Source organism: Pseudomonas sp. LS44, from assembly GCF_024730785.1.
Classification (GTDB): domain Bacteria; phylum Pseudomonadota; class Gammaproteobacteria; order Pseudomonadales; family Pseudomonadaceae; genus Aquipseudomonas.
The window spans coordinates 3852739-3908476 of record NZ_CP102830.1 but is presented as its reverse complement, the minus strand read 5'-3'; the positions used below and the strand labels follow the sequence as shown (position 1 = coordinate 3908476).

The following is a 55738-nucleotide window of genomic DNA, read 5'->3' as shown; positions in this document are numbered from 1 at the left end:
GATGTCGGCAGCTTTGGCGCCAAGAATCATCTGTTTGTAGGCGTCGTCGGCATTGCTTTGCTGCGTGGCGATAAAGCGGGTGCCCAGGTAGGCTAGGTCGGCGCCAAGCATTTGCGCCGCGAGAATTTCATGGCCACGGTTGAGGCAGCCGGAGAGCAGCAGGGTTTTGTCGAAGAACTGGCGGATCTCGGCGATCAGGGCGAACGGACTCCAGGTGCCGGCATGCCCGCCGGCGCCGGCCGCCACCGCAATCAGCCCATCGACGCCGGCTTCGGCGGCTTTTTCCGCATGGCGGCGGGTGGTCACGTCGTGGAAGACCAGCCCGCCGTAACTGTGCACCGCATCCACCACTTCTTTCACCGCGCCAAGGCTGGTGATGACGATAGGCACCTTGTGCTCGGCGCAGATCGCCAGATCAGCCTGCAGGCGCGGATTGCTGTGATGGACGATGAGGTTGACGGCATAGGGTGCCGCATGGTCGTCCAGGCCAGCTTCGATCTCTTCCAGCCAGGCCTTGAAGCCGCTGCTATCGCGCTGATTGAGCGCCGGGAAGCTGCCGACGATGCCGTTGCGACAACAGGCGAGCACCAATTGCGGGTTGGACACCAGGAACATCGGCGCGGCGACGATTGGCAAGCGCAGGCGTTGGTCGAGCAGGGCGGGCAAGGACATGAGTTTTTCCTTTATAGGAGTCAGAACGGTTTGACGACAACCAAGATGACAATGGCGAGTAGGAATAGCACCGGCACTTCGTTCAGCCAGCGGTAGAACACATGGCTGCGGGCGTTCTCGCCGCGGGCGAAACGTTTGAGTTGCGCCCCGCAGATATGGTGGTAGCCAATCAACAGCACCACCAAGAGCAATTTGGCATGCAACCAGCCCATCTTCAGCCAGACCGGGTTGAGGTAGAGCAGCCAGAAACCGAAGATCAAGGTGGCGAGCATCGAGGGCAGCATGATGCCGCGATACAACTTGCGCTCCATCACGCAGAAACGCTCGTGACTGGCGCTGTCGTCGCTCATCGCGTGGTAGACGAACAGGCGCGGGAGGTAGAACAGGCCGGCGAACCAGCAGACCATCGCGATGATATGAAGGGCTTTGAGCCACAGGTAGAGCATGGGATTGCCTCGAGATCGGATAGCCGATAGTAGAGGCAGGGCCGGCGGGCGTCACCAACTTCGCTGGCGGCCGCTGTGGGTGCGGGGCAGTTACTGCTGCTGGCCGCGATCCATACCGATCGCCATACGCGTTTATCGCAGGAAACCGCCTGCCGACTGTCGCGGCCCGCCCTGGCGCGGACGCGATCGGCCTGTTCATGTCCGGCCTTGGCTCTTATCATGGCGGCTTTCAGCAGTTGGCCCGAGTAGGCGGAGTGACGGACAGATGATCAAGGTCGGCATCGTTGGCGGTACAGGTTATACCGGTGTGGAATTGCTGCGGCTGCTGGCCCAGCATCCGCAGGCGCAGGTGGCCGTGATCACTTCGCGTTCGGAAGCCGGGATCAAGGTCGCCGACATGTATCCGAATCTGCGCGGGCACTACGACGACCTGGCCTTCAGCGTGCCTGACGTCGCCACTCTGGGTGCGTGCGATGTGGTGTTTTTCGCCACGCCGCACGGCGTCGCCCACGCGTTGGCTGGCGAGCTGCTCGCCGCCGGCACTAAGGTGATCGATCTGTCTGCCGACTTCCGTCTGCAGGATGCTGCTGAGTGGGCCAAATGGTACGACCAGCCGCATGGCGCCCCGGAGCTGCTCGGTGAGGCGGTGTACGGCTTGCCGGAGGTCAACCGCGAGCGGATCAAGCAGGCGCGTCTGATCGCTGTGCCGGGCTGCTATCCGACCGCCGCGCAATTGGGTTTTTTGCCGCTGTTGGAGGCGGGGCTGGCCGATCCGTCGCGCCTGATCGCCGACTGCAAATCAGGCGTCAGCGGGGCCGGTCGCGGCGCCAAAGTGGGTTCGCTGTTCTGCGAGGCCGGCGAAAGCATGGCGGCCTACTCGGTTAAGGGCCACCGCCATCTGCCAGAAATCAGCCAGGGCCTGCGTCTCGCCGCCAAAGGTGAGGTCGGACTGACGTTTGTACCGCACCTGACCCCGATGATTCGCGGCATCCATGCCACGCTCTACGCTAACGTCGTAGATCGCTCCGTGGACCTGCAGGCGCTATTCGAGCGGCGTTATGCCAATGAGCCTTTCGTCGATGTGATGCCAGCCGGCAGCCATCCGGAAACCCGCAGCGTGCGCGGTGCGAACGTTTGCCGCATCGCCGTGCATCGTCCGCAGGATGGCGATCTGGTGGTAGTGTTGTCGGTCATCGACAATCTGGTCAAAGGGGCTTCCGGCCAGGCCGTGCAGAATATGAACATCCTGTTTGGCGTGGATGAACGCGCGGGGCTGTCTCACGCCGCGCTGCTTCCATAATTGCGTTGAGGCTGGTCAATAGTTGACCAACTTTCTCGGGTAAGCGGATAATGCCTACCCAGTTTCATCTGACGGCTAACTCGCCGGGAGATTGCAGTATGAGCGTCGAAACCTTCACTCCCACCCCCTTGCTGTTTACGCAGGGCGCGGCGGACAAGGTAAAAACCCTTGTCGAGGAAGAAGGAAACGCGCGCCTGAAATTGCGCGTGTTTGTCACCGGCGGCGGCTGTTCGGGCTTCCAGTACGGCTTCACCTTCGATGACGAAGTGGCAGAAGACGACACCATTGTCGAGCGCGAAGGCGTCAGTCTGGTGGTCGATCCCATGAGCTTCCAATATCTGGCCGGTGCCGAGGTGGATTATCAGGAAGGCCTCGAAGGATCGCGTTTCGTGATCAAGAATCCGAATGCCACCACGACCTGCGGCTGTGGCTCGTCCTTCTCGATCTAGCCTGCTCAGCGTCAATCGCAACGCCGTGCCCAGTGCACGGCGTTGTTGTTTCTAGGTGCTGGAAATATGGTCAGGCGGGATAGATGGCGCCGAGAATACGTAGGCCGCGAGCGCCTGTGACGCTGGGCCGGTTGGCGGCAATGCCTTCCAGGCAGCAATGCGCTAACCAGGCGAACGCCATGGCCTCAACCCAGTCGGGTGGTACGCCATAGTCGGCGGTGCTGCTGACTTGGGTCTTCGGTAGGAAGGCCGCGAGCCGTGCCATTAGTGCGCCGTTATGCGCACCACCGCCACAAACCAGCAGGCGGGTGACGTCCGGCTGGGCGACGAGCAGTGACTCGACGATGCTCTGGGCAGTCATTTCCAGCAGCGTGGCCTGCACGTCTTCTGCGGCAAAGCTCGGCAGTTGGCGCAGGTGCTGTTCCAGCCAGGGCAGATTGAACAGCTCCCGACCGGTGCTTTTCGGGCCACGCCCTTGAAAGAAGGGATCGCTGAGCAGCGCCCCCAAGAGCGTCGGTTGCACCTGGCCGCTGGCGGCCCAGGCGCCATTACGGTCAAAGCTGGCGCCTTGCTGATGTTGGATCCAAGCGTCCATGAGGACATTCCCAGGTCCGCAATCAAAGCCGCGTACGGACTGCTGCGGCTCCAGCAGGCTGAGGTTGCTGAAGCCGCCGATATTCAGCACGGCTTGCGGGGTCTTACCGTCATCGAACAACGCTTCATGGAATGCCGGTACCAACGGCGCACCTTGGCCGCCGGCTGCCACATCGCGGCGACGGAAATCGGCCACCACGCTGATCCCGCTTAGCTCGGCGAGCAGCGCGGGGTTGCCGATCTGCACAGTGAAGCCGCGGCTCGGTTCATGGCGCACGGTCTGGCCGTGACTGCCGATCGCACGGATGTCTGCTGCGTGCAGGTTCTGAGCGGTGAGAAGGGCGTGAATACCTTGAGCGGCGAGGCTTGCCCACTGTTGTTCGGCAAGCGCCGCGCGGGCCAGCTCATCCGGGCCGGACGCGCAGAGGGCGAGCAACTCGCTGCGCAACGCGGTTGGCATCGGCAGATAGTGAGTGGCCAGGAGATGAGGTTGTTCGCTGTGCTCGAGCAGCGCGATGTCCAGTCCGTCCAGGCTGGTCCCAGACATAACCCCAATATAGAGAGGCATGGTTAGCGCTTGTTCAGCGCCAGCATGGTGGCCTTTTCCTGATCCATGCGCGCCAGTAGCGGTTTGCTTTGCTGCATGAAACGCTGTTTTTCTGTGCGGGCGATCGGGTCAGCCATGGGCAGCTTGCGGCTCAGCGGGTCGACATGGGCGCCATTGACCTGGAATTCATAGTGCAAGTGCGGGCCGGTCGAAAGGCCGGTGGTACCGATGTAGCCGATGATCTGCCCCTGCCTGACTTGGCTGCCGGTGCGCACGCCTTTGGCAAAACCGTTCATATGTCCGTACAGGGTGCGGTAGCTGTTGCCGTGCTGGATGATGATGGTGTTGCCATATCCACCGCGGCGCCCCGCCAGAAGCACCTTCCCGTCGCCGGCAGCTTTGATTGGCGTGCCGCGTGGGGCGGCGTAATCGACACCTTTATGGGCGCGGATCTTGTTCAGGATCGGATGCTTGCGGCCCATGGAGAAGCGCGAGCTGATGCGGGCGAAATCCACTGGCGTGCGAATGAAGGCCTTGCGCATGCTATTGCCGTCGGCGGTGTAGTAGCTGCTGATCCCCTGTTTGTTGGTGTAGCGCACTGCGGTGTAGAGCTTGCCACGGTTGATGAATCGGGCGGCGAGAATGCTGCCGGTGCCGACGCGCTTGGCGTTGACCACCTTCTCTTCGTAGATCACCTCGAATTCGTCACCTTCACGGATGTCTTGGGCGAAGTCGATGTCGTAGCCAAATGCGTTGGCTAGCTCCATCGTCAAGTCATGCGACATCCCCGCGCGTTTAGCCGAAAGGAATAAGGAGCTGTCGATAATGCCGCGGGAGTAGGCGTTGCGCACCTCCGGCTTGGTCAGTTCGCGTTTGAACGCGAAGCCTTTATCGCTTTTGGTCAGGCTGATGCTTTCCAGATCGCTGAGTTTGCTGTGCAGGCTGTTGAGTTGGCCGCTCGGGTCTAGCTGGAACTCCAGCATTTGACCGACCTTCAGCTGGCCAAAGCGTTTCGCATCCTTGCTGCTGTTGACCACGCTATGCACATCATTGGACGTTAAGCCCACTTTGGCAAAAAGCGTGGACAAGGTGTCTCCGTTGGCCACGGTGATGGCGCGGTGGCCAGGGTCGGATGGCGGCGGTTGTGTGGCGGTAAGGGGGGCGGGGGTGTTCGGTGTTTGATCCGCGTCTTGTTCGGCGCTGTTTTTATCGTTTACAGAACTCTCGATCTGGGCGAATGGCGAGGTGTCCTGAGGTGCGGGAAGGGTCTCGGATCGAAGGTCGTCCTTCTCCTGCAAAACCCGCTCCGTGCCGTTATCGAGCTCGAGATTCAGATGGGTTTTCTTGGCCTCGACTTCGCGCGAAGGGAAGACCAGCAGGGCAAGGCTCAGGAGGGCTGCAACGCCACTCGCGGCCAGGATATGGCTTTTGGGGTAGAGCGGCGGCGCTTTGGATTTGGTATTGGTCATAAGCAATTTTGACTTTGAAGAGATGAAAAGGATGACTATGAAAATGAAGAAGATGAAATAACTGTATAAAATATAACCAAAATCGCTCTAGGGCAACCCTTTGGCGCGGTCTTTCATCGGCTGTCGCGGTGCCGGGCAAAACTTGTAATTAGTTGGTGATCTTGTATGGTTGATCCCCTTTTTCTGGGTGGTTACAGGTCTGTCATGAAGTCGGTCGAAGAGCAGCTGGCGCTGATCAAGCGCGGAGCGGAAGAGGTTCTAGTTGAGGCGGAGCTGATTGAAAAGCTGCAGCGCGGTCAGCCGCTGCGTATTAAGGCAGGCTTCGATCCAACCGCGCCGGATCTGCATTTAGGCCACACCGTCCTTATTAATAAGTTGCGCCAGTTCCAAGAGCTCGGGCATCAGGTGATTTTCCTGATCGGCGATTTCACCGGCATGATCGGTGATCCAAGTGGCAAAAGCGCCACGCGTCCGCCTTTGACTCGTGAGCAGGTCTTGGAGAATGCGGAAACGTATAAGACTCAGGTCTTCAAGATTCTCGATCCGGCAAAGACCGAGGTGGCATTCAACTCGACTTGGATGGATCTGCTGACTCCGGCGGATTTCATTCGCCTAGCATCGCAGTACACCGTGGCGCGGATGCTTGAGCGGGATGATTTCGATAAGCGCTACTCGAGCAATCAGCCTATCGCCATCCATGAGTTCCTCTATCCGCTTGTGCAGGGTTATGACTCGGTTGCGTTGCGAGCGGACGTGGAGCTCGGTGGCACCGATCAGAAATTCAATCTCCTGATGGGGCGCGAATTGCAGCGCGCCTACGGCCAGTCGTCCCAATGCATTGTCACCATGCCTTTGTTGGAAGGCTTGGATGGCGTGAAGAAGATGTCGAAGTCTCTTGGGAACTATGTCGGCATCCAGGAAGCGCCGGGCGCGATGTACAGCAAGTTGGTTTCCATCCCGGACACATTAATGTGGCGTTATTTCGAGCTTCTGAGCTTTCGCTCAATGGAAGAAATCGAAAGTCTTAAGAATGATGTTCGCCAAGGCGCCAATCCGCGCGATATCAAGATCCAGTTGGCGGAAGAGATCGTCGCGCGCTTTCACGGTCAGGAGGCTGCGGCGATTGCCCATCGCGCGGCGGGCAATCGTATGAAGGAGGGTGAGCTTCCGGAGGATTTGCCCGAGCAGGAGCTGATGTCGGTGGAGGATATGCCGATTGCTTCCGTCCTTAATAAGGCAGGCTTGGTAAAGAATGCTGCAGTTGCTCGGGATCTGCTGGCATCCGGCGGTGTGCGTGTTGATGGTCAGGTCGTGGATCGGGGTTTCGTATTCCGGCTCGGCCAGACTCATGTTTGTCAGGCGGGGAAGAGGGCGTTTGCTCGAATTTCGTTGAAAGCAGAGTAATCGTTAAATTAGCTGTTGACGTGTCGTTCTGTGGCCCTATAATGCGCACCACTTCTGGCGCAGTCCTGATGTAAAATTTCTTGTTAATCAAAAGGTTAGCGTGAATTATCGGGGGTGTTGGAGGGTTCGATCAGGATGGTCGAGGTAGTGAAAAGAGGTGGTTGACAGTGTCGAATGATGCTGTAAGATTCGCCTCCCGCTACCGAGATGCGAAATGCTGATTGGAAGCGCAAGCGGTTGAAGTAGAAAAGAAATTTTCGAAACTGCTTGACGGAATGAGGAGCTGCTGTAGAATGCGCGCCTCGGTTGAGACGAAAGACTTAACCAACTGCTCTTTAACAACTTGAATCAAGCAATTCGTGTGGGTGCTTGTGGAGTAAGACTGGTGGTCGAGATGATTATCAGCAACACAAGTAACACTCGTGAATTCGAGAGTTTATTTGCGATTGCTGAGCCAAGTTTAGGGTTTTCTCAAAACCCAAGCAGTATTGAACTGAAGAGTTTGATCATGGCTCAGATTGAACGCTGGCGGCAGGCCTAACACATGCAAGTCGAGCGGTAGAGGGGTGCTTGCACTCCTTGAGAGCGGCGGACGGGTGAGTAATGCCTAGGAATCTGCCTGTTAGTGGGGGGATAACGTTCGGAAACGGACGCTAATACCGCATACGTCCTACGGGAGAAAGTGGGGGGATCTTCGGACCTCACGCTAACAGATGAGCCTAGGTCGGATTAGCTAGTTGGTGAGGTAAAGGCTCACCAAGGCGACGATCCGTAACTGGTCTGAGAGGATGATCAGTCACACTGGAACTGAGACACGGTCCAGACTCCTACGGGAGGCAGCAGTGGGGAATATTGGACAATGGGCGAAAGCCTGATCCAGCCATGCCGCGTGTGTGAAGAAGGTCTTCGGATTGTAAAGCACTTTAAGTTGGGAGGAAGGGCATTAACCTAATACGTTAGTGTTTTGACGTTACCGACAGAATAAGCACCGGCTAACTTCGTGCCAGCAGCCGCGGTAATACGAAGGGTGCAAGCGTTAATCGGAATTACTGGGCGTAAAGCGCGCGTAGGTGGTTTGATAAGTTGGATGTGAAAGCCCTGGGCTCAACCTGGGAACTGCATCCAAAACTGTCTGACTAGAGTACGGTAGAGGGTGGTGGAATTTCCTGTGTAGCGGTGAAATGCGTAGATATAGGAAGGAACACCAGTGGCGAAGGCGACCACCTGGACTGATACTGACACTGAGGTGCGAAAGCGTGGGGAGCAAACAGGATTAGATACCCTGGTAGTCCACGCCGTAAACGATGTCGACTAGCCGTTGGGTTCCTTGAGAACTTAGTGGCGCAGCTAACGCATTAAGTCGACCGCCTGGGGAGTACGGCCGCAAGGTTAAAACTCAAATGAATTGACGGGGGGCCCGCACAAGCGGTGGAGCATGTGGTTTAATTCGAAGCAACGCGAAGAACCTTACCTGGCCTTGACATCTACAGAACTTTCCAGAGATGGATTGGTGCCTTCGGGAACTGTAAGACAGGTGCTGCATGGCTGTCGTCAGCTCGTGTCGTGAGATGTTGGGTTAAGTCCCGTAACGAGCGCAACCCTTGTCCTTAGTTACCAGCACGTTATGGTGGGCACTCTAAGGAGACTGCCGGTGACAAACCGGAGGAAGGTGGGGATGACGTCAAGTCATCATGGCCCTTACGGCCAGGGCTACACACGTGCTACAATGGTCGGTACAGAGGGTTGCCAAGCCGCGAGGTGGAGCTAATCCCACAAAACCGATCGTAGTCCGGATCGCAGTCTGCAACTCGACTGCGTGAAGTCGGAATCGCTAGTAATCGTGAATCAGAATGTCACGGTGAATACGTTCCCGGGCCTTGTACACACCGCCCGTCACACCATGGGAGTGGGTTGCACCAGAAGTAGCTAGTCTAACCGCAAGGGGGGACGGTTACCACGGTGTGATTCATGACTGGGGTGAAGTCGTAACAAGGTAGCCGTAGGGGAACCTGCGGCTGGATCACCTCCTTAATCGAAGACTTCAGCTTCTTCATAAGTTCCCACACGAATTGCTTGATTCACTTGCGAAAAGCGATTGGGTTTAGACCCGAGAGTGAGACGATTGGGTCTGTAGCTCAGTTGGTTAGAGCGCACCCCTGATAAGGGTGAGGTCGGCAGTTCGAATCTGCCCAGACCCACCAATTGTCAAGGGATGTGGCCGGTCATTAGATGGGGCCATAGCTCAGCTGGGAGAGCGCCTGCTTTGCACGCAGGAGGTCAGGAGTTCGATCCTCCTTGGCTCCACCATCCTCATGAAAATCGCTGAAAGCACAGAATTGAAGACTTATGAGTGAGTCTTGAATTCTGGTCTTTGCGCCAGAACTGTTCTTTAAAAAATTTGGGTATGTGATAGAAGTAGACCAATTAGTCACTTTCACTGGTGGTTAATTGCGTCAAGGTAAAATTTGTGAGTTCAAGCGCAAATTTTCGGCGAATGTCGTCTTCACGTTTGAGACAGTAACCAGATTGCTTGGGGTTATATGGTCAAGTGAAGAAGCGCATACGGTGGATGCCTTGGCAGTCAGAGGCGATGAAAGACGTGGTAGCCTGCGATAAGCTTCGGGGAGTCGGCAAACAGACTTTGATCCGGAGATCTCTGAATGGGGGGAACCCAGCCATCATAAGATGGTTATCTTGTACTGAATACATAGGTGCAAGAGGCGAACCAGGGGGAACTGAAACATCTAAGTACCCTGAGGAAAAGAAATCAACCGAGATTCCCTTAGTAGTGGCGAGCGAACGGGGATTAGCCCTTAAGCTTCTTTGATTTTAGCGGAACGCTCTGGAAAGTGCGGCCATAGTGGGTGATAGCCCCGTACGCGAAAAGATCTTAGAAGTGAAATCGAGTAGGACGGAGCACGAGAAACTTTGTCTGAATATGGGGGGGACCATCCTCCAAGGCTAAATACTACTGACTGACCGATAGTGAACTAGTACCGTGAGGGAAAGGCGAAAAGAACCCCCGGAGAGGGGAGTGAAATAGATCCTGAAACCGTATGCGTACAAGCAGTGGGAGCCCACTTTGTTGGGTGACTGCGTACCTTTTGTATAATGGGTCAGCGACTTATATTCAGTGGCGAGCTTAACCGAATAGGGGAGGCGTAGCGAAAGCGAGTCTTAATAGGGCGTTTAGTCGCTGGGTATAGACCCGAAACCGGGCGATCTATCCATGGGCAGGTTGAAGGTTAGGTAACACTGACTGGAGGACCGAACCGACTACCGTTGAAAAGTTAGCGGATGACCTGTGGATCGGAGTGAAAGGCTAATCAAGCTCGGAGATAGCTGGTTCTCCTCGAAAGCTATTTAGGTAGCGCCTCGTGTATCACTGCTGGGGGGTAGAGCACTGTTTCGGCTAGGGGGTCATCCCGACTTACCAAACCGATGCAAACTCCGAATACCAGCAAGTGTCAGCACGGGAGACACACGGCGGGTGCTAACGTCCGTCGTGAAAAGGGAAACAACCCAGACCGTCAGCTAAGGTCCCAAAGTTATGGTTAAGTGGGAAACGATGTGGGAAGGCTTAGACAGCTAGGAGGTTGGCTTAGAAGCAGCCACCCTTTAAAGAAAGCGTAATAGCTCACTAGTCGAGTCGGCCTGCGCGGAAGATGTAACGGGGCTCAAACCATACACCGAAGCTACGGGTTCATCTTAGGATGAGCGGTAGAGGAGCGTTCTGTAAGCCTGTGAAGGTGAGTTGAGAAGCTTGCTGGAGGTATCAGAAGTGCGAATGCTGACATGAGTAACGACAATGGGTGTGAAAAACACCCACGCCGAAAGACCAAGGGTTCCTGCGCAACGTTAATCGACGCAGGGTTAGTCGGTCCCTAAGGCGAGGCTGAAAAGCGTAGTCGATGGGAAACAGGTTAATATTCCTGTACTTCTAGTTACTGCGATGGAGGGACGGAGAAGGCTAGGCCAGCTTGGCGTTGGTTGTCCAAGTTTAAGGTTGTAGGCTGAGATCTTAGGTAAATCCGGGATCTTAAGGCTGAGAGCTGATGACGAGCGCTCTTTTAGAGCGTGAAGTGGTTGATGCCATGCTTCCAAGAAAAGCTTCTAAGCTTCAGGTAACTAGGAACCGTACCCCAAACCGACACAGGTGGTTGGGTAGAGAATACCAAGGCGCTTGAGAGAACTCGGGTGAAGGAACTAGGCAAAATGGCACCGTAACTTCGGGAGAAGGTGCGCCGGTGAGGGTGAAGGACTTGCTCCGTAAGCTCATGCCGGTCGAAGATACCAGGCCGCTGCGACTGTTTATTAAAAACACAGCACTCTGCAAACACGAAAGTGGACGTATAGGGTGTGACGCCTGCCCGGTGCCGGAAGGTTAATTGATGGGGTTAGCGCAAGCGAAGCTCTTGATCGAAGCCCCGGTAAACGGCGGCCGTAACTATAACGGTCCTAAGGTAGCGAAATTCCTTGTCGGGTAAGTTCCGACCTGCACGAATGGCGTAACGATGGCGGCGCTGTCTCCACCCGAGACTCAGTGAAATTGAAATCGCTGTGAAGATGCAGTGTATCCGCGGCTAGACGGAAAGACCCCGTGAACCTTTACTATAGCTTTGCACTGGACTTTGAATTTGCTTGTGTAGGATAGGTGGGAGGCTTTGAAGCGTGGACGCCAGTTCGCGTGGAGCCAATCTTGAAATACCACCCTGGCAACTTTGAGGTTCTAACTCTGGTCCGTTATCCGGATCGAGGACAGTGTATGGTGGGTAGTTTGACTGGGGCGGTCTCCTCCTAAAGAGTAACGGAGGAGTACGAAGGTGCGCTCAGACCGGTCGGAAATCGGTCGTAGAGTATAAAGGCAAAAGCGCGCTTGACTGCGAGACAGACACGTCGAGCAGGTACGAAAGTAGGTCTTAGTGATCCGGTGGTTCTGTATGGAAGGGCCATCGCTCAACGGATAAAAGGTACTCCGGGGATAACAGGCTGATACCGCCCAAGAGTTCATATCGACGGCGGTGTTTGGCACCTCGATGTCGGCTCATCACATCCTGGGGCTGAAGCCGGTCCCAAGGGTATGGCTGTTCGCCATTTAAAGTGGTACGCGAGCTGGGTTTAGAACGTCGTGAGACAGTTCGGTCCCTATCTGCCGTGGACGTTTGAGATTTGAGAGGGGGCTGACCTTAGTACGAGAGGACCGGGTTGGACGAACCTCTGGTGTTCCGGTTGTCACGCCAGTGGCATTGCCGGGTAGCTACGTTCGGAAAAGATAACCGCTGAAAGCATCTAAGCGGGAAACTTGCCTCAAGATGAGATCTCACTGGAGCCTTGAGCTCCCTAAAGGGCCGTCGAAGACTACGACGTTGATAGGTTGGGTGTGTAAGCGCTGTGAGGCGTTGAGCTAACCAATACTAATTGCCCGTGAGGCTTGACCATATAACACCCAAACAATTTGCGTGTTAGACGTCGAAGCCGACAATAAACCGAAAATTTGCAAGAACTCGCAATACCGCCGCAAGGCTCTATCACACACCCATTCGGGATGGCGTCTAACCACGACATCCCAACCCAATTGCTTGACGACCATAGAGCGTCGGAACCACCTGATCCCATCCCGAACTCAGTAGTGAAACGACTCATCGCCGATGGTAGTGTGGGGTCTCCCCATGTGAGAGTAGGTCATCGTCAAGCTTCTATCCCAAACCCCCGATTCGCTCACGCGAATCGGGGGTTTGTCTTTGTGCGAAGGAAAATCTTATCCGCCGATTTCTAGGCAAGCGATATGGGCGTCGCTATCATGCCTGCCTCTTCGTGAGGCGTTGTTCGTATGTCGACTTTATTAAAGCTTTTGCAGGATGGCCGCTTTCATTCAGGCGAGGCGCTCGGCGCGCAGCTGGGGATTAGCCGCAGCGCTGTATGGAAGCAGCTACAGCAGCTTGAGATTAATTTGCGAATTCGTATTCATAAGGTGCGTGGGCGGGGTTATCGGCTCGCTGACCCTTTAGTCCTACTAGATGCTGATCAATTATCCAGGCAGGCTAATGCCGAATTCTGGCCTTTTATCCTTCTTGATAGTGTCGATTCGACAAATGCCGAGGCTTTACGTTATGTAGGTCGCGGAATGGATGCGCCGTTTGCTGTGCTCGCGGAACGCCAGGTTTCAGGTCGGGGGCGACGGGGTCGGAGTTGGGCTAGTCCGTATGCGGAGAATATTTACTACAGTCTTGCCCTCCAAGTTGAGGGCGGTGCTCGTCAGCTTGAAGGGCTGAGTCTCGTTGTAGGTCTGGCGGTAATGTGGGCGCTGAGGGATGTCGGGGTGCCGCAGGTCGGATTGAAATGGCCTAATGACTTGCTGGTGAGTGGACGCAAGATCGCTGGTATTTTGCTCGAGCTTTCGGGGGACCCGGCGGATATTTGTCACGTCGTGATGGGTATTGGCGTCAATGTGAACATGGGGGTTAGTGTTGATGAAATTGGGCAGCCTTGGACCTCTATTCGACTTGAGTCTGGGCAGGTGTGTGATCGAAATAATTTCGTCATTTGTTTGAGTCGGCGGTTGGCTGAGTACTTGAAGCGTCATTCAAATAGCGGCTTTCCTAGTCTGCGTTCGGAGTGGGAGGCCAATCATCTGTGGCAAGGTCGTAATGTGCTGCTCGAGGCTGGTGCGCAGCGCATTGAGGGGCGCATTCTGGGGGTTGATCAGTGTGGCGCGTTGCGCTTGGAGGTTGAGGGGCGGGAGCATTCTTTCAGTGGCGGTGAGCTCAGTTTGAGGTTGCGTGATGATTCTTGAGCTTGACTGCGGCAATAGTTTTATCAAGTGGCGGGTGCTGTATGCGCAGGGCGCAGGTTGCATGGTCGCGGGGGTGGTGGATTCAGTGGTGGATCTGGCAAGTGCCCTCAATGGAGTTGCTGGGCTCAAGCTGGATCATGCGCGGCTAGTGAGTGTGCGCAGCGATGCCGAGACGGCAGAGTTGATCGATTTTTTGACCCGAAGTTTTCCGGTGGAAGTGCAAAGTGCGGAGCCCGCTACTGTGCTAGCTGGCGTCCAGAACGGCTACTATGAATTTGAGCGGCTAGGGCTGGATCGATGGTTGGCAATTTTGGGGGCATATCATGAGGCGGATGGCGCCTGTTTGGTTTTGGATCTCGGAACGGCTGTAACGTCTGATTTCGTATCCGCTGCTGGTGAGCACTTGGGGGGATTTATCTGTCCTGGCATGCCATTGCTGCGAAATCAGTTAAGAACACACACACGGCGAATCCGTTACGATGATGCGGCGGCCGAGCAGGCGTTATCCACCTTGCGACCTGGGCGTTCAACGGTGGAGGCTGTCGAGCGCGGGTGTTCGCTTATGCTTCGTGGGTTCGTGCAAACCCAGCTTGAGCTTGCCGAAGGTTACTGGGGTTCTAGCTTTAAGGTCTTTCTAACCGGGGGTGATGCGCTTCTGGCCAAGGAAATGCTTCCGGGGGCGCTGGTTATGCCGGATTTAATATTTGTCGGGCTGGCGATTGCCTGCCCGCTACCTTGAGGTTGTCGATGCGCTGGTTGTTCTTGCTTCTGCTGATTCTGAATCTGTTTTATTACATTTGGCATCAGCAACAGACTCCTTTGAAAATTAAAGAAATTCCATCGCTGAGCCTATATCAAGGGGCTAAGCAAGATATCCGCCTGCTTGGCGAGGCGGGCGCGGCGAAGGTGCCTCGCGCACAGGAAGGCCAGGATATTGTCACTGGCATCGCGGATGTTTGTTTATTCCTGGGAGGATTTGAGCGGGAAGATTTGGCGCGGGAGGTAGAGCAGCGATTAATAAGCTTGGATGTTCAGCCGAATCTCCAGTCGGTAGATGCTCCGGCGGGGTTGGACTTTTGGGTCTATTTGCCGCCATTGGCTTCGCGAGATGCCTCATTGCGCCAGTTGCGCGAGCTGCAGGCGCGCAAGATTGATAGCTACATCATTACTCAGGGCGATCTTTCCAATGGTATCTCCTTAGGGATATTTCCGCGAAGTGAATCGGCTGAGAGTGTAGTTCAGCGGCTGCGTGAGGCTGGTTACGAGCCTTTGATGCGCGAGCTGCCGCGTGCTCACCGGAGTTATTGGGTGCGTGTGGCTCCAGGCAGTCGCACCCTTATAAATGATGAAATGCTTCAGGTGTTGGCGGCCGATTTTTCTGGCTTGCAACATCAGCTAATGCCGTGTGAAAGCGTTGCAACGCCGCGATAGTTTGAATAGAATGGCGCCCGCTTCGCAGGTTGGTCATCAAACGCCAAGTTGTTGGGCTGCTGTCAAATGTAGCTAACCTCAAGATTTTAATGAGAAATTGCTTGACAGCAGGGTGGCATGAGTTAAGAATGCCGCCTCCCGTTGGAGGGGTTCCCGAGCGGCCAAAGGGATCAGACTGTAAATCTGACGTCATCGACTTCGAAGGTTCGAATCCTTCCCCCTCCACCAAGTTTAAGCGTGAGCTTCAGGCTCTGCGGGTATAGTTCAGTGGTAGAACCTCAGCCTTCCAAGCTGATGATGCGGGTTCGATTCCCGCTACCCGCTCCAGGTTTGATGTTCGGGCAAAGTGTTAGGCTCATGTAGCTCAGCTGGTAGAGCACACCCTTGGTAAGGGTGAGGTCAGCGGTTCAAATCCGCTCATGAGCTCCATACAAACAAAGGCAGATATGAAGATATCTGCCTTTGTTTTAATGGTTGGATTACTCGATAAATACTCTTCTCGGAGGCGTACTCGATGGCTAAGGAAAAGTTCGAACGTAATAAGCCGCACGTCAACGTAGGCACCATCGGTCACGTCGACCATGGTAAAACCACTCTGACTGCTGCTCTGACTCGCGTTTGCTCCGAGGTTTTCGGTAGCGCCCGTGTCGACTTCGACAAGATCGATAGCGCTCCGGAAGAAAAAGCACGCGGCATCACCATCAACACCGCGCACGTCGAGTACGACTCGGCCGTTCGCCACTACGCGCACGTTGACTGCCCGGGCCACGCTGACTATGTGAAGAACATGATCACTGGTGCTGCACAGATGGACGGCGCGATCCTGGTTTGCTCGGCTGCCGACGGCCCGATGCCGCAGACTCGCGAGCACATTCTGCTGTCCCGTCAGGTAGGCGTTCCGTACATTGTCGTGTTCCTGAACAAGGCTGACATGGTTGATGATGCTGAGCTGCTAGAGCTGGTTGAGATGGAGGTTCGTGATCTGCTGTCCACCTATGATTTCCCGGGTGACGACACGCCGATCATCATCGGCTCCGCGCTGATGGCTCTGAACGGCCAAGACGACAACGAGATGGGTACCACTGCGGTCAAGAAGCTGGTTGAAACTTTGGACAGCTACATTCCTGAGCCGATCCGTGCCATCGACAAGCCGTTCCTGATGCCGATCGAAGACGTATTCTCCATCTCCGGCCGCGGTACCGTGGTTACCGGTCGTGTTGAGCGCGGGATCGTTAAGATCCAGGAAGAAATCGAGATCGTTGGTCTGCGTGACACCACCAAGACCACCTGCACCGGTGTTGAGATGTTCCGTAAGCTGCTCGACGAAGGTCGTGCTGGTGAGAACTGCGGTATCCTGCTGCGCGGCACCAAGCGTGACGACGTAGAGCGTGGTCAGGTTCTGGCCAAGCCGGGCACCATCAAGCCGCACACCAAGTTCGAAGCTGAAGTGTACGTACTGTCCAAAGAAGAAGGTGGTCGTCATACCCCGTTCTTCAAGGGCTACCGTCCGCAGTTCTACTTCCGTACTACTGACGTGACTGGCAACTGCGAGCTGCCGGAAGGCGTTGAGATGGTAATGCCGGGCGACAACGTCAAGATGGTTGTTACCCTGATCAAGCCGATCGCCATGGAAGATGGCCTGCGTTTCGCAATTCGCGAAGGCGGCCGTACCGTTGGTGCTGGCGTGGTTGCTAAGGTCGTCGAGTAATCGGTTGATCTCATTTCCTCGGGCCGGCATAATGGTCGGCCTGATTTGTTTTAGGTCAGTAGCTCAATTGGCAGAGCGACGGTCTCCAAAACCGTAGGTTGGGGGTTCGATTCCCTCCTGACCTGCCAGATTTATCTGGCATGTCTTTTACAGGATCCTCGTATATGAATGCTAAGGCTGAGGCCAGAGATTCACGCTTTGATCTGCTGAAGTGGGTGGTTGTCGCTGCTTTGGTTGTCGTCGGCGTGGTCGGTAATCAGTACTTCTCCAGCGAGCCGATTCTGTACCGCGTTCTCGGGTTGTTGGTTTTGGCAGTGGTGGCGGTATTTGCGGCGCTGCAAACTAGCAAAGGCCGGCTCTTCTTCGGTTTGTTGAAGGAGGCCCGGGTAGAGATTCGCAAGGTTGTTTGGCCGACTCGCCAGGAGACGATGCAGACTACTCTCATCGTTGTCGCTGTTGTTCTCGTTATGGCGCTGCTGTTGTGGGGGCTTGATTCCCTGCTGGGTTGGCTTGTCTCTTGGATTGTTGGCTAAAGGTGTCCCGTGGCTAAGCGTTGGTACGTTGTGCATGCTTACTCGGGTTACGAGAAGCATGTAATGCGCTCTCTGGTAGAGCGCGTGAAGCTGGCCGGCATGGAAGATGGTTTTGGTGAAATTCTGGTCCCCACCGAAGAGGTGGTAGAGATGCGGAATGGCCAGAAGCGCAAAAGCGAGCGCAAATTCTTTCCAGGCTATGTGCTGGTTCAGATGGATATGAACGAGGGTACTTGGCACTTGGTCAAGGATACTCCTCGGGTCATGGGTTTCATTGGTGGTACTGCTGACAAGCCGGCCCCGATCACTGATAAAGAGGCAGAAGCTATTCTGCGTCGAGTCGCTGATGGCAGTGATAAGCCGAAACCCAAAACGCTCTTCGAGCCAGGCGAAATGGTCCGCGTCACTGACGGTCCTTTTGCGGATTTCAGTGGTGTCGTCGAAGAAGTCAATTACGAGAAAAGCCGGATTCAGGTTGCTGTGACTATCTTTGGTCGCTCAACTCCGGTCGAGTTGGAGTTCAGTCAGGTCGAAAAGGCGTAACTGAAAAGGCATCCCTTACCCCGCAGTCAATGACTGCGGGGTTTTGTCGTCACTGGGATAAATGCGTAGATATCTGGGGAGCTGCAAGGCGCTTGTACCCAAATTTGGAGTAGCTCATGGCTAAGAAGATTCAAGCTTATATCAAGCTGCAAGTGAAGGCCGCTCAGGCAAATCCGTCGCCGCCTGTTGGTCCGGCTCTCGGTCAGCATGGCGTGAACATCATGGAGTTCTGCAAGGCGTTCAACGCCCGGACCCAGGGCATGGAACCTGGCCTGCCGACTCCAGTGATCATCACTGTTTACAGCGACCGTAGTTTCACGTTCGAAACCAAAAGCACCCCCGCTTCGGTTCTACTGAAGAAGGCTGCAGGTTTGACTAGCGGTTCTGCGCGTCCGAATACCGTCAAAGTCGGTACTGTGACCCGTGCTCAGCTGGAAGAGATCGCCAAAACCAAAACTGCCGATCTGACTGCTGCTGATCTGGATGCGGCTGTACGTACCATTGCTGGCTCCGCGCGCAGCATGGGCCTGAACGTGGAGGGTGTGTAAATGGCTAAGTTGACTAAGCGCCAGAAGGCCATTGCCGCCAAGATCGAGGCAGGTAAAGCCTACGGTTTCGAAGAAGCCGCTGCCCTGCTGAGCGAGCTGTCCGCTGTCAAGTTCACCGAGTCCGTTGATGTTGCTGTGAACCTCGGCGTTGATCCGCGTAAATCTGACCAGGTCGTTCGTAGCGCTACCGTGCTGCCGCACGGCACTGGCAAGACTGTGCGTGTAGCCGTCTTCACTCAGGGTCCGGCTGCTGAAGCTGCCCTGGCTGCCGGCGCTGATCGCGTAGGCATGGACGATCTGGCTGCCGACATGAAAGCCGGCGACCTGAACTATGACGTGGTAATCGCTTCTCCGGATGCGATGCGCGTTGTTGGTCAGTTGGGTCAGGTGCTCGGCCCGCGCGGCCTGATGCCGAACCCGAAGGTCGGTACTGTGACTCCGGACGTGGCTACTGCGGTTAAGAACGCAAAGGCCGGTCAGGTTCGCTACCGCACCGACAAGAACGGCATCATCCACACCTCCGTTGGCAAGGTTGGCTTTGAAGCCGGCAAGCTGAAGGAAAACGTGGAAGCGCTGATCGCCGATCTCAAGCGTTTGAAGCCGGCTTCTTCGAAAGGCATCTACATCAAGCGTGTGACTCTGAGCACCACTATGGGTCCAGGTCTGCTGATCGATCAGGCTTCGCTGGAAGCGTAATGCATAAGTGGTTGGTGGGGATTGCCCTGCCGACCCAATTATTGGGGTCCCTGCCTGGCGGGGGCTATCCAAGACCGTAGGCGGCGCAAGTCTTAAACCTGGGAAGCGATTCCCTACAGCCTACGCAGATGGTGCTCCCGATTCCTTACCGAATCAGACACCAAAACGTCGCCTGGCTTCGGTCGGGCGAACCGGTAACATCCAGGAGTAAACCCGTGGCAATTAAACTCGAAGACAAAAAAGCCATCGTCGCTGAAGTCAACGAGGCTGCCAAAGCCGCTCTGTCTGCTGTCGTGGCTGATGCCCGTGGCGTGACTGTCGGCGCAATGACCGGACTCCGTAAAGAGGCCCGCGAAGCTGGCGTATACGTACGTGTTGTGCGTAACACCCTGCTGCGCCGCGCTGTTGAAGGCACTCAATATGATGTGCTCAACGACGTGTTCAAAGGCCCGACCCTGATTGCGTTCTCCAACGAACATCCGGGCGCTGCTGCTCGCCTGTTCAAAGAGTTCTCCAAGGGTCAGGACAAGTTCGAGATCAAGGCAGCTGCGTTCGAGGGCAAGTTCCTCGCAGCTAATCAGATCGACGTACTGGCAACTCTGCCGACTTACAACGAAGCCATTTCTCAGCTGATGAGCGTGATTCAAGGCGCTACCAGCAAGTTGGCTCGTACTTTGGCAGCTGTTCGCGACCAGAAAGAAGCTGCCGCCGCCTAAGGCTGTGCATTCTTTCTCAAGCTTATTTGTTTAATTTGACGGCCGCGCAGGCTGTCCCCCCAATACAGGAATTAGAGTCATGGCTCTGTCGAACGAAGACATCATCGAAGCAATCGGCCAGAAAACCGTTCTGGAAGTTGTTGAACTGATCAAAGCAATGGAAGAGAAATTCGGCGTTACCGCTGCTGCTGCTGCTGCTGCAGGTCCGGCCGCTGCTGCTGCTGTTGTTGAAGAGCAAACCGAGTTCAACGTTGTTCTGCTCGAAGCTGGCGAGAAGAAAGTTAACGTCATCAAGGCTGTTCGCGAACTGACCGGTCTGGGCCTGAAAGAAGCCAAGGCTGTAGTTGACGGTGCTCCTGGCGTGGTCAAAGAAGCTGTGTCGAAAGACGAAGCTGAAGCTGCCAAGAAAGCTCTGGAAGAAGCAGGCGCCAAAGTCGAGCTCAAGTAAGCGACGACCTTGCGTCTACAGCCTGAGCGTTTCGCGTAAGGCTGATGGCTGGTGGCGAGTGCCACCGGCCTTTTTCCGTTCTAGTTGGATGCCCGGCTAGAGCGGAATTCAACCACCCGAGGGGTGGCGCAAACCAAGGGGTTTGCACGATTTTTCTGGCTACTCCGATCGGAGGAGCCAAACAAGCAGGTGACCAAGCTGGGGAACGCTGATGGCTTACTCATACACTGAGAAAAAACGTATCCGCAAAGACTTTAGCAAGTTGCCGGACGTCATGGATGTACCCTACCTCCTGGCCATCCAGCTGGATTCGTATCGCGAATTCCTGCAGGCGGGAGTGACCAAGGAGCAGTTCCGTGATATCGGCCTGCACGCGGCCTTCAAGTCTGTTTTCCCGATTATCAGCTATTCCGGCAATGCTGCTCTGGAGTATGTCGGTTATCGCCTGGGTGAACCGGCCTTTGATGTTAAAGAGTGCGTGCTGCGCGGCGTGACCTATGCCGTTCCGCTGCGGGTAAAAGTGCGCCTGATCATTTTCGACAAAGAATCGTCGAACAAAGCGATCAAGGACATCAAGGAGCAAGAAGTCTACATGGGGGAAATCCCCCTGATGACCGAGAACGGTACCTTCGTTATCAACGGTACCGAGCGCGTCATCGTTTCCCAGTTGCACCGTTCGCCTGGCGTATTCTTCGACCACGACCGTGGCAAGACCCACAGCTCGGGCAAGCTGCTGTACTCGGCGCGGATCATTCCTTACCGCGGCTCCTGGCTGGACTTCGAGTTCGATCCGAAAGACGCCGTGTTCGTGCGGATCGACCGTCGCCGCAAACTGCCGGCTTCCGTCCTGCTGCGCGCGCTGGGCTACAGTACTGAAGAAGTGCTGGACGCTTTCTACGCGACCAACGTGTTCCACGTTAAAGGCGAAACCCTCAATCTTGAGCTGGTTCCGCAGCGTCTGCGTGGCGAAGTCGCCGTCCTCGATATCAAGGACGAGAAAGGCAAGGTCATCGTTGAGCAAGGCCGCCGAATTACTGCGCGCCACATCAACCAGATCGACAAGGCTGGCATCAAAGAGCTGGAAACCCCGCTCGATTACGTCATTGGCCGCACCACAGCCAAGGCCATTGTGCATCCGGCCACCGGCGAAATCATTGCCGAATGCAATACCGAGCTGACTGCCGAGCTGCTGGCTAAGATCGCCAAAGCGCAGGTCGTGCGTATCGAAACGTTGTACACCAACGACATCGATTGTGGTCCGTTCATTTCCGACACCCTGAAGATCGACTCCACTACCAATCAATTGGAAGCGTTGGTCGAGATCTACCGGATGATGCGTCCTGGCGAGCCGCCGACCAAGGATGCCGCGGAAACGCTGTTCAACAATCTGTTCTTCAGCGCCGAGCGCTACGACCTGTCGGCTGTCGGTCGCATGAAGTTCAATCGCCGCATCGGTCGTAACGAGATCGAAGGTTCTGGTGTGCTGAGCCGCGAAGACATCGTTGAGGTGCTGAAAACGTTGGTGGACATCCGCAACGGCAAAGGCATCGTCGATGACATCGACCACCTGGGCAACCGTCGCGTACGTTGCGTTGGCGAGATGGCCGAGAACCAGTTCCGCGTGGGTCTGGTGCGTGTCGAGCGAGCGGTCAAAGAGCGCTTGTCGATGGCGGAAAGCGAAGGCTTGATGCCGCAGGACCTGATCAACGCCAAGCCAGTTGCGGCGGCGGTGAAAGAGTTCTTCGGCTCCAGCCAGCTCTCGCAGTTCATGGACCAGAACAATCCGCTTTCCGAGATCACTCACAAGCGCCGCGTCTCTGCACTCGGCCCAGGTGGTTTGACTCGTGAGCGCGCGGGCTTCGAAGTTCGTGACGTACACCCGACTCACTATGGTCGTGTGTGCCCGATCGAGACCCCCGAAGGTCCGAACATCGGCCTGATCAACTCGCTGGCCGCCTATGCCCGCACCAACCAGTACGGCTTCCTGGAAAGTCCGTACCGGGTGGTGAAGGACACTCTGGTGACCAACGAAATCGTCTTCCTGTCCGCAATTGAAGAGGCCGATCACGTGATCGCCCAGGCTTCGGCGGCAATGAACGACAAGGGTCATCTGGTCGACGAGTTGGTGGCAGTGCGTCACCTCAACGAGTTCACCGTTAAGGCGCCGGAAGACGTCACCTTGATGGACGTGTCGCCCAAGCAGGTAGTGTCGGTCGCCGCATCGTTGATCCCGTTCCTTGAGCACGACGACGCCAACCGCGCCCTCATGGGTTCGAACATGCAGCGCCAAGCGGTGCCGACTCTGCGTTCTGATAAGCCGCTGGTAGGTACTGGCATGGAGCGCAACGTCGCCCGTGACTCAGGTGTCTGCGTCGTCGCTCGTCGTGGGGGGGTGATCGATTCGGTCGACGCCAGCCGTATCGTGGTGCGCGTCAATGATGATGAAGTCGAGACCGGTGAAGCCGGCGTCGACATCTACAACCTGACCAAATACACCCGTTCCAACCAGAACACCTGCATCAACCAGCGTCCGCTGGTGCAGAAAGGTGACAAGGTTGCCCGCAGCGACATTCTTGCCGATGGTCCGTCCACCGACATGGGCGAGCTGGCTCTCGGTCAGAACATGCGCGTCGCGTTCATGCCGTGGAACGGTTACAACTTCGAAGACTCCATCCTCCTCTCCGAGCGTGTGGTCCAGGAAGATCGCTTCACCACCATCCACATCCAGGAGCTGACCTGTGTGGCACGTGACACCAAGCTTGGGCCAGAGGAAATCACCTCCGACATCCCGAACGTTGGTGAAGCAGCGCTGAACAAGCTGGACGAGGCCGGTATTGTCTACGTCGGCGCTGAAGTTGGCCCGGGCGATATCCTGGTCGGTAAGGTCACGCCGAAGGGTGAGACCCAGCTGACTCCGGAAGAGAAGCTGCTGCGTGCAATCTTTGGTGAGAAGGCGTCTGACGTTAAAGACACTTCCCTGCGCGTGCCGACTGGCACCAAAGGCACTGTGATCGACGTTCAGGTCTTCACCCGCGATGGCGTCGAGCGTGACACGCGCGCTCTGGCCATCGAGAAGATGCAGCTCGACGAGATCCGCAAGGACCTCAACGAAGAGTTCCGCATCGTCGAAGGTGCGACCTTCGAACGTCTGCGTTCCGCTCTGGTTGGCAAAAAAGCCGAAGGCGGCGCTGGCCTGAAGAAAGGCGCCGAGATCACCGACGAGTTCCTCGACGGCCTTGAGCGCGGCCAGTGGTTCAAACTGCGCATGGCTGAGGATGCACTGAACGAGCAGTTGGAGAAGGCCCAGGCCTACATCTCCGATCGCCGTCAGTTGCTGGACGACAAGTTCGAAGACAAGAAGCGCAAGCTGCAACAGGGCGATGACCTGGCGCCGGGCGTGCTGAAAATCGTCAAGGTTTACCTGGCTATCCGCCGCCGCATCCAGCCGGGCGACAAGATGGCTGGTCGTCACGGTAACAAGGGTGTGGTCTCGGTGATCATGCCGGTCGAAGACATGCCGCACGATGCCAATGGCACCCCGGTCGACATCGTCCTCAACCCGTTGGGCGTACCGTCGCGTATGAACGTCGGTCAGATCCTCGAGACTCACCTGGGCCTCGCGGCCAAAGGGTTGGGCGAGAAGATCAACCGGATGCTCGAGGAGCAGCGCAAGGTCGCTGAACTGCGCAAGTTCATGCAGCAGATCTACAACGAAATCGGTGGCCGCCAGGAAAGCCTGGATGAGTTGAGCGATACCGAAATCTTGAATCTGGCGAAGAACCTACGTGGCGGCGTGCCGATGGCTACTCCGGTATTCGATGGCGCCAAGGAAAGCGAAATCAAGGCCATGTTGAAGTTGGCCGATCTGCCGGAAAGCGGCCAGATGCGCCTGACTGACGGCCGGACTGGTAACCAGTTCGAGCGTCCGACCACCGTCGGCTACATGTACATGCTGAAACTGAACCACTTGGTGGACGACAAGATGCACGCGCGTTCCACTGGTTCCTACAGCCTGGTCACTCAGCAACCGCTGGGTGGTAAGGCGCAATTCGGTGGTCAGCGCTTCGGTGAGATGGAGGTCTGGGCCTTGGAGGCCTATGGCGCCGCCTACACCCTGCAGGAAATGCTGACCGTGAAGTCGGACGATGTGAACGGCCGCACCAAGATGTACAAAAACATCGTGGACGGCGATCACCGTATGGAGCCGGGCATGCCCGAGTCCTTCAACGTGTTGATCAAAGAGATCCGTTCGCTCGGTATCGACATCGATCTGGAAACCGAATAACACGTGACGCGCATCGGGAGCGTGGCAGTTTTGCCCGCTCCTTGCTCCGCCAGGAGGAAAGGCCTTGAAAGACCTACTGAATCTGCTGAAAAACCAGGGTCAAGTCGAAGAGTTCGACGCCATCCGCATCGGTTTGGCCTCGCCTGAGATGATCCGTTCGTGGTCGTTCGGTGAAGTGAAGAAGCCGGAAACCATCAACTACCGTACCTTCAAGCCGGAACGTGACGGCCTGTTCTGCGCCAAGATTTTCGGCCCGGTGAAGGACTATGAGTGCCTCTGCGGCAAGTACAAGCGCCTCAAGCACCGCGGTGTGATCTGCGAGAAGTGCGGCGTGGAAGTGGCCCTGGCCAAAGTCCGCCGCGAGCGCATGGCGCACATCGAGCTGGCTTCGCCGGTCGCCCACATCTGGTTCCTCAAGTCGCTGCCAAGCCGTATCGGCCTGCTGCTGGACATGACCCTGCGTGATATCGAGCGCGTGCTCTATTTCGAGAGCTACGTGGTGATCGATCCGGGCATGACCACGCTGGAAAAAGGTCAGCTGCTGAACGACGAGCAATACTTCGAAGCCATCGAAGAGTTCGGCGACGATTTCGACGCGCGTATGGGCGCCGAAGCCGTGCGCGAGCTGCTCAGCGCTATCGATCTGGAACACGAAACTGGCCGCCTGCGTGAGGAAATTCCGCAGACCAATTCGGAAACCAAGATCAAGAAACTGTCCAAGCGCCTGAAGTTGATGGAGGCCTTCCAGGGCTCCGGCAACCATCCGGAGTGGATGGTTCTGACGGTACTGCCAGTACTGCCGCCGGACCTGCGTCCGCTGGTCCCGCTGGATGGCGGCCGCTTCGCGACCTCCGACCTGAACGATCTGTATCGCCGGGTGATCAACCGTAACAATCGTCTGAAGCGCCTGCTCGATCTGGCTGCGCCGGACATCATCGTGCGCAACGAAAAGCGCATGCTGCAGGAAGCGGTCGACGCCCTGCTCGACAACGGCCGTCGCGGTCGCGCCATCACTGGCTCGAACAAGCGTCCGCTGAAGTCGCTGGCCGATATGATCAAAGGTAAGCAAGGTCGCTTCCGTCAGAACCTGCTCGGTAAGCGCGTGGACTACTCCGGTCGTTCGGTAATTACCGTTGGCCCGACCCTGCGGCTGCACCAGTGCGGTCTGCCGAAGAAAATGGCTCTCGAGCTGTTCAAGCCATTCATTTTCGGCAAGCTGGAAATGCGCGGCATGGCGACCACCATCAAGGCTGCCAAGAAGATGGTCGAGCGCGAGCTGCCCGAGGTTTGGGACGTTCTCGCCGAAGTCATTCGCGAACACCCCGTCCTGCTCAACCGTGCGCCGACCCTTCACCGTCTGGGTATCCAGGCGTTCGAGCCGGTTCTCATCGAAGGCAAGGCGATCCAGCTGCACCCGCTGGTCTGCGCTGCGTACAACGCCGACTTCGATGGTGACCAGATGGCCGTGCACGTTCCGCTGACCCTCGAGGCCCAACTGGAAGCGCGTGCGCTGATGATGTCGACCAACAACATCCTCTCACCCGCCAACGGCGAGCCAATCATCGTGCCGTCCCAGGACGTGGTTCTGGGTCTGTACTACATGACCCGCGAGGCGATCAACGCCAAGGGCGAAGGCCGCGTATTCGCCGACCTGCAGGAAGTCGACCGCGTATTCCGCGCCGGCGAAGCGTCCCTGCATGCTCGCGTCAAAGTGCGCATCAACGAGACCATCAAGGACCGGGATGGCAGCATCACCAAGAACACCCGTATCGTCGACACCACCGTCGGCCGTGCGCTGCTGTTCCAAGTGGTACCTGCCGGTCTGCCGTTCGACGTGGTCAACCAGTCGATGAAGAAGAAGGCGATCTCCAAGCTGATCAACCAGTGCTACCGCACGGTCGGTCTGAAGGACACCGTGATCTTCGCCGACCAGTTGATGTACACCGGTTTCGCCTATTCGACCATTTCGGGTGTGTCGATCGGCGTGAACGACTTCGTCATCCCGGACGAGAAGGCGCGCATCATTGACGCCGCTACCGAGGAAGTGAAGGAGATCGAGAGCCAGTACGCCTCCGGCCTGGTAACCCAGGGCGAGAAGTACAACAAGGTGATCGACCTGTGGTCGAAGGCCAACGACGAAGTGTCGAAGGCGATGATGAACAACCTCTCGAAAGAGAAGGTGATCGACCGCGAGGGCAAGGAAGTCGACCAGGAGTCCTTCAACTCCATGTACATGATGGCCGACTCCGGCGCCCGGGGTTCCGCGGCACAGATCCGCCAGCTAGCCGGTATGCGCGGCCTGATGGCCAAGCCGGACGGCTCGATCATCGAGACGCCGATCACTGCGAACTTCCGCGAGGGTCTGTCGGTTCTGCAGTACTTCATCTCCACCCACGGTGCGCGTAAAGGTCTGGCGGATACCGCGTTGAAAACCGCGAACTCCGGTTACTTGACCCGCCGTCTGGTCGACGTCGCCCAGGATCTGGTGGTGACCGAGGTCGATTGCGGCACCGAGCATGGTCTGCTGATGACCCCGCACATCGAGGGCGGCGACGTAGTCGAGCCGCTCGGTGAGCGCGTGCTGGGTCGTGTAATTGCCAAGGATGTGTTCAAGCCGGGTACCGATGAAGTCATCGTCCCTGCCGGCACCCTGATCGATGAGCAGTGGGTCGAGTTCGTCGAGCGCAACAGCATCGACGAAGTGATCGTGCGTTCGCCGATCTCCTGCGAAACCCGTTACGGCATTTGCGCCAAGTGCTACGGTCGTGACCTCGCCCGTGGTCACCAGGTCAACATCGGTGAGGCGGTTGGCGTTATCGCTGCCCAGTCGATCGGTGAGCCGGGTACCCAGTTGACCATGCGTACCTTCCACATCGGTGGTGCGGCGAGCCGGACTTCGGCAGCCGACAGCGTGCAGGTCAAGAATGGCGGCACCGTGCGTTTGCACAATCTCAAGCACGTTGTGCGCTTGGACGGCAATCTGGTGGCGGTCTCCCGCTCCGGTGAGCTGGCGATCGCCGATGACTTCGGTCGTGAGCGCGAGCGCTACAAGCTGCCTTACGGTGCGGTGATTTCCGTCAAGGAAGGCGACAAGGTCGACGCTGGCGCCATCGTCGCCAAGTGGGATCCGCACACCCACCCGATCGTCACTGAGATGGCCGGTACCCTGACCTTCGTGGGCATGGAAGAGAACATCACCATCAAGCGTCAGACCGACGAATTGACTGGTCTGACCAACATCGAAGTGCTGGATCCGAAAGATCGTCCGGCTGCCGGCAAGGACATCCGTCCGGCGGTGAAGATGGTCGATGCGGCTGGCAAGGAGCTGTTGTTGCCGGGTACCGACGTACCGGCGCAGTACTTCCTGCCTTCTAACGCCCTGGTCAATTTGACCGACGGCGCTAGCGTAGGTGTGGGTGATGTCATTGCGCGTATTCCGCAGGAAACTTCGAAGACTCGCGACATCACCGGTGGTCTGCCACGGGTTGCCGACCTGTTCGAAGCGCGTCGTCCGAAGGAAGCGTCGATCCTGGCGGAAGTCAGCGGCACGATTTCCTTCGGCAAGGAAACCAAGGGTAAGCGCCGTCTGGTCATCACCCCGACCGATGGCAGCGATGCGTACGAGGAGCTGATTCCGAAGTGGCGCCACCTGAACGTCTTCGAAGGCGAGCAAGTGAACCGCGGAGAAGTCATCTCCGATGGTCCGAGCGATCCGCACGACATCCTGCGCCTGCTAGGTGTCAGCGCGCTGGCCAAGTACATCGTCAACGAGATCCAGGACGTGTACCGCTTGCAGGGCGTGAAGATCAACGACAAGCACATCGAGACCATCCTGCGGCAGATGCTGCGCAAGATCGCGATCACCGAATCCGGTGACTCCAGCTTCATCAAGGGCGACCAAATGGAGCTCACGGCGGTGCTGGAAGAGAACGAGCGTCTGGGTGGCGAGGACAAGTTCCTGGCTCACTTCGATCGCGTCCTGCTGGGCATCACCAAGGCTTCGCTGTCGACCGAATCGTTTATTTCGGCGGCATCGTTCCAGGAGACCACTCGCGTCCTTACCGAGGCAGCGGTCACCGGCAAGCGCGACTTCCTGCGTGGCTTGAAAGAGAACGTGGTGGTTGGTCGCTTGATCCCGGCTGGTACCGGTTTGGCGTATCACAGCGAGCGCAAGCGCCGTCGTGAAGCTGGCAAGCCGGTTCAGGTGAGTGCGAGCGAGGCTGAAGCGCAATTGTCGGAAGCCTTGAACAACCTGTAAATGAGTGCGGGCCGGAGATGTCTCGTCCGGCCCTGCCTTGACGGGGTGTGGGAAGCTCTTTAGACTCATGCACCCCTAAATTTGACAGGGCTTGTCGCTCTGTCATTTTGTTTATGTCGAAAGACAACAGTGGAGCTAGTAGATGGCAACTATCAACCAGCTGGTACGTCAGCCGCGTAAGCGCATCGTCGAAAAAAGCGACGTGCCTGCGCTGCAGAACTGCCCGCAGCGCCGTGGTGTGTGCACTCGCGTGTACACCACTACGCCGAAAAAACCGAACTCTGCACTGCGTAAAGTGTGCCGCGTTCGTCTCACTAACGGTTTTGAAGTCACTTCCTATATCGGCGGTGAAGGTCACAACCTGCAGGAGCACAGCGTAGTGCTGATCCGTGGCGGTCGTGTAAAAGACCTTCCGGGTGTGCGTTACCACACCGTGCGCGGTTCGCTGGATACCTCCGGCGTAAAAGACCGTAAGCAGGGTCGTTCGAAGTACGGCGCGAAGCGTCCGAAGTAATCCGAAATTCTATTTATCTGAGTCGATAAGAGTAAGGTCGGGCGTGACGTAACGTCATGGTTCCGGGCTAACCTGAAGACCGTTTGAGGGCTTATCAATGCCAAGACGTCGTGTAGCAGCAAAGCGTGAAATTCTGGACGATCCGAAATACGGAAGCCAGATTCTCGCCAAGTTCATGAACCACGTGATGGAAAGCGGCAAAAAGGCCGTGGCTGAGCGCATCGTTTACGGTGCTCTGGACACTGTCAAAGCACGTAAGAACACCGATCCCCTGGAGATCTTCGAGAAAGCTCTCGACGCCATCGCTCCGCTGGTCGAAGTAAAGTCTCGCCGCGTAGGTGGTGCGACTTACCAGGTTCCGGTCGAAGTTCGTCCATCCCGTCGTAACGCTCTGGCCATGCGCTGGTTGGTGGATTACGCCCGCAGGCGTGGCGAGAAATCCATGGCGCTGCGCCTAGCTGGCGAATTGCTGGATGCCGCTGAAGGCAAGGGTGCCGCAGTTAAGAAGCGTGAAGACGTGCACCGTATGGCTGAGGCCAACAAGGCCTTCTCGCACTACCGCTTCTAATTTCAGCGCTTCTAAATTTGCGAGGGCTTTATGGCTCGTACTACACCGATTAACCGTTACCGTAACATCGGTATCGTGGCTCACGTGGATGCGGGTAAAACCACGACCACCGAGCGTGTCCTTTTCTACACCGGCAAAAGCCACAAAATGGGCGAGGTGCATGACGGCGCCGCGACCACGGACTGGATGGTGCAGGAGCAGGAGCGTGGTATTACCATTACTTCTGCTGCCATTACCGCTTTCTGGAAAGGTTCCCAGAAGCAGTACAAGGATGAGCACCGCTTCAACGTCATCGATACCCCCGGCCACGTTGACTTCACCATTGAAGTTGAGCGTTCCCTGCGTGTGCTCGACGGCGCGGTAGTTGTGTTCTGTGGCACCTCGGGCGTTGAGCCTCAGTCGGAAACCGTATGGCGTCAGGCCAACAAATACGGCGTTCCACGTCTTGTTTACGTCAACAAGATGGACCGTGCGGGTGCTGACTTCCTGCGCGTGATCGGTCAGATCAAGCAGCGTCTGGGTCACACTCCGGTGCCAATCCAGTTGGCTATCGGTTCCGAAGACAACTTCCAGGGTCAGATCGATCTGATCAACATGCAAGCTGTCTACTGGAGCGATGCTGACAAGGGCATGGTCCCTGTTCGCCAGGACATTCCGGCAGAATTGCTGGAAGAGGCCGAGAAGTGGCGCGGCAACATGGTTGAGGCTGCGGCCGAAGCCAGCGAAGAGCTGATGAACAAGTACCTCGAGGGTGAAGAGCTCTCTATCGAGGAAATCAAGGGCGCTCTGCGTCAGCGTACTATCGCTGGTGAAATCGTACTGGCTGTTTGCGGTTCTTCCTTCAAGAACAAGGGTGTTCCCCTGGTTCTCGACGCAGTGATCGACTTCTTGCCTGCGCCTACCGACATTCCTGCCATCAAGGGTACCGACCCGGATGACGAGACTGTTGAGTTGGAGCGTCATGCAGACGACAGCGAGCCGTTCGCGGCGCTGGCGTTCAAGATCGCTACCGATCCGTTCGTGGGTACCTTGACCTTTGTCCGGGTATACTCGGGCGTGTTGAACTCCGGTGACGGCGTGATCAACTCGGTTAAGGGCAAGAAAGAGCGCGTGGGTCGTATGGTGCAAATGCACGCAAACGCCCGCGAAGAGATCAAGGAAGTGCGCGCTGGCGACATCGCGGCCTTGATCGGCATGAAGGACGTCACCACTGGTGAGACTTTGTGCAACGCTGACAAGCCAATCATTCTGGTTCGTATGGACTTCCCGGAGCCGGTTATTTCGGTTGCCGTAGAGCCTAAAACCAAGGACGACCAAGAGAAAATGGGTATCGCTCTGGGCAAGCTTGCTCAGGAAGACCCGTCTTTCCGCGTCAAGACCGATGAAGAGACTGGCCAGACCATCATCTCCGGCATGGGTGAGTTGCACCTGGATATCCTGGTCGACCGCATGCGCCGCGAGTTCAATGTCGAAGCCAACATTGGTAAGCCTCAGGTTTCCTATCGTGAGCGCATCACGAAGAACTGTGAAATCGAAGGCAAGTTCGTTCGTCAGTCCGGCGGTCGTGGTCAGTTCGGCCATTGCTGGATCCGTTTTGCTCCTGCTGACGAAGGTCAGGAAGGTCTGCAATTCGTGAACGAAGTGGTTGGTGGTGTGGTTCCTAAGGAATACATCCCGGCGATCCAGAAGGGTATCGAGGAGCAGATGAAGAACGGCGTTGTTGCCGGTTATCCGCTGATCGGCCTGAAGGCTACCGTGTTCGATGGTTCCTACCACGACGTCGACTCCAACGAGATGGCGTTCAAGGTGGCTGCATCCATGGCAACCAAGCAGCTGGCCCAGAAGGGCGGTGGTGAGTTGCTCGAGCCGATCATGGCGGTAGAGGTTGTTACGCCTGAGGACTATATGGGTGACGTGATGGGCGACCTTAATCGCCGTCGCGGTATGATCTTGGGCATGGAAGACACGATCTCCGGCAAAGTAATTCGCGCCGAAGTTCCGCTGGGTGAGATGTTCGGTTACGCAACCGACGTCCGTTCCATGTCTCAGGGCCGCGCAAGCTACTCTATGGAATTCAAAAAATACAATACAGCTCCGTCGCATATCGTCGAATCTGTAACCAAAAAACAAGGCTGATTCAGCCCTTTAGGCAAGGAGTTAATTGTCGTGGCTAAAGAAAAGTTTGAACGTAATAAACCGCACGTCAACGTAGGCACCATCGGTCACGTCGATCATGGTAAAACCACTCTGACTGCTGCTCTGACTCGCGTTTGCTCCGAGGTTTTCGGTAGCGCCCGTGTCGACTTCGACAAAATCGATAGCGCTCCGGAAGAAAAAGCACGCGGCATCACCATCAACACCGCGCACGTCGAGTACGACTCGGCCGTTCGCCACTACGCGCACGTTGACTGCCCGGGCCACGCTGACTATGTGAAGAACATGATCACTGGTGCTGCGCAGATGGACGGCGCGATCCTGGTTTGCTCGGCTGCCGACGGCCCGATGCCGCAGACTCGCGAGCACATTCTGCTGTCCCGTCAGGTAGGCGTTCCGTACATTGTCGTGTTCTTGAACAAGGCCGACATGGTTGACGACGCTGAGCTGCTAGAGTTGGTTGAGATGGAAGTTCGTGATCTGCTGTCCACCTATGATTTCCCGGGTGACGACACGCCGATCATCATCGGCTCCGCGCTGATGGCTCTGAATGGTCAGGACGACAACGAGATGGGTACCAGTGCTGTTAAAAAGCTGGTTGAAACTCTGGACAGCTACATTCCTGAGCCGATCCGTGCCATCGACAAGCCGTTCCTGATGCCGATCGAAGACGTATTCTCCATCTCCGGTCGCGGTACCGTGGTTACCGGTCGTGTTGAGCGTGGCATCGTCAAGATCCAGGAAGAAATCGAGATCGTTGGTCTGCGTGACACCACCAAGACCACCTGCACCGGTGTTGAGATGTTCCGCAAGCTGCTCGACGAAGGTCGTGCTGGTGAGAACTGCGGTATCCTGCTGCGCGGCACCAAGCGTGATGACGTGGAGCGTGGTCAGGTTCTGGCTAAGCCAGGCACCATCAAGCCGCACACCAAGTTCGAAGCTGAAGTGTACGTGCTGTCCAAAGAAGAAGGTGGTCGTCACACTCCGTTCTTCAAGGGCTACCGTCCGCAGTTCTACTTCCGTACTACTGACGTGACTGGCAACTGCGAGCTGCCGGAAGGCGTTGAGATGGTAATGCCGGGCGACAACGTCAAGATGGTTGTTACCCTGATCAAGCCGATCGCCATGGAAGATGGCCTGCGTTTCGCGATTCGCGAAGGCGGCCGTACCGTTGGTGCTGGCGTGGTTGCTAAAGTCGTCGAGTAATCGGTCGACTGAAAACAAAAAGGACCCTTCGGGGTCCTTTTTGTTTTGTGGTTCGAGCGTTGACACTCTGCGGGCGCATCCGTACAATCACGCCTCCTTTTAACGGGCGTAGTCCGTCCGTTGGGGATAGCAGAGATAGAGTCTGAGGTCAAAATGCAAAACCAACAAATCCGTATTCGGTTGAAGGCTTTTGACCATCGCCTGATCGATCAATCCACCCAGGAAATCGTGGAAACCGCGAAACGTACTGGTGCTCAGGTGCGTGGTCCTATTCCTCTGCCTACTCGCAAGGAGCGTTTCACTGTACTGACCTCTCCGCACGTCAACAAAGACGCGCGCGATCAGTACGAGATTCGCACTCATAAGCGTGTTCTGGACATCGTCCAGCCGACGGATAAAACCGTTGACGCGCTGATGAAGCTCGACCTTGCGGCTGGCGTGGAAGTGCAGATCAGCCTCGGCTAAAACCTTGGGGTTTTAGTCGTGTAACGCTCTGAAATGGGCGGCCATAGCGGGTGAAAGCCCCGTACACTCATGAGGTTTTACAACATGACTATTGGTGTAGTCGGTCGTAAGTGCGGTATGACCCGCATTTTCACCGAAGAAGGTGTCTCCATTCCGGTTACGGTCATTGAGATCGAGCCGAATCGCGTCACCCAATTCAAAACTGAAGAAAGCGATGGCTATCGCGCTGTGCAGGTGACCGTTGGTGAGCGTCGTGCTTCCCGCGTAACCAAGGCTCAGGCTGGTCACTTCGCCAAGGCTAATGTCGCTGCTGGTCGTGGCGTCTGGGAATTTCGTCTTGCAGAAGGCGAGTACCAGGCTGGCGATCAGATTACTGCTGAGTTGTTCCAAGCTGGTCAGCTGGTGGATGTCACCGGCGAATCCAAGGGTAAAGGCTTTGCCGGTACCATCAAGCGCTGGAACTTCCGCGGTCAAGACAATACCCACGGTAACTCCCTCTCGCACCGCGTCCCAGGTTCCATCGGCCAGTGCCAGACTCCTGGTCGTGTATTCAAGGGCAAGAAAATGTCCGGTCATATGGGCGCTGAGCGCGTGACCGTGCAGTCCCTGGAAGTTGTGCGCGTCGACGCTGAACGCAATCTGTTGCTGGTCAAGGGTGCCGTTCCTGGCGCTACTGGCGGCAATCTGGTTGTGCGTCCGGCTGCCAAGGCTCGCGGTTAAGGGGAGATGCTGAGATGCAATTGAATGTAACTAACGCTCAGGCGATCGAGGTCTCCGAAGCAACCTTCGGTAGCGAATTCAACGAGACCCTGGTTCACCAGGCCGTTGTCGCCTACATGGCTGGCGGCCGTCAGGGCAGCAAGCAGCAGAAGACCCGTTCCGACGTGTCCGGTGGCGGCAAGCGTCCGTGGCGTCAGAAGGGCACTGGTCGTGCTCGTGCTGGTACCACTCGTGGTCCGATCTGGCGTGGCGGTGGTGTGACCTTCGCAGCTCGTCCGCAGAACCATGACCAGAAACTCAACAAGAAGATGTATCGCGCCGCTCTGCGCTCGATCCTCTCCGAGTTGGTTCGTCTGGATCGTCTGGTTGTCGTGGAAGACTTCGCGGTTGAAACGCCGAAGACCAAGGTTCTCCTGGACAAGCTGAATGGCATGGGTCTGAACGATGTTCTGATCGTGTCCGACGCTGTTGACCAGAACCTGTACCTGGCTGCGCGCAACCTGCCGCACGTCGACGTACGTGATGTCCAAGGTTCCGATCCTGTCAGCCTGATCGCCTACGACAAGGTGCTGGTCACTGTGTCCGCCGTGAAGAAATTCGAGGAGCTGCTGGGATGAACCAGGAACGCGTATTTAAAGTGCTGGTTGGCCCGCATGTCTCCGAGAAAGCCACTGTGCTGGCGGACGGCAAGAGCCAATTCGTTTTCAAGGTTGCCACTGATGCAACCAAGCTGGAAATCAAGAAGGCCGTCGAAAGCCTGTTCAGCGTGAAAGTTGCCGCCGTCAACACCCTGAATGTTCAGGGTAAGACCAAGCGCACCGCTCGCGGTCTGGGCAAGCGTAACGACTGGAAGAAGGCGTACATCGCTCTTCAGCCGGGCCAAGATCTCGATTTCACCAGCAGTGCTGAGTAAGGTAGGGGCGCATCATGGCAATCGTTAAATGCAAACCGACTTCCGCTGGCCGCCGTTTCGTGGTCAAAGTGGTCAATCAGGAGCTGCACAAAGGCGCTCCTTATGCTCCGCTGCTCGAGAAGAAGTCGAAGACTGGTGGTCGTAACAATAACGGCCGCATCACTACCCGTCATATCGGTGGTGGTCACAAGCAGCATTACCGTCTGGTCGATTTTCGTCGCAACAAGGATGGCATTCCTGCTGTCGTTGAGCGCGTGGAATATGACCCGAACCGTACCGCGCACATCGCTCTGCTGAAATATGCAGATGGTGAGCGTCGTTACATCATCGCTCCGAAAGGCGTCAGTGCTGGTGATCAACTGATCTCTGGTTCCGCTGCGCCGATCAAGGCTGGCAACAGCCTGCCGCTGCGCAACATTCCGCTGGGTTCGACCATTCATGGTATCGAGCTGAAGCCGGGCAAAGGCGCCCAGATCGCACGTTCCGCTGGCGCTTCGGCTCAGCTGGTCGCTCGTGAAGGTGCTTATGTGACCCTGCGTCTGCGTTCCGGCGAAATGCGCAAAGTACTGGCCGAATGCCGTGCGACCTTGGGTGAAGTCTCGAACTCCGAGCACAGCCTGCGTTCGCTGGGTAAGGCAGGTGCCAAGCGCTGGCGTGGCGTTCGCCCGACCGTTCGCGGTGTGGCGATGAACCCGGTTGACCACCCGCATGGTGGTGGTGAAGGTCGTACCTCTGGTGGCCGTCATCCGGTGTCTCCATGGGGCTTCCCGACTAAGGGCGCGAAGACTCGTGGTAACAAACGCACCGATAACATGATCGTCCGTCGTCGCAAGTAACTAGAGGGATACGACAGTGCCGCGTTCTCTGAAAAAAGGTCCTTTTATCGATCTTCACCTACTGAAGAAGGTCGAAGTGGCGGTGGAAAAGAGCGATCGCAAGCCGGTTAAAACCTGGTCGCGTCGTTCGATGATCCTGCCACAGATGGTCGGTCTGACCATTGCTGTACATAACGGTCGCCAACACGTTCCGGTTCTCGTCAACGAGGACATGGTCGGCCACAAACTCGGCGAGTTCGCTGCTACCCGCACTTATCGTGGGCATGTGGCGGACAAGAAAGCCAAGCGTTAAGGGGTAGGAAATGGAAGTAGCCGCTAAGTTGTCGGGCGCTCGCATCTCCGCCCAGAAAGCCCGCTTGGTCGCCGACCAGATCCGCGGGAAGAAGGTGGGCGAAGCGCTCAACCTCCTGGCTTTCAGCAACAAGAAAGCCGCCGAGATCATCAAGAAAGTGCTGGAGTCGGCCGTGGCCAACGCTGAGCACAACGAAGGCGCAGACGTTGATGACCTGAAGGTCAGCACCGTTTTCGTCAACGAGGGGCGTTCGCTGAAGCGCATCATGCCGCGTGCCAAAGGCCGCGCTGATCGCATCGTCAAGCGGTCTTGCCATATCACTGTCAAGGTTGCGGACAAGTAACGGAGTCGATCAGATGGGTCAGAAAGTACATCCCACTGGCATTCGCCTGGGAATCGTCAAGGAGCACACCTCCGTTTGGTACGCAGACAAGCGTCAATACGCTGATTATCTGTTTGCCGACCTCAAGGTTCGTGAATATCTCCAAGACAAACTAAAAAGCGCGTCCGTAAGCCGTATCGACATCGCTCGTCCGGCTCAGACTGCACGCATCACCATCCACACCGCTCGTCCCGGCATCGTGATCGGCAAGAAAGGTGAAGATGTTGAGAAGCTGCGTCAGGACCTGACCAAGCAAATGGGTGTGCCTGTGCACATCAACATCGAAGAGATCCGCAAGCCGGAGCTCGACGGTCTGTTGGTAGCGCAAAGCGTTGCTCAGCAGCTGGAGCGTCGTGTGATGTTCCGCCGCGCCATGAAACGTGCCGTACAAAACGCCATGCGTATTGGTGCCAAGGGCATCAAGATTCAGGTGAGCGGTCGTCTTGGCGGTGCAGAAATCGCCCGTACCGAGTGGTATCGCGAAGGTCGTGTGCCGCTGCACACCCTGCGTGCCGATATCGACTACGCCACTTACGAAGCGCACACCACTTACGGTGTGATCGGTGTGAAGGTTTGGATCTTCAAAGGTGAGGTCATCGGTGGCCTCAAAGAAGAGCTGAAACCGCAAGCGCCTGCGCCTCGTAAAAAAGCTGCTAAGTAAGGAGTACGCACAATGCTGCAACCAAAGCGTACAAAATTCCGCAAGCAGATGACTGGTCACAACCGTGGCCTGGCTCATCGCGGTAGCAAGGTCAGCTTCGGTGAGTTCGCACTGAAGTCTGTCGCTCGCGGTCGTCTTACCGCCCGCCAGATTGAGTCCGCTCGCCGGGCTCTGACTCGTCACGTTAAGCGTGGCGGGAAAATCTGGATCCGTGTTTTCCCGGACAAGCCGGTTACCAAGAAGCCTCTCGAAGTGCGGATGGGTAAAGGGAAGGGTAGCGTGGAGTATTGGGTGGCCCAGATTCAGCCAGGCAAGGTCCTGTATGAAATCGAGGGTGTTTCTGAAGAGTTGGCGCGTGAGGCTTTCGCCCTGGCTGCTGCAAAGCTGCCAATCGCCACCTCCTTTGTTAAGCGGACGGTGATGTGATGAAGGCGAATGAACTTCGTGAAAAATCAGCACAGCAGCTGAACGAGCAATTGCTTGGTCTGCTGCGCGATCAGTTCAATCTGCGTATGCAGAAAGCGACTGGTCAGTTGGGGCAGTCTCACCTGCTCTCGCAAGTTAAGCGTGACATCGCTCGCGTGAAGACTGTGCTCAACCAGCAGGCAGGTAAGTGATCATGGCTGAAGCCGAAAAAACCGTCCGTACGCTGACCGGCCGTGTCGTCAGCGACAAGATGGACAAGACCATCACCGTATTGATCGAGCGTCGCGTTAAGCACCCGATCTACGGCAAGTACGTCAAGCGTTCGACCAAGTTGCACGTTCATGATGAAACCAACGAGTGCCGCATCGGCGACAAGGTCTCCATTCGCGAGACCCGTCCGCTGGCCAAGACCAAATCTTGGGCACTGGTTGAGATCGTTGAACGCGCAGTCGAAGTCTAAGAGCTAGGGGTCGGAGAAATTTTATGATTCAGACTCAATCCATGCTCGATGTGGCTGATAACAGCGGTGCACGCCGCGTTATGTGTATTAAGGTACTCGGCGGTTCGCACCGCCGTTATGCCGGAATCGGCGACATCATCAAGGTGACCGTTAAGGAAGCAATTCCGCGCGGGAAAGTGAAGAAAGGCCAGGTAATGACCGCTGTTGTGGTCCGTACCCGTCACGGCGTTCGCCGTCCGGATGGTTCGATTATTCGCTTCGACGGCAACGCTGCTGTTCTTCTGAACAACAAGCAAGAGCCGATCGGTACCCGTATTTTTGGGCCCGTGACCCGTGAACTTCGCTCTGAGAAGTTCATGAAGATCGTCTCGCTCGCCCCTGAAGTGCTGTAAGGAGATCCGACATGCAAAAGATTCGTCGTGACGACGAGATCATCGTGATCGCCGGCAAGGACAAGGGTAAGCGCGGTAAGGTGCTGAAAGTGCTCGCTGATGACCGTCTGGTTATTGGTGGGGTCAACTTGGTCAAGCGTCATACCAAGCCGAACCCGATGTCGGGCGTTCAGGGCGGTATCGTCGAGAAAGAAGCGCCTCTGCATGCTTCTAACGTCGCCATCTTCAATGCTGAAACCAACAAGGCTGACCGCGTCGGTTTCAAAGTAGAAGAAGGCAAAAAAATTCGTGTCTTCAAGTCGAACCAAAAGCCGGTCGACGCTTGAGCACTGCTAGGTAGATACCATGGCACGACTAAAAGAGATTTACCGGAAAGAAATCGCGCCAAAACTGAAGGATCAACTTCAGTTGGCGAACGTGATGGAAGTTCCGCGCATTACCAAGATCACCCTGAACATGGGCCTGGGCGAAGCGATCGGTGACAAGAAAATCATCGAAAACGCGGTAGCTGACTTGGAAAAAATCACTGGGCAGAAGCCTATTGTGACTTTCGCTCGGAAATCCATCGCAGGCTTCAAAGTCCGCGAAGGCTGGCCGATTGGCGTCAAGGTAACCCTGCGTCGCGATCGTATGTATGAATTCCTGGATCGCCTGCTCGCGATCTCCCTGCCGCGGGTGCGTGACTTCCGTGGCCTGAATGCCAAGTCCTTCGATGGTCGCGGCAACTACAGCATGGGCGTCAAAGAGCAGATCATCTTCCCGGAGATCGATTACGACAAGATTGATGCCCTGCGCGGTCTGGACATCACCCTGACCACCACTGCTCGTACGGATGATGAGGGTCGTGCTTTGCTGCGCGCCTTCAACTTCCCGTTCCGCAACTGATTGGAGTAGGACCATGGCCAAACTAAGCATGAAAAACCGTGAGCTGAAGCGTCAGCAAACGGTGGCTAAGTTCGCGAAGAAGCGTGCCGAGCTCAAAGCTCTGATCGTTAATCCGAACACCAGTCCTGAAGCTCGCTGGGAAGCTCAAGTCGCGCTGCAAAAGCAGCCGCGCGATGCCTCTTCCTCGCGTCTGCGCAACCGTTGCCGTATCACCGGTCGTCCGCACGGTGTATATCGCAAATTCGGTCTCGGCCGTAACAAGCTGCGCGAGGCCGCCATGCGCGGTGACGTGCCGGGCTTGGTGAAAGCTAGCTGGTAAAGTCCGTAGCGGTAACCTCGGTTGCCGCTTCTGGCTACGAATCAAGCCCCTTTGGGGCTTGATTCGTTTCTGGCCTGTCTATAGAATGACCGGCTCTTCTGAGTCCGGGTTTGGACTTGGTTGGTATCAGGCCGTTAGGCCATTTTTTGTTTAGGAGCATCTAGCCCATGAGTATGCAGGACCCGTTAGCGGACATGCTAACTCGTATCCGTAATGCCCAGATGGCTGAAAAGTCCGTTGTAAGCATGCCCTCTTCCAAGTTGAAGGTGGCTGTAGCCAAGGTCCTCAAGGACGAAGGCTACATTGCGGGTTTTCAGACCACGACTGAAGCGAAACCGCTGCTGTCTATCGAGCTCAAGTATTTTGAGGGCCGCCCGGTCATCGAAGAGCTGAAGCGCGTTAGCCGTCCAGGTCTGCGTCAGTACAAAGCCGTTGATCAGCTGCCGAAAGTTCGCGGCGGTCTCGGTGTGTCCATCGTCTCCACCAACAAAGGTGTGATGACGGATCGTGCTGCGCGCGCTGCCGGTGTCGGTGGCGAAGTGCTTTGCACAGTGTTCTAAGGGGGGATAAGCATGTCTCGCGTTGCTAAGAACCCCGTAAAGCTGCCTGCCGGTGTTGAAGTTAAGCTGGCCGGCCAGCAGCTCTCGGTACAGGGCGCCAAAGGCGTTCTAGAGCTGAATGTACATTCGTCCGTAGAAGTGATCCAGGAAGCAGGTGAGTTGCGTTTTGCTGCGCGCAATGGCGATCAGCAAAACCGGGCCATGGCTGGTACTACTCGGGCGCTGGTCAATAACATGGTGATTGGCGTAAGCCAAGGCTTTGAGCGTAAGTTGCAGCTCGTTGGCGTGGGCTACAAGGCTCAGGCTAAAGGGCAAGTTCTCAACCTCGCTCTTGGTTTCTCGCACCCGGTTGACTACGAACTGCCGCAAGGCATCACCGCTGAAACGCCTAGCCAGACAGATATCTTGATTAAAGGTATCGACAAGCAGCTGGTTGGTCAGGTGGCTGCGGAGATTCGCGACTTCCGTCGTCCTGAGCCGTATAAAGGCAAAGGCGTGCGTTACGCTGACGAAGTCGTCCGTCGTAAAGAAGCTAAGAAGAAGTAGGGCATAGCAAATGAGCGTAAAGAAAGAAACTCGTCTGCGTCGCGCTCGCAAGGCACGCCTGAAGATGCGCGAGCTGGAGGCGGTACGCCTCTGCGTGTACCGCTCTTCCCAGCACATCTACGCCCAGGTCATTTCGGCCGACGGCGCCAAGGTCCTGGCCAGCGCCTCGACATTGGACGGAGAGCTGCGTGATGGCGCTACTGGCAATATCGACGCTGCAAAGAAAGTAGGTCAGCTGGTGGCTGAGCGCGCGAAGGCGGCTGGCGTAACCCAGGTGGCATTCGACCGTTCTGGCTTCAAGTACCACGGCCGCGTTAAAGCGCTGGCTGATGCTGCTCGTGAAGGCGGGCTGGAGTTCTAAGTTATGGCAAATAACGACCAAAAGCGCGACGAAGGCTACATCGAGAAGCTGGTACAGGTTAACCGCGTTGCCAAAACCGTTAAGGGTGGCCGTATTTTCACCTTTACGGCGCTGACCGTGGTTGGTGACGGCAAGGGCCGCGTTGGTTTCGGGCGCGGCAAGTCGCGCGAAGTGCCTGCTGCCATCCAGAAGGCTATGGAAGCGGCTCGTCGCAACATGATCCAAGTTGACCTGAACGGCACAACCTTGCAGTACGCAATGAAGTCTGCTCATGGTGCCTCCAAGGTGTTCATGCAGCCTGCTTCTGAAGGTACCGGTATCATCGCTGGCGGCGCTATGCGCGCTGTTCTCGAGGTTGCTGGTGTGCAAAACGTTTTGGCTAAATGCTATGGCTCCACCAATCCGGTGAACGTGGTTCACGCCACTTTCAAAGGGTTGAAAGCCATGCAGTCGCCTGAGTCGGTAGCTGCCAAGCGTGGCAAGAGCATCGAGGAGATTCTCTAACCATGGCTAATGCAACTGTCAAAGTCACGCTGGTAAAAAGCGTGAGCGGCCGACTGGCTAATCATAAGGCTTGCGTCAAAGGTCTCGGCCTGCGTCGTATCGGTCATACCGTTGAGGTTCTGGATACACCAGAGAATCGCGGCATGATCAACAAGGCCTATTACCTTCTGCGTGTGGAGGGTTAAGACATGCAATTGAACGATCTGCGTTCCGCGCCGGGTGCCCGTCGCGAAAAGCACCGTCCCGGTCGTGGTATCGGTAGCGGGTTGGGTAAGACTGGTGGCCGTGGCCACAAGGGTCAAACCTCCCGTTCCGGCGGTACCATTGCTCCCGGCTTCGAGGGTGGCCAGCAGCCGCTGCATCGTCGCCTGCCGAAGTTCGGCTTCGTATCTTTGAAGGCTATGGATCGTGCGGAAGTGCGTACCTCCGAGCTGAACAAGGTGCAAGGCGACATCGTTACTCTGCAAGCGCTGAAGGATGCCAACCTGATTAACCAACACGTACAGCGCGTTAAAGTGATGCTGTCCGGTGAGGTTACTCGTGCTGTCACCCTTAAAGGTATCGCTGCCACCAAGGGTGCGCGGGCGGCTATCGAAGCAGTTGGCGGTAAGTTCGAGGAATAAATGGCTAAGCAAGGTGCTCTCTCAGCGCTCAGCAATGGTGGGTTGTCCGAACTTTGGGCTCGGCTGCGCTTCCTTCTTATGGCGATCATCGTCTATCGGATAGGGGCGCACATTCCGGTTCCGGGGATCAACCCAGAACGGCTGGCTGACCTGTTCCGGCAGAATGAGGGGACTATTCTTAGCCTGTTCAACATGTTTTCTGGCGGTGCGCTGGAGCGGATGAGCATTTTTGCATTGGGGATCATGCCGTACATTTCGGCTTCGATCATCATGCAGCTCATGACCGCAGTCAGCCCGCAGCTCGAGCAGTTGAAGAAGGAAGGTGAGGCTGGTCGTCGTAAGATCAGCCAATACACACGCTACGGTACCTTGATTCTCGCGCTGGTTCAGGCGACTGGCATGTCTGTTGGCCTGGCAGGTCAAGGTGTCGCGTTTTCGGCGGATTTTGGTTTCCACTTCGTGGCTGTCACCACCTTCGTGGCGGGTGCAATGTTCATGATGTGGCTTGGTGAGCAAATCACTGAGCGGGGTGTCGGTAACGGCATTTCGATGCTGATTTTCGCAGGGATCGTTGCGGGTTTGCCGCAAGCGATTGGGCAGTCCTTCGAGTCGGCGCGTCAGGGTGATATCAATATTTTTGCCTTGGTCGCAATCGGCTTGTTAGCGGTGGCAATCATCGGTTTTGTGGTGTTCATCGAGCGTGGCCAGCGTCGCATTGCGGTGCACTACGCCAAACGTCAGCAGGGACGAAAGGTCTTTGCTGCGCAGACGAGCCACTTGCCGTTGAAGGTCAATATGGCGGGTGTTATCCCGGCGATCTTTGCTAGCAGCCTGTTGTTATTTCCAGCGTCGTTGGGCACCTGGTTTGGCCAATCCGCTGGGCTTAGCTGGTTGCAAGACGTATCGCAGGCGATTGCGCCAGGTCAGCCGCTGAACATTTTGCTGTTTAGTGCAGGGATCGTGTTCTTCTGCTTCTTCTATACGGCGTTGATGTTTAACCCGAAAGATGTTGCGGAAAACCTGAAGAAGTCCGGTGCTTTCATTCCGGGTATCCGTCCAGGCGAACAGTCTGCGCGCTATATCGATGGCGTGTTGACTCGTTTGACTCTGTTCGGTGCTCTGTATATGACGGCAGTTTGCTTGTTGCCACAGTTTCTTGTGGTGGCTGCAAATGTACCGTTCTACCTTGGCGGGACGTCGTTGTTGATCGTGGTCGTGGTCGTGATGGACTTTATGTCGCAAGTACAATCACACCTCGTTTCCCATCAGTACGAGTCCCTGATGAAGAAGGCCAACCTGAAGGGTTATGGCGGCGGCATGCTGCGCTAGTAAGCCCGTAAGGTTATAGGAGTTCGAAATGAAAGTTCGTGCATCGGTTAAGAAGCTGTGCCGTAACTGCAAGATCATTCGCCGTGAAGGCGTTGTTCGAGTGATCTGCAGCGCGGAGCCGCGTCACAAGCAGCGCCAAGGCTGATTGGGCGTTAGTGCTATAAGCCCGGCAGCTAGTGCGCTGTCGGGTTGATTATTTGTTTTTACAGCGTTAATATCTCGCGCCCTTTTCTTGGCTTCCGGGGCGTAGGTAGCTGTCAATTGGAGTCCCACTGAATGGCCCGTATTGCAGGCGTAAACATTCCAGATAACAAGCATACTGTTATCTCGCTGACCTACATCTACGGTGTTGGTCGCACCACCGCGCAAAATATTTGCGCGACCACCGGGGTTAACCCGGCGGTAAAGATCAAAGATCTGAGCGATGAGCAGATTGAACTGTTGCGTGGCGAGGTGGCGAAATTCACCACCGAGGGTGACCTCCGTCGCGAAATCAACATGAAAATCAAGCGCTTGATGGACCTGGGTTGCTATCGCGGCCTGCGTCATCGTCGCGGCCTTCCGGTCCGCGGTCAGCGTACCAAGACCAATGCCCGTACCCGTAAGGGGCCGCGTAAGCCGATCCGCAAGTAATCGCATTCGCGAATCGACAGGAATCTAGTCATGGCAAAACCTGCTGCTCGTCCTCGTAAGAAAATCAAAAAGACAGTGGTTGATGGCATCGCCCACATCCACGCGTCTTTTAACAACACCATTGTGACCATCACTGATCGTCAGGGTAATGCCCTGTCCTGGGCTACCTCCGGTGGTTCTGGCTTCCGTGGTTCTCGTAAAAGCACGCCTTTTGCTGCGCAAGTTGCAGCTGAGCGCGCTGGTCAGGCCGCGCTTGAATACGGCCTGAAGAACCTAGACGTGAACGTAAAGGGTCCAGGCCCTGGTCGTGAATCCGCTGTGCGCGCGTTGAACGCCTGCGGCTATAAAATCGCCAGCATCACCGACGTGACGCCTATCCCGCATAACGGGTGCCGTCCGCCGAAGAAGCGTCGCGTGTAAACAGGAGACAGTGAGAAATGGCTCGTTACATTGGTCCCAAGTGCAAACTGTCTCGTCGTGAAGGCACCGATCTCTTCCTGAAGAGTGGTGTGCGCGCGCTCGAATCTAAGTGCAACATCGAAGCAGCTCCTGGCATTCATGGTCAGCGTCGTGGTCGTCAATCCGACTACGGTACCCAGCTGCGCGAGAAGCAAAAAGTCCGTCGCATCTACGGTGTTCTCGAACGCCAGTTCAGCGGTTACTACAAGGAAGCAGCCAAGCGTAAAGGCGCTACCGGCGAGAACCTGCTGCAGCTGCTCGAGTGCCGTCTGGATAACGTAATTTATCGCATGGGCTTTGGCGCTACTCGTGCCGAATCTCGCCAGCTGGTATCGCACAAAGCGATCACAGTAAACGGTTCGACCGTAAACGTGCCGTCCTACCAGGTTAAAGCTGGGGATGTGGTTGCCGTTCGCGAGAAGGCGAAGAACCAACTGCGTATCGCGCAGGCTCTCGAGCTGTGCTCTCAGCGCGGCCGCGTTGAGTGGGTGGACGTTGACTTCGAGAAAAAAACCGGTGTGTTTAAGAACGTCCCGGCTCGCAGCGATCTGTCCGCCGACATCAACGAAAGCCTGATTGTCGAGCTCTACTCCAAGTAAGGGCTAGAAAATAGGTGCATCCATGCAGATTTCGGTAAATGAGTTCCTGACCCCCCGCCATATCGATGTGCAGGCGGTCAGTTCGACCCGCGCCAAAATTACTCTCGAGCCTCTCGAGCGTGGTTTCGGCCATACCCTGGGCAATGCGCTGCGTCGCATCCTGTTGTCCTCCATGCCTGGCTGTGCAGTAGTCGAGGCCGAGATTGACGGTGTGCTCCATGAGTACAGCGCGATCGAAGGTGTGCAGGAAGATGTCATTGAAATCCTGCTGAACCTGAAAGGTCTTGCCATCAAGCTGCACGGTCGTGACGAGGTCACCCTGAACCTGTCCAAAAAGGGCTCGGGTGTGGTCACAGCGGCCGATATTCAGCTGGATCATGATGTCGAGATCGTCAACGGTGATCACGTGATCGCCAACTTGGCGGACAACGGCGCTCTGAACATGAAGCTCACCGTACGTCGTGGCCGTGGCTACGAACCGGCTGACTCCCGTCAGAGCGATGAAGACGAAAGCCGAAGCATCGGCCGTCTGCAACTGGACTCCTCGTTCAGCCCGGTCCGTCGTGTGGCTTATGTGGTAGAGAACGCCCGCGTCGAGCAGCGTACCAACTTGGACAAACTGGTCATTGACCTGGAAACCAACGGTACTCTGGATCCGGAAGAGGCTATTCGTCGTGCTGCGACCATTCTGCAACAGCAGTTGGCCGCGTTCGTCGACCTCAAAGGCGACAGCGAACCAGTCGTGGTTGAGCAGGAAGACGAGATCGATCCGATCCTGCTGCGCCCGGTTGACGATCTTGAATTGACCGTTCGTTCGGCCAACTGCCTCAAGGCGGAGAACATTTACTACATCGGTGACCTGATTCAGCGTACCGAAGTGGAACTGTTGAAAACTCCGAACCTTGGCAAGAAGTCGCTCACCGAGATCAAAGACGTACTGGCCTCCCGCGGCCTGTCTCTCGGTATGCGTCTCGACAACTGGCCGCCGGCAAGTCTTAAGAAAGATGATAAGGCTACGGCCTAACCGTCGTAATCACCGAACGTGAGTTTGGTAAGGAATTGAACCATGCGTCATCGTAAAAGTGGTCGTCATCTCAGCCGCACCAGCGCACACCGTAAGGCCATGTTCCAAAACATGGCGGTTTCGCTGTTCGAGCATGAGCTGATCAAAACTACTCTGCCGAAAGCCAAAGAGCTGCGTCGCGTTGCCGAGCCGCTGATCACTTTGGCCAAGGAAGACAGTGTTGCTAACCGCCGTCTGGCCTTCGACCGTACTCGTTCGAAAGCCATCGTGGGTAAGCTGTTCAACGATCTGGGCAAGCGCTATGCAACCCGCCAGGGTGGCTATCTGCGTATTCTCAAGTGCGGTTTTCGCGCTGGCGACAATGCTCCGATGGCTTATGTTGAGCTGGTCGACCGTCCGGTCGGCGGCTCGGTAGAAGCAGCTGAGTAATCGAGATCGTTAAAAAAACCGGGCTTTGCCCGGTTTTTTTATGCCTGCGTGGTTTGTCTGATCACTTGCGGTGCGCTGAGGCTTGATGATCGGGGGCTTTAAGACTCTAGCCAAAGCGGTTTTTTACTGTGAGTGGTGATTTGCCAGCGGCGAAGCGAGCTGCCATGGTGCATCAATCAATTGTTCTTTTTCAGCAGGAGCATTGCCGTGAAGGGGCATCCGGAAGTTATCGACTATCTCAACACGCTATTGACCGGCGAGCTGGCGGCACGTGATCAGTACTTCATTCACTCGCGGATGTACGAGGATTGGGGTTTGAGCAAAATCTACGCGCGCCTCAATCATGAAATGGAAGAGGAAGCCCAGCATGCGGATGCGCTGATGCGGCGGATTCTCATGCTTGAAGGTACGCCACGTATGCGTGCCGATGATCTGGATGTCGGTCAGACGGTGCCGCAAATGTTGGAGAGCGATTTACGTCTCGAATACAAGGTGCGTGCCGCCCTGTGCAAGGGCATTGAGTTGTGCGAGCAGCACAAAGATTTCGTCAGTCGCGACATCCTCAAGCTGCAGCTGGCGGATACCGAAGAAGATCATGCCTATTGGCTGGAGCAGCAATTGGGCCTGATCAAGTCGATTGGCTTGGAGAATTATCTACAGTCGCAATTCTGACGGCGCGTCTGCCGAACCCTGTACAGCCCCGGCATCATGTGCCCGGGGCTTTTTTATTGCGGGTCAGGCGCGATCACGCTCAAGCAAGGGCTTGAGGAAGTAGCCAGTATGCGATTGCGGCATTTCGGCGACCTCTTCCGGTGTGCCAGTGGCGATAATCTGGCCACCCTTCGAGCCACCTTCTGGGCCGAGGTCGACCAGCCAATCGGCTGTCTTGATCACATCGAGGTTGTGCTCGATCACCACCACGGTATTGCCGTGGTCGCGCAGGCGGTGTAGCACATCGAGCAGCTGCTGGATGTCGGCGAAGTGCAGCCCGGTGGTTGGCTCGTCGAGAATGTACAGGGTCTTGCCGGTGTCGCGTTTGGACAGCTCGCGTGACAGCTTGACCCGTTGCGCCTCGCCGCCGGACAAGGTCGTCGCGCTCTGGCCGAGCTTGATATAGGACAGCCCCACATCCATCAGCGTCTGCAGCTTGCGGGCGATGGCCGGAACCGCGTCGAAGAACACGCGGGCCTCCTCGATGGTCATCTCCAGTACCTCGTGGATGCTCTTGCCCTTGTACTTGATCTCCAGGGTTTCGCGGTTGTAGCGCTTGCTCTTGCACACATCACAGGGCACATAGATGTCCGGCAGGAAGTGCATTTCAACCTTGATCAGGCCATCGCCCTGGCACGCCTCGCAGCGTCCACCCTTGACGTTGAAGGAGAACCGTCCCGGACCATAGCCACGTGAGCGCGCTTCCGGCACCCCTGAAAAAAGCTCGCGGATTGGCGTAAATAGGCCGGTATAAGTCGCGGGATTGGAGCGTGGCGTGCGGCCGATCGGGCTCTGATCGATGTCGACCACCTTGTCGAGATGCTGCAGGCCGTCGAATGACTCATGGGCGGCGGCTTCCAGGGTGGTGGCGCCGTTCAGGGCGGTGGCGGTGATGGGAAACAGGGTGTTGTTGATCAGCGTCGACTTACCCGAGCCGGACACGCCGGTGACACAAGTGAGCAAGCCGACCGGAATCTCCAGGTTGACGTGCAGCAGATTATTGCCGCGCGCCCCCTTGAGTTTGAGCAGCTTTTTCTTGTCACGCGGCGTGCGCTCTGCCGGGTAACGGATCTTCTCGCGGCCGGAGAGATATTTGCCGGTCAGCGAGTCGGGGTGGGCCATGACTTGCGCCGGCGTACCCTCGGCGACGATGCGGCCGCCGTGCACGCCGGCGCCGGGGCCGATGTCGACCACGTAGTCGGCCATGCGGATGGCGTCCTCGTCGTGCTCGACCACAATTACCGTGTTGCCGAGGTCGCGCAGGTGGTTGAGGGTGCCGAGCAGGCGTTCGTTGTCGCGTTGGTGCAGGCCGATCGATGGTTCATCGAGGATGTACATCACCCCCACCAGGCCGGCGCCGATCTGGCTGGCTAGGCGGATGCGCTGCGCCTCGCCGCCGGACAGGGTATCGGCGCTGCGGTCGAGGGTCAGGTAGTCGAGGCCGACGTTGACCAGGAACTGCAGGCGCTCGCGGATTTCCTTGAGGATCTTCACCGCGATCTCGCCACGTCGACCGGTCAGGCTGAGCTCGCCGAAATACTCGCAGGCGGTGCCGATCGGCAGGCCGGTGACCGCCGGCAGGGTCTTCTCGCCCACCCACACATGGCGCGCTTCCCGGCGCAGACGGGTGCCCAGGCAATCCGGGCAGGGCTGGGTGCTGAGAAACTTGGCCAATTCTTCGCGGACGGTGGCCGACTCGGTCTCGCGGTAGCGGCGCTCGAGATTGGGAATGATGCCCTCGAACGGGTGCGCACGTTTGACGATGTCGCCGCGATCATTCAGATAACGGAAGTCGACGCTTTCCTTGCCGCTGCCATATAGCACGGCTTTCTGCTGATCCGCAGGGAGCTCGTCGAAGGGAATTTCCAGGCTGAAGCCATAGTGACTGGCCAGCGAGCCGAGCATCTGGAAGTAATAGACGTTGCGTCGATCCCAGCCGCGAATTGCACCTTCGGCCAAGGTCAATTCGCCGTTGACCAGGCGTCTGCCATCGAAAAATTGTTTTACGCCGAGGCCGTCGCAGGTCGGACAAGCGCCCGCTGGGTTGTTGAAGGAGAACAGCTTGGGCTCCAGCTCGCTGATCGCATGGCCGCAGATCGGGCAGGCGAAGCGCGCGGAAAAGATCAGCTCGTCGCCTTCCTCGTCGTCCATCGGTGCAACCAGCGCGATGCCGTCGGCCAGACCCAGCGCGGTTTCGAAGGACTCGGCGAGACGCTGCTGCAGATCCTCGCGAACCTTGAAGCGGTCGACCACCACATCGATCGAATGCTTTTTCTGTTTATCCAGCTTGGGCAGCTCGTCCAGTTCGTAGAGCCTGCCGTTGATCCGCGCGCGGACGAAGCCTTGGGCGCGCAATTCTTCGAACACCGATAAATGCTCGCCCTTGCGCTCGCGAATCACCGGCGCCAACAACATCAGCTTGCGGCCTTCGGGCAGGGCCAGCACCTGGTCGACCATCTGGCTGACGGTCTGCGCCTCCAGCGGTACATCGTGGTCCGGGCAGCGCGGCGTACCGACGCGGGCATAGAGCAGGCGCAGGTAGTCGTAGATTTCGGTGATGGTGCCGACCGTCGAGCGCGGGTTGTGCGAAGTGGATTTCTGCTCGATGGAAATTGCTGGGGAAAGGCCTTCGATGGTGTCGACATCGGGCTTCTCCATCATCGACAGAAATTGCCGGGCGTAGGCCGACAGCGATTCCACATAACGGCGCTGACCCTCGGCGTAGAGCGTATCGAAGGCCAGCGATGACTTGCCGGAGCCGGACAGGCCGGTGATCACGATCAGCTTGTCGCGCGGCAGGGTCAGGTCGATGTTCTTCAGGTTATGGGTACGTGCACCACGAATTAGAATCTTGTCCACAGCGGCCTCGCAGGTGGCGGGCGGAAACCGGTAAGTATACGGCCGCCGCCGAGCCAGCGGCAAAGCATCGCGGGGTGCTGGAGCGGGGCAGGGCTGGTAGAATCGCCGGCTGATTTGAATAGGACATCCGTAATGCACGATCTGCACAGCGAACGCATGAGTGGTGGCGAAACCCGCGCGGCCAGTGGCCTGGCGCTGGTATTCGCGTTCCGCATGCTGGGCATGTTCATGGTTCTCCCGGTCCTGGCCACCTATGGCATGGACCTGGCGGGCGCCACGCCGGCGCTGATCGGCCTGGCCATCGGCGCCTATGGGCTGACCCAAGCAGTGCTGCAGATTCCCTTCGGCATGTTGTCCGACCGTATCGGCCGGCGCCCGGTGATCTACGTCGGACTGCTGATCTTCGCCGCCGGCGCCGTGCTGGCGGCCAATGCCGACTCGATCTGGGGGGTGATTGCCGGGCGTATCCTGCAGGGCGCCGGGGCGATCTCGGCGGCAGTGATGGCCTTGTTGTCGGACCTGACCCGCGAGCAGCACCGCACCAAGGCAATGGCCATGATCGGCATGAGCATTGGCGTGTCGTTCGCCGTGGCGATGGTCACCGGCCCGCTGCTAACCCGCGCGTTCGGCCTGTCCGGTTTGTTCTGGGTGACGGCGGGCATGGCGCTGGTAGGGATTGCGATTGTCGCGCTGATGGTTCCGCGGAGTGCCGGGCCGCTGCAGCACCGCGAGTCCGGCGTGGCGCGTGAGGCATTCGCTGCGACGCTGCGCCATCCGGATCTGCTGCGCCTGGATCTGGGCATTTTCGTGCTGCACGCGATTCTCATGGCCAGTTTCATCGCCTTGCCACTGAGCCTGGTCGAGAACGGCGGACTGCCCAAGGAAGAGCATTGGTGGGTGTACCTGACCGCCTTGCTGGTCGGCTTCTTCGGCATGATTCCGTTCATCATCTACGGCGAAAAAAAGCGCCAGATGAAACGCGTTCTGTTCGGTGCGGTCGCGGTGTTGATGCTCTGCGAACTGTTCTTCTGGCGCTTCGGCACCAGCTTGCGCGCCTTGGTATTGGGCACCGTGGCGTTCTTTACCGCATTCAACCTGCTCGAGGCATCGCTGCCCTCGTTGATCAGCAAGGTTTCGCCGGCGGGTGGCAAAGGCACGGCGATGGGCGTGTATTCCACCAGTCAGTTTCTCGGTGCTGCAGCGGGCGGGATTCTCGGCGGCTGGCTATTCCAGCACGGCGGCCTGGGCGTGGTGTTCTTGGGCTGTGCCGCGCTATGTGCGATCTGGCTAGCCTTTGCTGTTACTATGCGCGAACCACCGTATGTCACGAGTTTGCGCTTGCCGCTGTCGCCTGTAGCAGTTCGCGATGCCGGCCTGATCGAGCGTTTACTGGCGGTGGACGGGGTTACGGATGCCGTGGTGGTGGTCGAAGAGGCCGCCCTGTATATCAAAGTGGATTCTGAACAATTGGACCGCACATCCCTCGAGCGCCTGATCAATGCGGCGCCGGAATGTGCTGAAGCCTAGGAGAACGTTATGGCCCGTGGGGTTAACAAAGTCATCTTGGTCGGTACCTGCGGCCAGGATCCGGAAACGCGTTACATGCCTAATGGCAACGCCGTCACCAACCTGAGCCTGGCCACCAGCGAGCAGTGGACCGACAAGCAAAGCGGACAGAAAGTCGAAAAGACCGAATGGCACCGTGTGGCACTGTTCGGCAAGGTCGCGGAAATCGCCGGCGAATACCTGCGCAAGGGTTCCCAGGTCTACATCGAAGGCAAGCTGCAGACCCGCGAGTGGGAAAAAGATGGTGTGAAGCGCTACACCACGGAAATCGTCGTCGACATCAACGGCACCATGCAGTTGCTCGGTGGCCGTCCTGACAATGCCGGCGGTGATTCCGCGCCGCGTCAACAGCGTCCACAGCCGCAGCGTGAGCAGCAGGCTCCTCGCGAGTCGCGCCCGGCGCCGCAGCAACAACCGGCCGCGCAGCCAGCGCCTGACTACGACAGCTTCGACGACGACATTCCGTTCTGAGCAGTGAGTTGAATTAGGACAAGGCCCTGTCTTCATGCCGAAGACAGGGCCTTTTTCATGGCCGCCGGAAAATGCCAGAGGCACATGGTGCCGCTAGCGTTCCGTCGCTCATTGCGCTGGGCAGCGCCCACCCTGGCTGGTGCTGACGATCGCCGCGGCGAGCTTCTGCAGATTCACCTGATGGGCCGCCACCAGCTCATCGATGGAGGTGCCGGCGGGGGTCTGCACGATCGTCCGGCAGGCGGTTTGCCCGGCGGTTGTGCTGGCGGCGGAATTCCTCAGCCGCCATTTCGCATCGAGCAGTGCGTATTGCCCCGGTATCGAGTCGAAACGTTGGAAATCCACGCGTAAGACAGTTTTTTGCGGTGCAGCCGCGGATGACGAGGGGCGGGCATTCAACTGATCGATGAGCGCAGTCTGGATCTCCTCGGAGAGGCTGGCGCCCCACCATTCGGTTTCCAGAATGACCAGGCCGCTATTGCCCTCGCGAATAACGATTTGCGAGCGATCGACCTGCGCTGGCACCGTCACCCGCTCCAGGAGAATCTCCACCCCCGCTGGGCCGCGTGCGGTACTGGCTGGTTGCGCCGGGGTTAGCGTGTGGTAGTTGATCGGCGCGCTGCTGCACGCGCCAAGCAGGACGAAGAGCCCGATCAACAACATTTTCAACGTCAAAGGCATAGCGGATTACTCCTGTAATCAGTCCGCGATCAGGGTTGCAGATTGCGAGGCGTGGCGTTGTCGGGGCGGCCGCGAATCAGCGATTCCGGGTGCCGTCCGAGGTAGTCGGTCAAATCGCGTAACGAGCGCGACACGCGGCCCAGTTCGTTGAGAGTTTCGCTCAGCTGTTCGCGCTGCGGCGAATCTTCGCCCAAGGCCGAATTCGCCGATTGCAGGGTGCTACGTATTTCCTCCAGAGTCCCTTGCACGCCCGGTAGGGTCTGGCTGTTGAACTGTTTGAGGGTTTGCCGCAGCTCGGCCAGGTTGCCATCCAGGTTGCCGGCAATCCGCTCTAGCGGCAGGTTGTTGATCTTGTCGACCATCTGCTGCAGTTGCTCTTGAATCTTGTCCAGGCTGCCCGGCACGGTGGGTACCTGGATCGGCCGCTCAGATGGGTCGAAGGCGACCTTTTCCGCATCCGGATAGAAATCCAGCGAGATATACAACTGGCCGGTCAGCAGGTTGCCGGTGCGCGCCTGGGCGCGCAGGCCGTTTTCGACGAAGCTGCCAATCAGGCGGGTGACCGCTGCTTCGTCGTCTGGCGAATGGTGAAGCGCGCTAAGCATTTTTTGCTGGGCCGAGCCGAGGCGGCCCGGATAGATCACGGCATCGACCATGATTGGAAAGCTGCGGGTTTTTTCGTCGAAGTCGAGATTGATCGCGGTGACGTTGCCCATTTCGATGCCCATGAACTCTACCGGCGCATTAACGGCCAGGCCGCGCAGGGCTTGATCGAAGCGCAAGCGCAGGTGCTGCGCGCGGCCATTGGGCGGCGTGAGGGCGGTTTGCTGGTCGACGAACAGATCGAAGCGTTGGTTTTCGGCGGCGAGCGCGCCCTCTGCCGTGTCGTCAGGATCGAGGAAGGCGATGCCGCCGATCAGCAGCGCCGAGAGTGATTCGGTATTCACCGTCAGGCCATTGGCGCTCACCCCGACATCGATGCCGCTAGCATTCCAGAAGCGGGTGTTGACGGTGACGTACTTGTCGTTGGGGGACTGCACGAACACCCCTACATCGACGCCTTTGCCCTGCGCATCCAGCGCGTAGGACACCACTTGGCCGACCGGGATCTTGCGGTAATAAACCGGTGAGCCGACGTCCAACGAGCCCAGGTCCTTGGTGTGCAGGATGAACGTCTTGCCCTGCTCGCCGTAGGTAATCGGCGGCGGCGACTCAAGACCGGTGAACGCCTTGGCCTTGACCGGTGACTGACCGGCATCGGCGCCAATGAAGTTGCCCGAAAGCAGTGTGTCGACACCCGATACCCCGCCCGCGCCGATCCGCGGGCGGACCACCCAGAACAGCGAGTCCTTGCTGGCGAATGAATCGGCTTCCTTGGACAGTTTCACCGTTGCGGTCACGTACTTCTTGTCGCCACTCAGCTCGACCGCCGACACCTCGCCAATCACCACGCTGCGGTACTTCACCTGGGTTTTGTGCGCCGTCAGGCCCTCGCCGGTCTTGAAGGTGATGGTGATGGTCGGGCCAGCCTGAAGGATGTTGTTGACCACTAAGGAAAGGCCGATCAGCATCGCGACGATGGGTACGATCCAGACCAGCGAGATGTTCCAGCGCCGCGACTTGATCTGCGCCTGACCTGGCGCCGGGCGTGTTTGGTTTTCCTCAGTCATCGGTGCAGCTCCCCTCGGGTTCGGCGGTTTCCCAGATAAGACGTGGATCGAAACTCATGGCCGCTAGCATGGTGAACACCACCACCAGGCCGAAGAACAGAATCCCCAGGCGCGGCTCGATGTTGGCTAGCTCGCGAAACTGCACCAGGGCGGCCACCAACGCGACGACCAGGACATCCAGCATCGACCAATAGCCGATCAGCTCGACGAAGCGATACAGCTGCGAACGTTGCCGGCGCGCCCACAGGCTGCGGCGTTGCACGGTGATCAGCAACAGCGTCAGGGCGACGAATTTGATCGCCGGCACGCCGATGCTGGCGATGAAGATGATCAAGGCGATGTCCCAGGCGCCACTTTCCCAGAACTCGCTAACCCCTTCGGCGATGGTGCTTTCCGTGCCGCTGCCGAACATGCTGGTGTACATGATCGGCAGCAGGTTAGCCGGTACGTAGAACACCAGGGCGGTCACCATGAATGCCCAGGTCCGCGCGATGGCGTTGGTTTTACGTACGTGCAGGGTGGCGCCGCAGCGCTCGCAGTGATGCGGGTGTGCCGAGATGTCGCAGGCCTGGCCACAGCTATGACACAGGCACAAACGCAGGTCGGCCGCTCGTGGCGGCACGGTCATGCTCATAGGCGGTCCCATAAATCGCGGATGTCGCGGCCGGCGATGCGGATCA

General features: G+C 57.2%; 59 protein-coding genes, 6 tRNA genes and 3 rRNA genes (2 of these 68 running past the window's edge). 59 read left to right on the top strand and 9 right to left on the bottom strand.

The window, feature by feature from the left end; translation table 11 throughout:
* Together NVV93_RS17615 and hemJ are read right to left on the bottom strand one after the other, a co-directional pair.
* Positions 1–672: the 5' portion of a nitronate monooxygenase family protein gene (locus NVV93_RS17615; protein WP_258251922.1), read on the bottom strand. It extends 291 nt beyond the left edge of the window; the window shows 672 of its 963 coding nt (coding positions 1–672); its start codon is at positions 670–672; its stop codon lies beyond the left edge, outside the window.
* A 20-nt stretch (positions 673–692) separates the two neighbouring features.
* Positions 693–1118 carry a protoporphyrinogen oxidase HemJ gene (gene hemJ / locus NVV93_RS17610; protein ID WP_258251921.1) on the bottom strand — a complete coding sequence of 142 codons (426 nt, stop codon included), beginning with the start codon at positions 1116–1118 and terminating at the stop codon, positions 693–695.
* Positions 1119–1383: 265 nt separating this feature from the next.
* Here hemJ and argC point away from each other — a divergent pair, with 265 nt between their 5' ends.
* Entirely contained in the window at positions 1384–2418 is a 1035-nt protein-coding gene (argC, locus tag NVV93_RS17605) for an N-acetyl-gamma-glutamyl-phosphate reductase (RefSeq protein WP_258251920.1), read from the top strand.
* Between the two features lie 98 nt (positions 2419–2516).
* A complete protein-coding gene (gene erpA / locus NVV93_RS17600; protein WP_258251919.1) occupies positions 2517–2867 on the top strand; it encodes an iron-sulfur cluster insertion protein ErpA in 351 nt (116 codons plus the stop codon).
* 70 nt (positions 2868–2937) lie between these two features.
* Here the strand turns inward: erpA and NVV93_RS17595 are convergent, their stop codons facing one another.
* Together NVV93_RS17595 and NVV93_RS17590 are read right to left on the bottom strand one after the other, a co-directional pair.
* Positions 2938–4029, bottom strand: coding sequence for an anhydro-N-acetylmuramic acid kinase (locus tag NVV93_RS17595; protein WP_258251918.1), 1092 nt, complete (start codon positions 4027–4029; stop codon positions 2938–2940).
* Between the two features lie 2 nt (positions 4030–4031).
* Positions 4032–5477, bottom strand: a complete 1446-nt coding sequence (locus tag NVV93_RS17590; protein WP_258251917.1) for a peptidoglycan DD-metalloendopeptidase family protein — start codon at positions 5475–5477, stop codon at positions 4032–4034.
* Positions 5478–5681: 204 nt separating this feature from the next.
* Here NVV93_RS17590 and tyrS point away from each other — a divergent pair, with 204 nt between their 5' ends.
* The 55 genes from tyrS (at position 5682) to bfr (ending at position 47772) form a co-directional block, all read left to right on the top strand.
* Positions 5682–6881: a tyrosine--tRNA ligase gene (gene tyrS / locus NVV93_RS17585; protein ID WP_258254407.1), complete on the top strand. Its 1200-nt coding sequence runs from the start codon at positions 5682–5684 to the stop codon at positions 6879–6881.
* A gap of 490 nt (positions 6882–7371) precedes the next feature.
* A 16S ribosomal RNA gene (locus NVV93_RS17580) occupies positions 7372–8912 on the top strand.
* 93 nt (positions 8913–9005) lie between these two features.
* Positions 9006–9082 (top strand) — tRNA-Ile (locus NVV93_RS17575).
* Positions 9083–9112: 30 nt separating this feature from the next.
* A tRNA-Ala gene (locus NVV93_RS17570) sits at positions 9113–9188 on the top strand.
* A gap of 235 nt (positions 9189–9423) precedes the next feature.
* Positions 9424–12320: ribosomal RNA gene (locus tag NVV93_RS17565) — 23S ribosomal RNA — on the top strand.
* A 139-nt stretch (positions 12321–12459) separates the two neighbouring features.
* Positions 12460–12575, top strand: a 5S ribosomal RNA gene (rrf, locus tag NVV93_RS17560).
* The 16S, 23S and 5S rRNA genes sit together here with 2 tRNA genes alongside, the layout of an rRNA operon.
* Positions 12576–12711: 136 nt before the next feature.
* On the top strand, positions 12712–13674 hold the full coding sequence (gene birA, locus NVV93_RS17555) for a bifunctional biotin--[acetyl-CoA-carboxylase] ligase/biotin operon repressor BirA (protein ID WP_258251916.1): 963 nt from the start codon (positions 12712–12714) through the stop codon (positions 13672–13674).
* Positions 13664–14413, top strand: a complete 750-nt coding sequence (locus NVV93_RS17550) for a pantothenate kinase (RefSeq protein ID WP_258251915.1) — start codon at positions 13664–13666, stop codon at positions 14411–14413. The genes birA and NVV93_RS17550 overlap by 11 nt, the downstream gene beginning before the upstream one ends.
* Positions 14414–14421: 8 nt before the next feature.
* Entirely contained in the window at positions 14422–15105 is a 684-nt protein-coding gene (locus NVV93_RS17545) for an SPOR domain-containing protein (RefSeq protein WP_258251914.1), read from the top strand.
* A 143-nt stretch (positions 15106–15248) separates the two neighbouring features.
* Positions 15249–15333 (top strand) — tRNA-Tyr (locus NVV93_RS17540).
* Between the two features lie 25 nt (positions 15334–15358).
* Positions 15359–15432, top strand: a tRNA-Gly gene (locus NVV93_RS17535).
* Between the two features lie 26 nt (positions 15433–15458).
* Positions 15459–15534, top strand: a tRNA-Thr gene (locus tag NVV93_RS17530).
* 85 nt (positions 15535–15619) lie between these two features.
* Positions 15620–16813: an elongation factor Tu gene (tuf, locus tag NVV93_RS17525; protein ID WP_258251913.1), complete on the top strand. Its 1194-nt coding sequence runs from the start codon at positions 15620–15622 to the stop codon at positions 16811–16813.
* A gap of 52 nt (positions 16814–16865) precedes the next feature.
* Positions 16866–16941 (top strand) — tRNA-Trp (locus NVV93_RS17520).
* A 36-nt stretch (positions 16942–16977) separates the two neighbouring features.
* Positions 16978–17346, top strand: a complete 369-nt coding sequence (gene secE / locus NVV93_RS17515) for a preprotein translocase subunit SecE (RefSeq protein WP_258251912.1) — start codon at positions 16978–16980, stop codon at positions 17344–17346.
* Between the two features lie 9 nt (positions 17347–17355).
* The gene (gene nusG / locus NVV93_RS17510; protein ID WP_258251911.1) at positions 17356–17889 is read left to right on the top strand and encodes a transcription termination/antitermination protein NusG; all 534 of its coding nucleotides are present in this window, start codon (positions 17356–17358) and stop codon (positions 17887–17889) included.
* A gap of 116 nt (positions 17890–18005) precedes the next feature.
* Positions 18006–18437, top strand: a complete 432-nt coding sequence (gene rplK / locus NVV93_RS17505) for a 50S ribosomal protein L11 (RefSeq protein WP_258251910.1) — start codon at positions 18006–18008, stop codon at positions 18435–18437.
* Positions 18438–19133: a 50S ribosomal protein L1 gene (rplA, locus tag NVV93_RS17500; protein WP_258251908.1), complete on the top strand. Its 696-nt coding sequence runs from the start codon at positions 18438–18440 to the stop codon at positions 19131–19133.
* A gap of 215 nt (positions 19134–19348) precedes the next feature.
* The gene (rplJ, locus tag NVV93_RS17495; protein WP_258251906.1) at positions 19349–19849 is read left to right on the top strand and encodes a 50S ribosomal protein L10; all 501 of its coding nucleotides are present in this window, start codon (positions 19349–19351) and stop codon (positions 19847–19849) included.
* Between the two features lie 79 nt (positions 19850–19928).
* Complete coding sequence (gene rplL, locus NVV93_RS17490) at positions 19929–20297, top strand: 50S ribosomal protein L7/L12 (protein WP_258251905.1); 369 nt, start codon at positions 19929–19931, stop codon at positions 20295–20297.
* 211 nt (positions 20298–20508) lie between these two features.
* The gene (rpoB, locus tag NVV93_RS17485) at positions 20509–24582 is read left to right on the top strand and encodes a DNA-directed RNA polymerase subunit beta (RefSeq protein WP_258251904.1); all 4074 of its coding nucleotides are present in this window, start codon (positions 20509–20511) and stop codon (positions 24580–24582) included.
* A gap of 64 nt (positions 24583–24646) precedes the next feature.
* On the top strand, positions 24647–28840 hold the full coding sequence (gene rpoC / locus NVV93_RS17480) for a DNA-directed RNA polymerase subunit beta' (RefSeq protein ID WP_258251903.1): 4194 nt from the start codon (positions 24647–24649) through the stop codon (positions 28838–28840).
* A 142-nt stretch (positions 28841–28982) separates the two neighbouring features.
* Complete coding sequence (gene rpsL / locus NVV93_RS17475) at positions 28983–29354, top strand: 30S ribosomal protein S12 (protein ID WP_258251902.1); 372 nt, start codon at positions 28983–28985, stop codon at positions 29352–29354.
* 97 nt (positions 29355–29451) lie between these two features.
* On the top strand, positions 29452–29922 hold the full coding sequence (gene rpsG, locus NVV93_RS17470; RefSeq protein WP_258251901.1) for a 30S ribosomal protein S7: 471 nt from the start codon (positions 29452–29454) through the stop codon (positions 29920–29922).
* 30 nt (positions 29923–29952) lie between these two features.
* Entirely contained in the window at positions 29953–32058 is a 2106-nt protein-coding gene (gene fusA / locus NVV93_RS17465; RefSeq protein ID WP_258251900.1) for an elongation factor G, read from the top strand.
* A gap of 30 nt (positions 32059–32088) precedes the next feature.
* Positions 32089–33282: an elongation factor Tu gene (tuf, locus tag NVV93_RS17460; RefSeq protein WP_258251899.1), complete on the top strand. Its 1194-nt coding sequence runs from the start codon at positions 32089–32091 to the stop codon at positions 33280–33282.
* A 153-nt stretch (positions 33283–33435) separates the two neighbouring features.
* On the top strand, positions 33436–33747 hold the full coding sequence (gene rpsJ, locus NVV93_RS17455) for a 30S ribosomal protein S10 (protein WP_013789756.1): 312 nt from the start codon (positions 33436–33438) through the stop codon (positions 33745–33747).
* Positions 33748–33831: 84 nt separating this feature from the next.
* A complete protein-coding gene (rplC, locus tag NVV93_RS17450) occupies positions 33832–34467 on the top strand; it encodes a 50S ribosomal protein L3 (RefSeq protein ID WP_258251897.1) in 636 nt (211 codons plus the stop codon).
* A 14-nt stretch (positions 34468–34481) separates the two neighbouring features.
* Positions 34482–35084: a 50S ribosomal protein L4 gene (gene rplD / locus NVV93_RS17445; protein ID WP_258251896.1), complete on the top strand. Its 603-nt coding sequence runs from the start codon at positions 34482–34484 to the stop codon at positions 35082–35084.
* Positions 35081–35380 carry a 50S ribosomal protein L23 gene (gene rplW, locus NVV93_RS17440; protein WP_258251895.1) on the top strand — a complete coding sequence of 100 codons (300 nt, stop codon included), beginning with the start codon at positions 35081–35083 and terminating at the stop codon, positions 35378–35380. The genes rplD and rplW overlap by 4 nt, the downstream gene beginning before the upstream one ends.
* Positions 35381–35394: 14 nt before the next feature.
* On the top strand, positions 35395–36216 hold the full coding sequence (rplB, locus tag NVV93_RS17435; RefSeq protein ID WP_119892014.1) for a 50S ribosomal protein L2: 822 nt from the start codon (positions 35395–35397) through the stop codon (positions 36214–36216).
* A gap of 16 nt (positions 36217–36232) precedes the next feature.
* Positions 36233–36508, top strand: a complete 276-nt coding sequence (rpsS, locus tag NVV93_RS17430; protein WP_258251894.1) for a 30S ribosomal protein S19 — start codon at positions 36233–36235, stop codon at positions 36506–36508.
* Between the two features lie 10 nt (positions 36509–36518).
* Positions 36519–36851, top strand: a complete 333-nt coding sequence (gene rplV, locus NVV93_RS17425) for a 50S ribosomal protein L22 (protein WP_027590505.1) — start codon at positions 36519–36521, stop codon at positions 36849–36851.
* 13 nt (positions 36852–36864) lie between these two features.
* The gene (gene rpsC / locus NVV93_RS17420; protein ID WP_160082938.1) at positions 36865–37551 is read left to right on the top strand and encodes a 30S ribosomal protein S3; all 687 of its coding nucleotides are present in this window, start codon (positions 36865–36867) and stop codon (positions 37549–37551) included.
* A 12-nt stretch (positions 37552–37563) separates the two neighbouring features.
* The gene (gene rplP, locus NVV93_RS17415) at positions 37564–37977 is read left to right on the top strand and encodes a 50S ribosomal protein L16 (protein ID WP_187672196.1); all 414 of its coding nucleotides are present in this window, start codon (positions 37564–37566) and stop codon (positions 37975–37977) included.
* Positions 37977–38168 (top strand): 50S ribosomal protein L29, encoded by a 192-nt coding sequence (rpmC, locus tag NVV93_RS17410; RefSeq protein WP_002555481.1) that lies wholly within the window; start codon positions 37977–37979, stop codon positions 38166–38168. The genes rplP and rpmC overlap by 1 nt, the downstream gene beginning before the upstream one ends.
* Positions 38169–38170: 2 nt before the next feature.
* Entirely contained in the window at positions 38171–38437 is a 267-nt protein-coding gene (gene rpsQ / locus NVV93_RS17405; protein WP_258251891.1) for a 30S ribosomal protein S17, read from the top strand.
* Between the two features lie 23 nt (positions 38438–38460).
* Positions 38461–38829, top strand: a complete 369-nt coding sequence (gene rplN, locus NVV93_RS17400; protein ID WP_003289207.1) for a 50S ribosomal protein L14 — start codon at positions 38461–38463, stop codon at positions 38827–38829.
* Positions 38830–38840: 11 nt separating this feature from the next.
* Entirely contained in the window at positions 38841–39155 is a 315-nt protein-coding gene (rplX, locus tag NVV93_RS17395; protein WP_258251888.1) for a 50S ribosomal protein L24, read from the top strand.
* 19 nt (positions 39156–39174) lie between these two features.
* Positions 39175–39714 carry a 50S ribosomal protein L5 gene (rplE, locus tag NVV93_RS17390; RefSeq protein WP_258251887.1) on the top strand — a complete coding sequence of 180 codons (540 nt, stop codon included), beginning with the start codon at positions 39175–39177 and terminating at the stop codon, positions 39712–39714.
* Positions 39715–39727: 13 nt separating this feature from the next.
* Positions 39728–40033 carry a 30S ribosomal protein S14 gene (gene rpsN / locus NVV93_RS17385; protein WP_258251886.1) on the top strand — a complete coding sequence of 102 codons (306 nt, stop codon included), beginning with the start codon at positions 39728–39730 and terminating at the stop codon, positions 40031–40033.
* A 167-nt stretch (positions 40034–40200) separates the two neighbouring features.
* Positions 40201–40593, top strand: a complete 393-nt coding sequence (gene rpsH, locus NVV93_RS17380) for a 30S ribosomal protein S8 (protein ID WP_258251885.1) — start codon at positions 40201–40203, stop codon at positions 40591–40593.
* Between the two features lie 12 nt (positions 40594–40605).
* Positions 40606–41139 (top strand): 50S ribosomal protein L6, encoded by a 534-nt coding sequence (gene rplF / locus NVV93_RS17375; protein ID WP_258251884.1) that lies wholly within the window; start codon positions 40606–40608, stop codon positions 41137–41139.
* Between the two features lie 10 nt (positions 41140–41149).
* Positions 41150–41500, top strand: a complete 351-nt coding sequence (rplR, locus tag NVV93_RS17370; protein WP_258251883.1) for a 50S ribosomal protein L18 — start codon at positions 41150–41152, stop codon at positions 41498–41500.
* 3 nt (positions 41501–41503) lie between these two features.
* Positions 41504–42004: a 30S ribosomal protein S5 gene (rpsE, locus tag NVV93_RS17365; RefSeq protein WP_258251882.1), complete on the top strand. Its 501-nt coding sequence runs from the start codon at positions 41504–41506 to the stop codon at positions 42002–42004.
* A gap of 2 nt (positions 42005–42006) precedes the next feature.
* Positions 42007–42189: a 50S ribosomal protein L30 gene (gene rpmD / locus NVV93_RS17360; RefSeq protein ID WP_119892026.1), complete on the top strand. Its 183-nt coding sequence runs from the start codon at positions 42007–42009 to the stop codon at positions 42187–42189.
* Positions 42190–42192: 3 nt separating this feature from the next.
* Complete coding sequence (gene rplO, locus NVV93_RS17355) at positions 42193–42627, top strand: 50S ribosomal protein L15 (RefSeq protein ID WP_258251881.1); 435 nt, start codon at positions 42193–42195, stop codon at positions 42625–42627.
* Positions 42628–43956 (top strand): preprotein translocase subunit SecY, encoded by a 1329-nt coding sequence (secY, locus tag NVV93_RS17350; protein WP_258251880.1) that lies wholly within the window; start codon positions 42628–42630, stop codon positions 43954–43956. It begins immediately after the preceding gene.
* A gap of 28 nt (positions 43957–43984) precedes the next feature.
* Entirely contained in the window at positions 43985–44101 is a 117-nt protein-coding gene (gene rpmJ, locus NVV93_RS17345; RefSeq protein ID WP_002555468.1) for a 50S ribosomal protein L36, read from the top strand.
* A 131-nt stretch (positions 44102–44232) separates the two neighbouring features.
* Complete coding sequence (gene rpsM / locus NVV93_RS17340; protein ID WP_258251877.1) at positions 44233–44589, top strand: 30S ribosomal protein S13; 357 nt, start codon at positions 44233–44235, stop codon at positions 44587–44589.
* A gap of 30 nt (positions 44590–44619) precedes the next feature.
* Complete coding sequence (gene rpsK / locus NVV93_RS17335; protein ID WP_039806105.1) at positions 44620–45009, top strand: 30S ribosomal protein S11; 390 nt, start codon at positions 44620–44622, stop codon at positions 45007–45009.
* A gap of 17 nt (positions 45010–45026) precedes the next feature.
* The gene (gene rpsD / locus NVV93_RS17330) at positions 45027–45647 is read left to right on the top strand and encodes a 30S ribosomal protein S4 (RefSeq protein WP_258251876.1); all 621 of its coding nucleotides are present in this window, start codon (positions 45027–45029) and stop codon (positions 45645–45647) included.
* Positions 45648–45669: 22 nt separating this feature from the next.
* Complete coding sequence (locus NVV93_RS17325; protein ID WP_258251875.1) at positions 45670–46671, top strand: DNA-directed RNA polymerase subunit alpha; 1002 nt, start codon at positions 45670–45672, stop codon at positions 46669–46671.
* 42 nt (positions 46672–46713) lie between these two features.
* The gene (gene rplQ / locus NVV93_RS17320; RefSeq protein ID WP_069901967.1) at positions 46714–47100 is read left to right on the top strand and encodes a 50S ribosomal protein L17; all 387 of its coding nucleotides are present in this window, start codon (positions 46714–46716) and stop codon (positions 47098–47100) included.
* A 207-nt stretch (positions 47101–47307) separates the two neighbouring features.
* Complete coding sequence (gene bfr / locus NVV93_RS17315; RefSeq protein WP_258251874.1) at positions 47308–47772, top strand: bacterioferritin; 465 nt, start codon at positions 47308–47310, stop codon at positions 47770–47772.
* Between the two features lie 63 nt (positions 47773–47835).
* Here the strand turns inward: bfr and uvrA are convergent, their stop codons facing one another.
* On the bottom strand, positions 47836–50670 hold the full coding sequence (gene uvrA, locus NVV93_RS17310) for an excinuclease ABC subunit UvrA (RefSeq protein WP_258251873.1): 2835 nt from the start codon (positions 50668–50670) through the stop codon (positions 47836–47838).
* Between the two features lie 132 nt (positions 50671–50802).
* On the opposite strand from uvrA, the gene NVV93_RS17305 reads away from it, so the two are divergent.
* Both NVV93_RS17305 and NVV93_RS17300 read left to right on the top strand, forming a co-directional pair.
* On the top strand, positions 50803–52197 hold the full coding sequence (locus NVV93_RS17305) for an MFS transporter (protein WP_258251872.1): 1395 nt from the start codon (positions 50803–50805) through the stop codon (positions 52195–52197).
* A 9-nt stretch (positions 52198–52206) separates the two neighbouring features.
* Positions 52207–52707, top strand: a complete 501-nt coding sequence (locus NVV93_RS17300; RefSeq protein WP_258251871.1) for a single-stranded DNA-binding protein — start codon at positions 52207–52209, stop codon at positions 52705–52707.
* 108 nt (positions 52708–52815) lie between these two features.
* On the opposite strand, the gene NVV93_RS17295 is transcribed toward NVV93_RS17300, so the two are convergent.
* The 4 genes in view from NVV93_RS17295 to NVV93_RS17280 are tightly spaced (at most 29 nt apart) and all read right to left on the bottom strand, a layout consistent with a single transcriptional unit that may run on beyond the window.
* On the bottom strand, positions 52816–53388 hold the full coding sequence (locus NVV93_RS17295; RefSeq protein ID WP_258251870.1) for a membrane integrity-associated transporter subunit PqiC: 573 nt from the start codon (positions 53386–53388) through the stop codon (positions 52816–52818).
* Positions 53389–53417: 29 nt separating this feature from the next.
* Positions 53418–55058 carry an intermembrane transport protein PqiB gene (locus tag NVV93_RS17290; protein ID WP_258251869.1) on the bottom strand — a complete coding sequence of 547 codons (1641 nt, stop codon included), beginning with the start codon at positions 55056–55058 and terminating at the stop codon, positions 53418–53420.
* On the bottom strand, positions 55051–55686 hold the full coding sequence (locus NVV93_RS17285; protein ID WP_258254406.1) for a paraquat-inducible protein A: 636 nt from the start codon (positions 55684–55686) through the stop codon (positions 55051–55053). Before NVV93_RS17285 ends, NVV93_RS17290 begins: the two co-directional genes overlap by 8 nt.
* A 2-nt stretch (positions 55687–55688) precedes the next feature.
* On the bottom strand, positions 55689–55738 hold the end of the coding sequence (locus NVV93_RS17280) for a paraquat-inducible protein A (RefSeq protein WP_258251868.1). It continues 547 nt past the right edge of the window; 50 of the gene's 597 nt are visible here — the last part of the coding sequence; the start codon falls outside the window, past its right edge; it ends in the stop codon at positions 55689–55691.

Bases quoted from the DNA above. Each gene is read 5' to 3' on its own strand.
- rplA (WP_258251908.1), top strand. From the start codon at position 18,438: ATGGCTAAGTTGACTAAGCGCCAGAAGGCCATTGCCGCCAAGATCGAG.
- NVV93_RS17545 (WP_258251914.1), top strand. From the start codon at position 14,422: ATGCGCTGGTTGTTCTTGCTTCTGCTGATTCTGAATCTGTTTTATTAC.
- NVV93_RS17325 (WP_258251875.1), top strand. From the start codon at position 45,670: ATGCAGATTTCGGTAAATGAGTTCCTGACCCCCCGCCATATCGATGTG.
- argC (WP_258251920.1), top strand. From the start codon at position 1,384: ATGATCAAGGTCGGCATCGTTGGCGGTACAGGTTATACCGGTGTGGAA.
- rpsH (WP_258251885.1), top strand. From the start codon at position 40,201: ATGAGTATGCAGGACCCGTTAGCGGACATGCTAACTCGTATCCGTAAT.
- hemJ (WP_258251921.1), bottom strand. From the start codon at position 1,118: ATGCTCTACCTGTGGCTCAAAGCCCTTCATATCATCGCGATGGTCTGC.
- secE (WP_258251912.1), top strand. From the start codon at position 16,978: ATGAATGCTAAGGCTGAGGCCAGAGATTCACGCTTTGATCTGCTGAAG.
- rpsE (WP_258251882.1), top strand. From the start codon at position 41,504: ATGGCAAATAACGACCAAAAGCGCGACGAAGGCTACATCGAGAAGCTG.
- rpsJ (WP_013789756.1), top strand. From the start codon at position 33,436: ATGCAAAACCAACAAATCCGTATTCGGTTGAAGGCTTTTGACCATCGC.
- NVV93_RS17290 (WP_258251869.1), bottom strand. From the start codon at position 55,058: ATGACTGAGGAAAACCAAACACGCCCGGCGCCAGGTCAGGCGCAGATC.
- fusA (WP_258251900.1), top strand. From the start codon at position 29,953: ATGGCTCGTACTACACCGATTAACCGTTACCGTAACATCGGTATCGTG.
- rplF (WP_258251884.1), top strand. From the start codon at position 40,606: ATGTCTCGCGTTGCTAAGAACCCCGTAAAGCTGCCTGCCGGTGTTGAA.
- rplL (WP_258251905.1), top strand. From the start codon at position 19,929: ATGGCTCTGTCGAACGAAGACATCATCGAAGCAATCGGCCAGAAAACC.
- NVV93_RS17595 (WP_258251918.1), bottom strand. From the start codon at position 4,029: ATGCCTCTCTATATTGGGGTTATGTCTGGGACCAGCCTGGACGGACTG.
- rplB (WP_119892014.1), top strand. From the start codon at position 35,395: ATGGCAATCGTTAAATGCAAACCGACTTCCGCTGGCCGCCGTTTCGTG.
- NVV93_RS17295 (WP_258251870.1), bottom strand. From the start codon at position 53,388: ATGCCTTTGACGTTGAAAATGTTGTTGATCGGGCTCTTCGTCCTGCTT.
- rplP (WP_187672196.1), top strand. From the start codon at position 37,564: ATGCTGCAACCAAAGCGTACAAAATTCCGCAAGCAGATGACTGGTCAC.
- tuf (WP_258251913.1), top strand. From the start codon at position 15,620: ATGGCTAAGGAAAAGTTCGAACGTAATAAGCCGCACGTCAACGTAGGC.
- rpsL (WP_258251902.1), top strand. From the start codon at position 28,983: ATGGCAACTATCAACCAGCTGGTACGTCAGCCGCGTAAGCGCATCGTC.
- rpsK (WP_039806105.1), top strand. From the start codon at position 44,620: ATGGCAAAACCTGCTGCTCGTCCTCGTAAGAAAATCAAAAAGACAGTG.
- rplO (WP_258251881.1), top strand. From the start codon at position 42,193: ATGCAATTGAACGATCTGCGTTCCGCGCCGGGTGCCCGTCGCGAAAAG.
- tyrS (WP_258254407.1), top strand. From the start codon at position 5,682: ATGAAGTCGGTCGAAGAGCAGCTGGCGCTGATCAAGCGCGGAGCGGAA.
- rpsM (WP_258251877.1), top strand. From the start codon at position 44,233: ATGGCCCGTATTGCAGGCGTAAACATTCCAGATAACAAGCATACTGTT.
- rpsQ (WP_258251891.1), top strand. From the start codon at position 38,171: ATGGCTGAAGCCGAAAAAACCGTCCGTACGCTGACCGGCCGTGTCGTC.
- rpsD (WP_258251876.1), top strand. From the start codon at position 45,027: ATGGCTCGTTACATTGGTCCCAAGTGCAAACTGTCTCGTCGTGAAGGC.
- secY (WP_258251880.1), top strand. From the start codon at position 42,628: ATGGCTAAGCAAGGTGCTCTCTCAGCGCTCAGCAATGGTGGGTTGTCC.
- rplR (WP_258251883.1), top strand. From the start codon at position 41,150: ATGAGCGTAAAGAAAGAAACTCGTCTGCGTCGCGCTCGCAAGGCACGC.
- rplQ (WP_069901967.1), top strand. From the start codon at position 46,714: ATGCGTCATCGTAAAAGTGGTCGTCATCTCAGCCGCACCAGCGCACAC.
- rplW (WP_258251895.1), top strand. From the start codon at position 35,081: ATGAACCAGGAACGCGTATTTAAAGTGCTGGTTGGCCCGCATGTCTCC.
- rplK (WP_258251910.1), top strand. From the start codon at position 18,006: ATGGCTAAGAAGATTCAAGCTTATATCAAGCTGCAAGTGAAGGCCGCT.
- rpsN (WP_258251886.1), top strand. From the start codon at position 39,728: ATGGCCAAACTAAGCATGAAAAACCGTGAGCTGAAGCGTCAGCAAACG.
- rplD (WP_258251896.1), top strand. From the start codon at position 34,482: ATGCAATTGAATGTAACTAACGCTCAGGCGATCGAGGTCTCCGAAGCA.
- rpmJ (WP_002555468.1), top strand. From the start codon at position 43,985: ATGAAAGTTCGTGCATCGGTTAAGAAGCTGTGCCGTAACTGCAAGATC.
- rplN (WP_003289207.1), top strand. From the start codon at position 38,461: ATGATTCAGACTCAATCCATGCTCGATGTGGCTGATAACAGCGGTGCA.
- erpA (WP_258251919.1), top strand. From the start codon at position 2,517: ATGAGCGTCGAAACCTTCACTCCCACCCCCTTGCTGTTTACGCAGGGC.
- NVV93_RS17590 (WP_258251917.1), bottom strand. From the start codon at position 5,477: ATGACCAATACCAAATCCAAAGCGCCGCCGCTCTACCCCAAAAGCCAT.
- birA (WP_258251916.1), top strand. From the start codon at position 12,712: ATGTCGACTTTATTAAAGCTTTTGCAGGATGGCCGCTTTCATTCAGGC.
- rpmD (WP_119892026.1), top strand. From the start codon at position 42,007: ATGGCTAATGCAACTGTCAAAGTCACGCTGGTAAAAAGCGTGAGCGGC.
- rplE (WP_258251887.1), top strand. From the start codon at position 39,175: ATGGCACGACTAAAAGAGATTTACCGGAAAGAAATCGCGCCAAAACTG.
- rpsG (WP_258251901.1), top strand. From the start codon at position 29,452: ATGCCAAGACGTCGTGTAGCAGCAAAGCGTGAAATTCTGGACGATCCG.
- rpoB (WP_258251904.1), top strand. From the start codon at position 20,509: ATGGCTTACTCATACACTGAGAAAAAACGTATCCGCAAAGACTTTAGC.
- NVV93_RS17300 (WP_258251871.1), top strand. From the start codon at position 52,207: ATGGCCCGTGGGGTTAACAAAGTCATCTTGGTCGGTACCTGCGGCCAG.
- NVV93_RS17305 (WP_258251872.1), top strand. From the start codon at position 50,803: ATGCACGATCTGCACAGCGAACGCATGAGTGGTGGCGAAACCCGCGCG.
- rplV (WP_027590505.1), top strand. From the start codon at position 36,519: ATGGAAGTAGCCGCTAAGTTGTCGGGCGCTCGCATCTCCGCCCAGAAA.
- rplC (WP_258251897.1), top strand. From the start codon at position 33,832: ATGACTATTGGTGTAGTCGGTCGTAAGTGCGGTATGACCCGCATTTTC.
- rplX (WP_258251888.1), top strand. From the start codon at position 38,841: ATGCAAAAGATTCGTCGTGACGACGAGATCATCGTGATCGCCGGCAAG.
- NVV93_RS17285 (WP_258254406.1), bottom strand. From the start codon at position 55,686: ATGACCGTGCCGCCACGAGCGGCCGACCTGCGTTTGTGCCTGTGTCAT.
- rpmC (WP_002555481.1), top strand. From the start codon at position 37,977: ATGAAGGCGAATGAACTTCGTGAAAAATCAGCACAGCAGCTGAACGAG.
- NVV93_RS17550 (WP_258251915.1), top strand. From the start codon at position 13,664: ATGATTCTTGAGCTTGACTGCGGCAATAGTTTTATCAAGTGGCGGGTG.
- rpsC (WP_160082938.1), top strand. From the start codon at position 36,865: ATGGGTCAGAAAGTACATCCCACTGGCATTCGCCTGGGAATCGTCAAG.